This window comes from Sphingopyxis sp. L1A2A (assembly GCF_005502465.1).
GTDB lineage: Bacteria > Pseudomonadota > Alphaproteobacteria > Sphingomonadales > Sphingomonadaceae > Sphingopyxis.
The window spans coordinates 1-55152 of sequence record NZ_SCOT01000008.1 but is presented as its reverse complement, the minus strand read 5'-3'; the positions used below and the strand labels follow the sequence as shown (position 1 = coordinate 55152).

Sequence of the window (55152 nt, the reverse complement as noted above, 5' to 3'; positions counted from 1 at the left end):
GCGAGTCATTTCGCGCCCGATGCGCTTGACGAGGCGCTTGCCATTTACCGGCGCCAGTTCAAACCATCGGCGCAACTTGCGGCGCCCTATGTGGCCGCGGCGTTCAACGCCTTTGCCGCCGATACGCGCGAGGAGGCCGAACTGCTCGCCTCGTCGCAGCAGCAGGCGTTCGTCGCGTTGCGCACCGGTAACCCGGGCAAAATGAAGCCGCCACTGGCAGGCTATAAGGACAGCCTGCCGCCGAACGCGCGCGCGATCCTCGACCATGTGCTGCAATGTTCGGCGGTGGGGACAGTCGATGATATTGCCGCTGGCTTGCGGGCATTTGTTGCCCGGACGCGCGTTGACGAGGTGATCATCGCGTCGTCGATGTACGATCATGACGCACGCAAGCACTCGCTGGCGCTGACGATGGAAGCGGCGCGGTCGATTTGAGTAGTTCGTCATTGCGAGCGAAGCGAAGCAATCCAGAGCGGCTTGTCACACTCTGGATTGCTTCGCTTTGCTCGCAATGACGAGATGTCATATGGGTCGGAACGTCAGGCTCGCGAGCCGCCAAGCCAGTTCCTTGCCGAGCAGATCTTCGGCGGTTGGGACGACGCTCGGCGATGCACAATCGACTTCGGCGGCAATATAGCGGCCCGTCTCGCGCAACCGGACTTCGACGTCGCCGAAATGCGCTTTGAGCGCCGTGGTCAATAGTTCGGCGTCTTCGGACATCGCGTCGGTATCAAGCGCGCGCGGGGTGCCGTCGAGTAGCTCGGCGACGGCTTTTTCCAACGCGCCGATCGCATCCTTGATGATCGACAGCGAAATGAACAGCGCCGCGGCAGCATCGGCCCACCACCAGCCGAGGCCGATGCCGATGATTCCGGCGATGCCGGCAAGCCCCGTCTGCCAGTCGGCCTTTTGCATCAGCGCGTCGGTATGCAGCACCTTGTCGCGGATGCGGGTCGCGATTGGGTGCTTCAGATGACCGAGGATCATCGGCGGCACCACCGAATAGGCGAGCGCGGCGATCATCAGCCAACCGAGCCAGACCGTGTGGCCGAACAGCGTAATGCCGCCGACGGTCGGATGCTCCTGCCGCACCAGCGTCGTGACGCTTTCATAAGCGAGGAAGCCGCCGACCGAGAGCAACGCCGTGGCGGCAACCAGAAAGGCAAGGCTGTTGGCGCGGCGATAGCCGAAAGGGAAGCGCGGATCGGAATGCTTGCGTTCCCAATGGGTGGACAGCAGGAAAACGACCGCGGGGATCAGGCTGAGCAGATCCTCGATCACTGCGGCCTTCATCGCCTGACTGCTGCCCATGACGAGCCCCATGACGATCACGACGCTCGTCATCCAGCCGAGCGTCCACCATTCGAGCCGCTCGCCGTGCCGCACGTCGGCGGCGATCGCTGAAGGAATGCCGCCGTGCAGGCTCATTTCGTCATCTCGGCGATCGCGCGGTCGGTTGCGAGGATGAGCGCGTTCTCACCGTTGCGCCGGGCGATGCGGAGAACGGGCTGCGTGGCATCATGGGGTTCGCGGCGCCCAACAGGTTTGGATAGCGCGACCTCGGCCTGCCATGGCGATGTCTTGGCGAAATGACCGACGACCGCATCGACCTTGCCTTCCTCCAGCCAGTGCAGGGCATGTTCGCCGTGTCCGGACGTGCGGGTCAGCCGCGCGTCGTGACGCTTTGCATAGCTGCCGAGCACCGCGAGCGCCGGTGCGGCGTCGGGAGTCGTGGGCAGGACCACGATCCGCATTTCGCCGGTCCGCGTCATCCGCTCGCTGGTCCCCGACGCATCGCGCGGCAAAGCACTGCAGCCGGTGAGGGCGGGGAGGGCAATAAGAAGAGGCCAAAGCTGGGGTTTCATCCACCGCGAACGCAAGCGCCTTTGCTTGGTTGCACGGTGTGCGCCTGTGTTGACGCGCCTTGCGCTGCGGCAGTATAGGGTCGGTCCGACCAAGGGCGGCCCGCGCAAGGGTCGCCTTTTTACTTTTTCCTGAAAGGTGCCTGCCATGTCGATCACGCCGCTGATGCCCGTTTACCCCCGGTGCGGTGTGCGTCCGGTGCGCGGCGAGGGCGCCTATCTGATCGGCGAGCGCGGCGAGCGTTATCTGGACTTCGCGAGCGGCATCGCCGTCAACTTGCTGGGCCATGGTCATCCGCATCTGACCAAGGCGATTCAGGAGCAGGCCGCGACGCTGATGCATGTGTCGAACCTGTATGGCAGCCCGCAGGGTGAGGCTTATGCGGCGCGGCTGGTCGACAACACGTTTGCCGACACGGTGTTCCTGACCAACTCGGGCGCCGAAGCCGTCGAATGTGCGATCAAGACCGCGCGCGCCTATCATTCGAGCGCGGGCAATCCCGAAAAGCATAATCTGATCACCTTCAACAATGCGTTTCACGGCCGCACGTTGGGGACGATTTCGGCGACCAATCAGGAAAAGCTGCGCAAGGGTTTCGATCCGCTGCTTCCCGGTTTCACCTATGCGCCGTTCGACGATCTGAACGCCGCGCTCGACCTGGTCGACGACAATACGGCGGGTTTCCTGATCGAACCGATTCAGGGCGAGGGCGGCATCCGCCCCGCGTCGCAGCCGTTCCTGCAGGGACTGCGCGACATCTGTAACGACCGCGACCTGATGCTGGTGTTCGACGAAGTCCAGTGCGGCGTCGCGCGCACCGGTTCGCTCTATGCCTATCAGGAATTCGGCGTCACCCCCGACATCATGGCGAGCGCCAAGGGTATCGGCGGCGGCTTTCCGATGGGTGCGTGCCTTGCGACCGAAAAAGCCGCGCGCGGGATGGTCATCGGCACCCATGGCTCGACCTATGGCGGCAACCCGCTGGCCTGCGCCGCCGGGCAGGCGGTCCTCGATGTCGTGCTGGAGGAAGGCTTTCTCGATCAGGTCAAGGCGACCGGCGAACGGCTGCGCGGCGCGCTCGAACAGCTGATCCCGAACCATGACCATCTGTTTGAAAGCGTACGCGGCATGGGGTTGATGCTCGGGCTCAAGCTCAAGTCGGACAGCCGCGCCTTTGTCGCACATCTGCGCGATAATCACGGGCTGCTGACCGTCGCGGCGGGCGAAAATGTCGTGCGCGTGCTGCCGCCGCTCAACATCGAACAGAGCCATATCGACGAATTCGTCGAGAAATTGTCAGCGGGCGCGGCGAGCTACACGCCGCCGGAATCCTGATGATTCCGTTCGCGGCGAACGGAGGGGCCTGATGCCGAATTTCCTGAATCTGTCCGACGCGGGCGGCGATGCCGTCGCGGCGATGATCGCCGACGCGATCGACCGCAAGGCGGCGCGCACCGGCTGGCCGAAGGCGAAACGCGACGCCGACGCGCCGCTCGCCGATCATGTGCTGGCAATGGTGTTCGAAAAGAATTCGACGCGGACGCGCGCGTCGTTCGACATCGCGATCCGCCAGCTGGGCGGGGTGCCGATGATCCTCGACGCGGGGACAACCCAGCTTGGCCGCGGCGAGACGATCGCCGACACGGCGCGGGTGCTGTCGCGCTATGCCGACGCGATCATGATCCGCACCGACGATCATGCCAAGATCGAGGAGCTCGCCGCATATGCGAGCGTCCCGGTGATCAACGGCCTGACCGACCTGTCGCATCCCTGCCAGATCGTCGCCGACCTGCTGACGATCGTCGAACAGGGCAAGGCGCTGCCGGGGCTGGAGCTCGCCTGGCTCGGCGACGGCAACAATGTGCTGTCGTCGCTGATCGAGGCGGCGGGGCTGTTCGGTTTCAACGTCCGTGCGGGTTGCCCGCAGGGTTATGAACCCGACGCGTCGTTCGTCGAGGCGGCGCGCGCCAAGGGTGTTCGCATCGACGTCGTGGCCGACGCGCGCTCAGCGGTTGCCGACGCCGATCTGGTCGTCACCGACACCTGGGTGTCGATGGGGCAGGATCATGCCCATAACAAGGTCGCGGCGATGGCGCCGTTCCAGGTCGACGAGCGGTTGATGGCGGGCGCCAAGGGCGACGCGATCTTCCTGCATTGCCTGCCCGCGCATCGCGGCGACGAGGTTGTCGATGCGGTGATCGACGGGCCGCAGTCGCGGGTGTGGGACGAGGCCGAGAACCGCGTCCACGCGCAGAAATCGATCCTGCTCTGGGCGCTGGGCAAGCTGTGAGTTCGGAATTGTGAGCGACGAAATTATCGAAACCTGGTTCGACCAGCCTCTGGTCTTCACGATCGCCGCGCGTCATGTGCGCGGACGGTTTGTGCGGCTGGGCCCCGTGCTCAATACGATCATGGCGGCGCACAGCTACCCGCCGGTGGCCGAGAAACTGCTCGCCGAAGCACTGGTGCTGACCGTACTGCTCGGCTCGACACTGAAGGCCGATGGCGGGCAGATGACGTTGCAGGCGCAGACCGGCGGTGGCCCCGTCGAATTGCTGGTGTGCGATTACCGCGGCGGCGAGCTGCGCGGTTATTTGAAATTCGATGCCGAACGGCTCGCCGCGGTCGGTCCCGACCCGACGCTGTTCGCGCTGTTCGGCGAGGGTTTTCTGGCGATCACTTTCGACCAGACGGCGACGGCGGAGCGTTATCAGGGCATCGTCCCGCTCGAAGGCGCGTCGATCGGCGAGGCGGCCGAACATTATTTCGAGCAGTCCGAACAGATTTCGAGCCTGATCCGCCTGGCCGCGCGGCACGATGCCGAGGCGGGGTGCGTCGCTGGCGGCTTGCTGCTCCAGCATCTGCCCGAGGGCGAGGTCGGCCGCGACCGGCTGCACGTCCGCCACGACAATCCCGAATGGGACCATGCGCGGACGATTGCCGCGACGTTGAAGCCCGAGGAACTGACCGACCCCGCTCATTCGCTGGAAACGCTGGCGTGGCGGCTGTTTCATGAGGATGAGGTGCGGGTCGAGCCGGGTGTCGCAGTGTCGCGTGGTTGCCGTTGCAGCACCGATTATTTCGCTGGCGTGCTCGCGCAGTTTCCGGAAACCGAGCGGGTGGATATGGCCGACGAAAGCGGACAGATCGTCGTCGATTGCGCCTTCTGCTCGCGCATTTTTCCGATCCCGCTGGGTGAGATTTCTGTGCCAGATTGACGACGAAACGGTCTAGTCCAGCGCCAAGCGGTTGAAATGCCCGTGCGCGATTGTTATCTCTATCGAAACGGGGTCGCATTCCCGCCCGCATTCGGGCGTCCGATGGATAGGTGATAATGGCGATCTTTTTTCCCATTTTACGATGCACTCTTGCCGCGTCCGCTGTGGCGGGCGCTACGGCGGTGCCAGCGCAGGCGCCGTCGCTGGCGATGCTCGACCGGCTGGAAAAGGGCAGCTGGCAGCTGCGCGAACGCGGCAGCGACGCGGTGTTGCAAACCGTTTGCGTCGGCGATGCGCGCCGGATGATCCAGATCCAGCATCCGCGGGCAAATTGCTCGCGTTATATTATCGAAGACACGCCGAATTCGGTCACGGTGCATTACACCTGCCCTGGCGCCGGCCACGGCCGCACCAGCATCCGCAGCGAAACGAACCGGCTGGTCCAGATCGACACCCAGGGCATTGCCGACGGCAAACCCTTTTCGCAGGCGATCGAAGCGCGCCGCGCGGGGCCGTGCTGAAAGACTTTGCGGCGCTAAGCGGTTGTTAACCATCCTGCGTTAATCGGGAGGGGTGGCACACCGATGTGTGTCCTTCTCCCTAACGGCTTACATGCCGCACTGGGCCGTGTGACCAACGTCGCGCGGCCCATTTCTTTTGGTGCGCCGCAGCAGGCGGCCCCTTGCGCCGCTATCAGAGCGGGCGTATCGGGCGCCGATGCACGATGTTGCCGGAAAAACCCTGATCGTCCTGTTGTCGGGCGGGCTCGATTCGATGGTGTGCGCGGGGCTCGCGCGCGAGGCCGGGGCGCGCATCGTCGCGCTGACGATCGATTATAACCAGCGCCACCGCGTCGAACTCGAATCGGCGGCGCGGATTGCAGCCTATGTCGGCGCGGCCGAACATATCGTCCTGCCGCTCGACCTGCGCCGGTTCGGCGGTTCGGCGCTGACCGCCGATATCGACGTGCCGAAGGACGGAGTCGGCAGCGATGTGCCGGTTACTTACGTGCCGGCACGCAACCTGATCTTCCTGTCGCTGACGCTGGGACTGGCCGAAGCGCGGCGGGCGCAGGACATCGTCATCGGGGTCAATGCGCTCGATTATTCGGGCTATCCCGATTGTCGGCCCGATTTCATCGCCGGATTCGAAAATCTGGCGCGGCTCGCGACCCGCGACGGCGACCAAGGCGTCGATTTCCACATCCACGCTCCGCTTCAGCACATGACCAAGGCCGACATTGCGGCGGAAGCGGCGCGGCTGGGGATGGACGCGGGGATGAGCTGGTCGTGTTATGACCCGACGCCTGCGGGGCTGCATTGCGGATATTGCGATAGCTGCCGCTTGCGGAGCAAAGGGTTTGCCGACGCGGGGCTGACCGACCCGACGCGCTATGCCGCAGGCGCCTGACCGGTGACATACGCGGTCAAAGAGATTTTCCTGACCCTGCAAGGCGAAGGCGCGCAGGCGGGGCGCCGGGCGGTGTTCTGCCGCTTTGCCGGTTGCAACTTATGGACGGGGCGCGAGCAGGATCGCGCCAAAGCGATCTGCAAATTCTGCGATACCGATTTTGTCGGCACCGACGGGACGCTGGGCGGCAAATACGCGGGCGCCGCGGCACTCGCGGCGGTGATCGCCGAAAGCTGGGGGCAGGGCGACGACGATCGTTATGTCGTGCTGACCGGCGGCGAACCGATGTTGCAGGTCGATGCGGCGCTGATCGATGCGCTCCACGCGCAGGGCTTTACGATCGCGATCGAGACCAACGGGACGTTGGCGGTGCCGCGCAGCATCGATTGGATTTGCGTCAGCCCCAAGGCGGGCAGCAATCTGGTCCAGATGAGCGGCGACGAACTGAAACTGGTGTGGCCGCAGCCGGGCAGCGACGTCGCGCGGCTCGCGGCGCTCGACTTTACCCATCGGCTGGTTCAGCCGCTCGACGATCCGAACGCCACCGCGAATGTCCAGCACTGCATCGATCTGGTGATGGCCGACCCGCGCTGGCGGCTGTCGCTGCAAACCCACAAAAGCCTGGGGCTGCGCTGATCGCCTTCGCTAGTCGCCCTTTTTGGCGGGGGCGTCGGTGGTGATCGCCTTTTTCAGGGCGGGGACGGGGACGGCGTCGGGATTTTCTTCCGCTTCGGCGTCGGTGGTTTCTTCGTCCGGACTGTCGGCGTCCGACTTTGCCGTCGCTTTCCTGGTGCCGTCGTCGGGAACGCTGTTGTCGACCGCGGTGCCATCGACGACGGCATCATCGAGGATGATCATCGAATCGCTGACCGATCCCGGCTGCACCTCGACCGCGTCGAGTTTGGTGGTCGATTTGCCCGCGGGGTCGCCGCTGCCGCAGGCGGCGAGGGCAAGGAGCAGAAGCGAAGCGGAAATATTGCGGATCATGCGCCGTTCCTAATCGCTCGGCCTCAGCTTGTCGAGAAAGGCGGGCAGGGCGCGGGCGAGCGCGGCATCGACGTCGGCGAAGGACGCCGATTTGCCGAGCGCGGCGAGGCTGGTGACCGGAAATTCGGCGATGCCGCAGGGAACGATGCCGCCGAAATGCGCCAGATCGGGCGCGACGTTGAGCGAAAATCCGTGCAGCGTCACCCAGCGCTTCACCCGCACCCCGATCGCGCCGATCTTTGCCTCGCGGCCGTTCTGGTCGTCGGTCCAGATGCCGATGCGACCCTCGGCACGCCGCGCCTCGACCCCCAGCAGCGCCAGCGCATCGATCACCCAGCCTTCGAGCGCCGACACATAGGCGCGTACATCGCGGCCGCGCTGCGACAGGTCCAGCTGGACATAGCCGACCCGCTGGCCGGGGCCATGATAGGTATAACGTCCGCCGCGGCCCGCATCATAAACGGGGAAGCGCGGATCGAGCAGTTCGGCGGGATCGGCGCTGGTTCCGGCGGTGTAGAGCGGCGGATGTTCGAGCAGCCAGATCCGTTCGTCGCCGCTGCCGGTGTGGATCGCGGCTGCCCGCGCGTCCATGTCGGCAAGCGCCGCGGCATAGTCGGTCAGGCCGGTGGACAGGATCCATTGGGGGGGCGGCAGGCTGCGCATCGCGCCGGCTTCCTGCCTTGCCGGCGCGCCGCGCGCAAGGGGCGGCGAATGGTGCCGCGGCGACGGGGCTGGACATCGGGCGCGAAGATCGTCACTTTCCCCCCAATCGGGGCACAAAAAATGACGGGGTATCAATGGTAAAATTCGACATGGGCGCGGCATGGGACGACACGATGGTCCTGTTGCGTTCGCATCTGCCCCTGACCGGCACGATCGCCGCGGTGTTTCTGTTCCTGCCCAATCTGGCGATGAGCTGGTTCGGCCCGGCGCCGATCGAGCCTGCGGCGGGGGCGTCGATGGAACAGATCATGGCGGCGTTCCAGCAAATGGGACGCGAAATGTTGCCCTATCAACTGTTGATCGGGGTGATTGCCGCGGTGGGCGGCGTCGGTATCCTGCGGCTCTGGCTGTCGCGGACCGGCACAAGTGTCGGCGACGCGCTGATTTTTGCGCTGAAAATGGTGCCGACGATGATCGCGGTGCAGCTGTTGCTGATCGTCATGCTCGGCGCGGCCGTGCTGCTGTTGCTGTTGCCGGGCATCGGCCTTGGCGGCGTCGGCGGCGGGTTGCTGCTGGTTGTGGGGCTGGTCCTGTTTGTTGGTTTGGCGGCCTATTTCTGGGGTCGTTTTGCGGTCATATCGCCGATCATCGCCGACCAGACGGTCTATAATCCGCTTTCGGCCGTACAGGGCAGCCTGGCGGTGACCAAGGGCAATGGCTGGCGCATTTTCCTGTTCATGTTCCTAGTCATCATCGTTTTCGTGATCACCGCGCTGATCATCGGCGGCGTGATCGGTATCGTTGCCGGAAGCGGCGAGGGGGCTGGCAAGATGGTCGTCGGGCTGGTCGAGGCGATCGTCGGTACAATCGGTTCGCTGGTGTCGCTGGCGATCACCGGTGCCACCTATCGCCAGTTGTCGATGGCGGGAGCGCAGGAGACATTTCGATAAGAGGGGTCGTTTGAGCGGAAATCACTGGTTTCGATAGGGGGAGAAACGAAAATGAATCGGTTCAGTATCGGTCAGGCCTGGTCCAGTGCGACCAGTTTTTTCAGTGGCCACGCCGCCAATCATGCGATCGCGCTGATCGCGGTTGGCATCATAATTCCGCTTGCGCTGCAGTGGGTCATCGTGGGCAATCCGATGGCCAACGCGCTCAACCCGGCGATGATGGCGGATCCGTCGATGATGGCCGGCATGGGCATGGGCATCCTTGTCGTGTCGCTGTTGTCCTATGTCCTGCAGTTCGGCAGCTATTTCACCTCGTGGCGGCTCGGCGTCGGGGCGAACGCCGACGATCTGGCGGGCGGTTTGCGCTTTGGCATGATCGCGGCGCTGGTGCTGGTCGGGCTGTTGATCGGAACGCTGATCGTTGCGGGCCTGCTCGCTTATGCGATCTCGCCATGGGTGGCGTTGCCGTTCATCCTGTTGCTGATGCTGTGCTTCGTCATCATGTATCCGGCGCTATTCGGCTTTTTGGCCATCCTGTTCCTGCTGCTGGCGGTGTTCGGCTCGTTCGCGCTCAGTTCGATGGCGCCGATGTTCGGCGGCGGCGGTGCGAGTGGCGGCCTTGGCATCCTGATCATGGTGCTGGTCGCCGTGCTGCTGCTGTGGCTGGCGGCGCGGCTGTGCTGCACCGCGCCGTCGATGGCGGACCGCGAGGAGTATCTGCCGTTCGAGGCGATGAAGCGCAGCTGGGCGATGACGTCCGAAGGCCAATGGCGGATCGCCGGCTATTTCCTGCTGATCGGCGCTGTGATCCTGGTGATCGCCATCATTCTGGGGCTGATCGTCGGTTCGGCGTTTCAGTCGCTGGTGATGGGCGGCGGGGTTCCGGGCTTTGGCACGGTGATCCTGATGACCATTCTGATCAGCATCCCGATGGCCTATTTCACCGTCGCCATTCCCGCGGGCATCTATCGCGCGCTGGGGCAGGACGATGTGAGCCAGGTCTTCACCTGAGGCGTTGATTGGCGAGGAGACGAAAGGGCGCGCCGGTAACGGGGCGCCCTTTTGCATTTCAGCTCCATTTGGCGAGCGGCGGCAGGCTCATCAGGATCGCGTCGATGTTGCCGCCGGTCTTGAGCCCGAACAACGTGCCGCGGTCATAGACCAGGTTGAATTCGGCATAACGGCCGCGCCAGATCAGCTGTTCCTCGCGGTCGGCGTCGCTGAAGCTCTGGTTCATCCGGCGCCGGACGATTTGCGGAAAGACGTCGAGGAACGCCTCACCGACCGCCCGGGTCAGCTGGAAATTGCGGTCATATTCGGCATCGTCGCCGCATTCGAGGTGATCGTAAAAGATGCCGCCGACGCCGCGGTGGACGCCGCGGTGCGGGATGTAGAAATAATCTTCGGCCCATTTGGCGTAGCGTTCATAGACGTCGGGACCGAAAGGCGCGCAGGCGGCGCGCAGCCGCGCGTGGAAGGCGTCGGTGTCTTGCCTGTAGGGAATCGGGGGGTTAAGGTCGGCGCCGCCGCCGAACCAGCGCTTGGTCGTGACCAGGAAGCGCGTGTTCATATGCACTGCGGGGACATGTGGGTTCGCCATATGCGCCACCAGGCTGATCCCGGTCGCGAAAAAGCTGGGATCCTCGCCGGCGCCGTGGATCGATGCGGCGAAATCGGGGGCGAACTGGCCGCCGACGGTCGACACATTCACGCCGACCTTCTCGAACACTTTGCCCGTCATCACCCCGCGCACGCCGCCGCCGCCGTCACCCGGCGCCAGCCCGTCGGCCTCGCGGTCCCATGGCGTATAGGCAAAGCGCGCGTCACTGCCCGCCTCCGCCTCGATCGCTTCAAATTCGGCGCATATCCGGTCGCGCAGCGATTCGAACCAGCTGCGCGCCGTCTGTTGTTGCGGATCGAGCGAGATCATGCCGGAAAGCCTTTCGTTTGCCTGAGCGCTTCGGCGAGCGCGATGCCAGCCGCGACCGCGACATTCAAGGAGCGAAAACCCGCCTGCATCGGAATCGCGACCCGCGCGGCCACCGCGTCATGGACATATTGCGGCACGCCCGAGGATTCGGCGCCGAGCAGCAGCACGTCATCGGGCATGAAGGCGAAGTCGGGCAGGGGCGTCGCCCCCGCAGTGGTGAGCAGCACCAACCGTCGTCCGGCCCCGGCGCTCCAGTCGCAAAAGCCGTTCCAGTCGGCGTGACGGCGGACATTGGCGCGCACCGCATAGTCCATTCCGGCGCGTTTCAACGCGCCGTCGGAGAAGGGAAAACCGCATGGCTCGATAATATGCGCGGGCACGCCAAAACAGGCGGCGGTACGCAAGGTCGTGCCGACATTGCCGGCGATATCCGGCTGAAACAGGGCGATTTCCATCGCCTTGCCATAGCGGCGCACGCTTGTGGAATCGAGGGGCTTCGCGGCCATACGATGGTGCGGCGCAAGAAGCGGAAATTGCCTGTTGGCAAGCCCCGGATGTGCGGCTATCAGGCCCGCAATTCCCGGAGGGGCCGCCGGGGCGCGTCCTTTCGTGCGCGCGCTGCAGGGCGGCCCGACTTTCCGAGAACTTTGTCAGTTCACCCATGCAAGGGCAGTCGAATGGCCAGTGAATCCGAACTCAATGCAGGCATCGAAGATGGCGTGCGACGCCGCGACTTCATCAATATTGCGGCAGTGAGTTTCGCCGGGGTTGGCGCGGTGGCAGTGGTGCTGCCGCTGGTCAATCAGATGAACCCGTCGGCCGACGTCCTCGCGCTGTCGACGACCGAAATCGACATTTCGGCGATCCAGCCCGGTCAGGCGATCAAGACCAGCTGGCGCAAGCAGCCGGTGTTCGTGCGCAACCTGGTGGCAAAGGAAATCGCCGAGGCGAAGGCCGTGCCGCTCAGCGATCTCCGTGATCCGCAGACGATCGACGAGCGCACCAAGCCGGGCAAGGAAAACTGGCTGATCACTTTGGGCGTGTGCACCCACCTTGGCTGCGTGCCGCTCGGCGCTGCGGAAGGTGAGAACAAGGGCGATTTCGGCGGTTATTTCTGCCCGTGCCATGGTTCGCATTACGACACCGCGGCGCGCATCCGCAAAGGTCCGGCGCCGACCAACCTGGTCGTGCCGCCGTATGAATTCAACAGCGACACCGTCGTGACGATCGGCTGAGGAGCGAGATAAGATGAGCTTTCCCTGGGCCAAACCCTATGAGCCGACGCATCCGCTGATGAAGTGGATGGACGAGAAGCTGCCGATCCCGCGCCTGGTGTATAACGCCACCGGCCCCGGTTATCCCGTCCCGCGCAACCTCAACTATTTCTGGAACTTCGGCGTCCTTGCCGGTGCCGCGCTGATGATGCAGATCATCACCGGGATCGTGCTGGCGATGCATTATTCCGCCAACGTCGGGGTCGCGTTCAATTCGGTCGAGCATATCATGCGCGACGTGAACGCCGGCTGGTTCATTCGCTACGCGCATATGAACGGCGCGAGCATGTTCTTCATCGTCGTCTATCTGCACATTTTCCGCGGTCTTTATTACGGGTCGTACAAGGCGCCGCGCGAAATGGTGTGGCTGCTTGGCGTCGTGATCTTCCTGCTGATGATGGCGACCGCGTTCATGGGATATGTGCTGCCGTGGGGCCAGATGAGCTTTTGGGGCGCGCAGGTGATCACCGGCTTCTTCTCGGCGATCCCGCTAGTCGGCGAGCCGGTTCGGCAGTGGCTGCTTGGCGGCTTTGTCCCCGACAATGCGACGCTCAACCGCTTCTTCTCGCTGCACTATCTGCTGCCGTTCGTGATTTTGGGTGTGATCATCCTGCACATCTGGGCGCTGCACATCCCTGGGTCGAACAACCCGACGGGCATCGAGGTGAAGGACGAGCAGGACACCGTCCCGTTCCACCCTTACTACACCGCGAAGGACGGCTTCGGACTCGGCGTCTTCCTGCTGATCTTCGTCGCGCTGACCTTCTTCAGCCCGAACATGCTGGGCCACGCCGATAACTATATCCCGGCGAACTCGCTGTCGACGCCGGCGCATATCGTTCCCGAATGGTATTTCCTGCCCTTCTACGCGATTTTGAAGGCCTTCACCTTCAACTTCCTGTGGATCGACGCGAAGCTGTGGGGCGTCATCGCGATGTTCGCATCGATCGCGCTGCTGTTCTTCCTGCCCTGGCTCGACAGTTCGCCGGTGAAGTCGTCGACCTATCGCCCGCTGTATCGCTGGTTCTTCTGGGTGCTCGTCGCCGACGTGCTGCTCCTCGGTTGGTGCGGCATGCAGCCCGCCGAACAGCCGTGGGTGATCCTCAGCCAGCTCGGCGCGATCTATTATTTCGCCCACTTCCTGGTCATTCTGCCCATCGTCTCGCGGATCGAACGTCCGCTGCCGATGCCGAATTCGATCACCGAAGCGGTTCTTGCCAAACATGCCCCCGACGCCGCGTCGGGTCCGGCAGCGGCCTGAGCGCCAGACTTTAACAGGAGCTGATACAGCCATGGTTCGCCCGCTCGGATTTCTCGTCGGCCTCGGTTTCATTACCGCGCTGGTGCTCGCGATCTTTACGACGCCGCTCAGCAATGAGCCGAATGTCGCTTATTCCTTCGTCAAGCACCCGCGCCATCTGAAGCTGGCGAGCGACGGCCTGGTTCCGCATTGGGACAAGGCCCAATTGCAGCGCGGGATGCAGGTGTACAAAGAGGTCTGCTCGGCCTGCCACAGCCTGAACCTGGTCGCGTTCCGCAACATCCAGGATCTGGGCTATACCGAAGGCCAGGTGAAAACCTTTGCCAAGGGTTTCCAGGTTCCTTCGATCAACCCCGATACGGGCGAAGTTGCGACGCGCGATGGCCTGTCGTCGGATCACTTCCCGGCGCCCTATGCCAATGACGTGGCGGCGCGCGCGGCGAACAACAATGCGATCCCGCCCGACCTGTCGTTGATCACCAAGGCGCGCGAAGGCGGCAAGGACTATGTCTATTCGCTGCTGACCGGTTATCAGAACCCGCCGGCAAATCTGCCCGCCGAACTGAAGCTCGGCACCGGGCTGCACTATAACCCCTATTTCCCGAACCTGAATCTGGCGATGGCGAAGCCGCTGGCGGACAATCAGGTGACCTATGCCGACGGCACCAAAGCAAGCGTCGATCAGATGGCCAAGGACGTGACCGCGTTCCTCGTCTGGACCGCCGAGCCGAAGCTGGTGACGCGGGTGCAGGTTGGCTGGGCCGTGTTCTTCTTCCTGCTGATCTTCACCGTGCTCGCCTATCTGTCGTACCGCAACATCTGGGCCGACAAGAAACATTGAGCGATTGGGGCAGGGCGATTGTGACCGCATGATCGCCCTCCCACCGCAGCCCGACCTCGACCTGGCGTCACTGGTCCGCACCATCCCCGACTTTCCCAAGCCGGGCATCCAGTTTCGCGACATCACGACGCTGATCGGCGACGCCGCCGGTTTTGCCGAAAGCGTGCGCCGGCTGAGTGCGCTCGCCGCAGTCCATCGCCCCGACTTCATCGTCGCGGTGGAGGCGCGCGGTTTCCTGTTCGGCGCGGCGATGGCGACCGCGATGGGGCTTGGTTTGGTGCCCGTTCGCAAGGCGGGCAAGCTGCCCGGGGTCACCATCGGGGTCGATTATGAACTCGAATATGGCGTCGACCGGCTTGAGCTGCACGAAGGTGCGGTGCTGCCCGGACACCGCGTCATCCTGGTCGACGACCTGCTCGCGACCGGCGGGACGATCCTCGCTACGGCGGATTTGATGCGAAGCGTCGGGGCGGAGGTCGCGGCGGCGCTGTTCGTTATCGACCTGCCTGATCTGGGCGGCTCACAACGGCTGGTGGCGGCGGGGTTGCAGTGTGAGACGTTGATCGCCTTTGACGGCGACTAGCGCGGTCAGGCCGCCATATCGGCCATCGCGGCATCGGCGTCGACGCAGAACAGCGCCCGCGCCTTGCCGCCCGCCTTCGCGCGATACAGCGCGGCGTCGGCACAGGCGAGCAGCCGCTCCAGCTCGATGCCCAGCTTCGGCGCCGTCGCAATGCCGACGCTGACCGAGATCGACATCGAGACATCGTCGACGACATAGGGCTTGCTGATTTCACGAATGATCCGGCGCGCGAGCAGTTCGGCCTCGCTTTCGTCCTGCACCCCGACTTGCAAGACGACAAATTCATCGCCGCCAAGCCGCGAGACGACATCGTCGCTCCGCACCATGCCCTCCAACCGCCGCGCGACCTGTTCGAGCAACGCATCGCCGGCGGGGTGGCCGTAGCAGTCATTGATCGCCTTGAATCCATCGAGATCGAGGAAATGCAGCGCGACCTGATTCTTGGTCCGCACCGCGGTCGCGGCGTGGGTCTGGAAAAGCTCGCGCAGCAGCAGCCGGTTAGACAATCCGGTCAGCGCGTCGGTCCGGGCGAGCTTGGTCATGTCGTGCCGCGCCGTATGATGTTCGACCGCCGATCGGTAGAGATAGGCGACCGTCTGCAGACTCAGCGCGGTGATCATCGCGACGATCAGGGCTTCGATCAGAAACAATTCGGCGTGGAGCGGTGTCGGGTGAACCTCCCGCGCATGCAGCGCCAGCGCGCCGATCGTCGGCAGCGTCGCGAGAAGCAGGCTGGTCACGCAGATGTGCGGACGGACCGACGTTCGCGACACAATGCCGGCGCCAAAGCTGAACACCAGGCTGACAGTGATCAGATGCAGCAGCGGATAATGGGCGGATATCGCGACGATGTTGAGCAGCGCGAGCAGGATCGCCGAGACATAGTTCCCGATCGCATAGCGGCGCTCCCAGCGTTTTAGCGCCTCGAAATCGGTTATCGGACCCGAACGGCCATAAGCGCGCAGCGTGGCAAGGCGCAAAATGGTGGTGAGGGCGCCGAGCGCCGCGAGCAACAGCAGAAAGCGGCTATCGAGTTCGCGACCCACCAGCACGCAGATGCCCACAAACACGATGCCGAGGCCGAATATCGGCAGCCACATGCTGAACAGCATATCGACGAAATCGCGATATACGGGCAATGGAAGAGCCGCTGGGCTTGGAAAAATTCGCAAGCGTGACCGAGGCTCGACCGGGGTGGGGGAATCCGATCGTCTCATAGGGCGACTGTGCGCCAACAACGTTAACGTCCGGTAACAGAAGGTTATGGCGCAGCGTGCGCGCAGGGCGCTCTGCCGCAGCAAAGAAAAACCCGCGCCGAAGCGCGGGCTATCCTGGTCGCGTCAGCCGGGTTGGCGTCAGAACGGCACCCAATTCTGCTTCTTGCGGAACTTCATATAGCCGACGTTGGCGCCCAGCCGCGCGCCGACGCCGACGCGGATCGGGATCAGCACCACGTCGCCGCGGCGCAGGTAGCTCGCGTTGAAGCCGCCCAGCAGATAGGCGGCGCCTTCGCCCGCCGGATAGCGTTTGTAGAGATCCTCGCTGTCGAACAGATTATAGACGAGGACAAAGGTGTTGCCCGCGTTGGCGCCCGCGTCGAACCCGATCGACGGCCCCGTCCAGTAAGCGGGCAATTCGCCCTCGATCTTGTGGTGCAGCGTCCCCGATCCATAGCGCACGCCCAGCACCAGCGCGCCCCCGGCTTCGCGGCCGACGATATAGGCATTGGGTTCGCCCTGCTTTTTGAGGATGTCTTCGATCAGTCCGGCGAGCCCTTGCGCGCCTTTGCCGAACACCCCTTCGGCAGCGCCGATCAGGTCATCCTGTTTGTAGGTTGCGGTATCTTCGGTGATGACCGTCGTCGTTGTCATGTCACTGGCGGGCGCGGTGCCATCGACGGGCGCCTCGCTTGTCTGCTGATCGCCCGTCGCCAGGTCGCTGTCATAGTTGATGACTTCGTCGGTCGAATCGCTCGACACCGGCGGGGGTGGGGCGGGATTGTCGAGGTCCGCGTCGATCGACGTATTCGGATCGATTTCCCGCATCTGCGCCGCCGCCGGTAGGGAAGACAGCGCGAGGCCAATCGAGGCCGCAGCGGCCAAGGCAAGGCTGGTGAACGATTTTTGCATGAAGCACCCCCAAAATTCCACCGGCACCCGGGTGCCGAAACCAATGTTAATCATGACTCGGTTTCGCCCGCGGGCAATGAACCGGCGATGACCCGAGTCGATTTTGCGCCAGTCCGAATCGATTGTACGATCAAATGCGCCACAACAGCGAAATTTGGGGCAATCTTTGGCGTTGCGGGGCGGGGAGTGCATGGCTATAGCGACCCGCCTAGGCCAACTGTCGTTAGCGCGGCAGACCATGCGGAGACGTGGGTGAGTGGCTGAAACCAACGGTTTGCTAAACCGTCGTGCTGTGAATGCGGCACCGAGGGTTCGAATCCCTCCGTCTCCGCCACCTATTCCTTCCTTGTCGATCCAGCCCTTCGGGGAAGGCGCGCGCGCTGGCCGGATGCGCCTGCCAAGGCGGGGCAATATGGCACCGACATGTCGCAATAATTATTGTAATTGCGAATCGTTCTCGATAATGCCGCGGCATCATTCCTTTTCAGAACCCCCCAATGCACGCACCCACTCCCCCGCGTCCGGCGATCAAGAAGAGCCGGAGAGCCTTTTGGCTGAAACAGCTGCACATGTGGCACTGGATGAGTTCGGCTGTCTGCCTGATCGGGCTGTTGCTGTTTGCGATCACCGGCTTCACGCTCAACCATGCCGCCGACATTGAAGGGGCGCCGGTCGTCACCGAAAAATCGGCCGAGTTACCGCCGGCGTTGCTCGCCCGGCTGGCCGCCGCCGTCCCCGCCGACGCCAAGGCGCCGCTGCCGGGGCCGGTCGCCGACTGGGTCGAGCAGAATTTCCCGGTCAAGGCGTCGAATGAGGCCGAATGGTCGGCGGGCGAGGTCTATCTGCCCGCGCCGCGTCCCGGCGGCGATGCCTGGGTCGTGATCGACCTGACGACGGGGGCAGTGGCCAGCGAGGTCACCAGTCGCGGCTGGATTTCCTACCTCAACGATCTTCACAAAGGCCGCAATTCGGGCAGTGAGTGGAGCCTGTTCATCGACATTTTTTCCTTTGCCTGTCTGGTCTTTGCGATCACCGGGCTGTTCCTCCTCCAGCTTCATTCGGCGAAGCGCAAAAGCACCTGGCCGCTCGTCGGGCTGGGGCTGGCGATCCCCGCCGCGATCGCCGTCATCTTCATTCATTAGGGAGTTCCGTGATGCAGCTTTCCACTCGCGTGCTTGTCCTCGGCTCGACCGTCGGCCTCGGCGCCGCCTTTGCCGCGCCTGCGCTGGCCGCCGACCCCGGCACGATGGACGTGACGATCAACATCCCGCGGCTGAAAGTCGCCGAATATCACAAGCCCTATGTCGCGATCTGGGTCGAAAAGGCGGGCGCGAAGGCCAAGACGGTCGCGGTCTGGTACGACCATGACATGAAAGCGAACGAGGGCACCAAATGGCTCCGCGATGTGCGCCAATGGTGGCGGGTGTCGGGGCGGTCGCTGACTTTCCCCGCCAACGGCATCACCGGCGCCACCCGCGCGCCGGGGGCGCACAAGGTCGCGTTTTCGCGCGCGCAGCTCGGCGCGGCGGCGCCGGGGCAATATGTGCTGGTGGTCGAAGCGGCGCGCGAGGTCGGCGGCCGCGAGTTGCTGCGCATTCCGTTCAGCTGGCCGGCCAAGGCCGGGGCGGGCGGACGCGCCGCGGGCAAGACCGAACTGGGGGCCGTTTCGGTTTCCTTCCGCTAAACACGAGAGGGCAGAATGATGAACAAGCGGTTTTGGGGTTTTGCGGCGGGCGCCGCGCTGACGGCTCTGATGGCGGCTCCCGCCAGCGCCCATCGCCAGTGGATGATGCCGTCGTCGACGGTGGTGTCGGGCGACGATGTGTGGGTGACGGTCGATGCTGCGGTGTCGAACGACCTGTTCTATTTCGAGCATCAGCCGCTGCGGCTCGACGCAATGAAGGCATGGGCGCCCGACGGCACCGAAGCGGCGATCGAGAACAAGTCGACGGGGCGTTATCGCAGCACCTTTGACGTCCATTTGACGCAGAAGGGGACGTGGCGGATCGCGTCGGTCGCCGACATGCTGATGGGCAGCTATGATCTGAACGGCAAAACCGAGCGCCTGCCGCGCGGGACGACCGCAGCCAACCTCGCCGAACGCGTGCCCGCGGGCGCCACCAATGTGAAAACCGCCGAGGCAAACAACCGCAACGAGATTTTCGTGACGGTCGGTGAGCCGACAACGACGCTTTTCAAACCGACCGGCAAGGGGATCGAGCTGGTGCCGGTGACCCATCCGAACGACTTGATTGCCGGTGAAGCGGCGACCTTTCAATTCCTGTTCGACGGCAAGCCGACGGCTGGCTTGCCGGTCACGGTGATCCACGGCGGCATCCGCTATCGCGACCAGCTTGGCCAGATGGATCTGACCACCGGTGCCGACGGCAAGGTCGAAGTGACCTGGGCCGAACCCGGCATGTACTGGCTGAACGTCACGACCCCGCAGGTCGAGAGCGAGGAAGGCGAGGGCGCACCGCCGCCGCTGGCGCGCCGCGCCAGCTATGTCACCACGCTCGAGGTGCTGGCGCCCTGAGCGATCGCATCCTGATCCCCCGGGCGCTGACACCCGCGGCCTTTGCCGCGCGCGACCCGGGGGCGGCGATCACGAGCGTCAGCGGCGAAACGATGGGGACGACGTGGTCGCTACAGGCGGTCGCGGCGCCGCCATCGGTCGTCGCGGGGGTGCAGGCGGCGCTCGACCGCGTCGTTGCACAGATGAGCCAGTGGGACGCCGCGTCCGACCTGTCGCGGTTCAACCGCACCGCGCCCGACGTGTGGTGCGATCTGCCCGCCGAATTTGCCCATGTCGTCGATGCCGCGCTGGCGATAGGGCGCGCGAGCGACGGGGCGTTCGACCCGTGCCTGGGCGTGCTGACCGAGCAATGGGGCTTTGGCGCCAACGGCCCGGTCGATCGCGTGCCAGATGCCGCCGATAACGGCAAACGCCGGATCGATTTCGACCCCAATGCCCGCCGCATCCGGCGTAGCGAAAGCGCGATGCTCGATCTGTCGGGGATTGCCAAGGGCTATGGCGTTGATCTCACCGCCGAATGGCTTCTGGCGCAGGGCGTGCGCCATTTCCTGCTCGACGTCGGCGGCGAGCTGCGCGGCGAGGGGATCCGGCCCGACGGCCAGCCGTGGTGGATCGATGTCGAAATGCCGCCCGCCTCGTCGGTGGCGCCGTACCGGATTGCGCTGCACGATCTGTCGGCGGCGACGTCAGGCAATTATCGCCGTGGTTTCACTGCCAATGGCCGTCACTACTCGCACAGTTTCGACCCGCGCACCGGGCGGCCGATCGTCAATATGGTGTCGTCGGTGACGGTATTGCACCGCAGCTGCATGATGGCCGACGGCTGGGCGACGGCGCTGACCGTGCTTGGCCCCGCAGCGGCAATCGCGCTGGCCGATGCGCAGCAGCTCGCCGCCTGCGTGATTGCGGGTGATCGCGAATATATCTCGCGCGGCTGGCGCGCGATGCTGAGCTAGCTGTCGGCCCAGCGGCGCAGCAGATTGTGATAGACCCCGGTCAGGCGCACCACCGTGGCGTCGCCCTGACCCAGCGCCATGGCGGCGCCCTGTACCCCCAGGTCTAGGTCGAAGAGCAGATTGCGCTGGCCCTGGTCGCGTACCATCGACTGGATCCAGAAAAAGCTCGCGACGCGCGTCCCTGCGGTCACCGGTTCGACGCGGTGCACGGTCGTTGCGGGATAGAGCACCATATGCCCCGCGGGCAATTTGATCCCTGGCGCTTCGGAAAAGCCCTCGACGACCAACCCGCCGCCCTCATAGCTATCGGGATCAGCAAGGAAGAGCGTCGCTGACAGATCGCTGCGCATCCGGAACTCGGTGCCGCGGCGCATGCGGATGGCATTGTCGATATGATCGCCGAAATTTTCGCCGCCGCCATAGCGGTTGAAATAGGGCGGATAGATTTTGAGCGGCAGCGCCGCGGCGATAAACAAGGGGCTGCGGCCCAGCGCGTCGAGCACAAGGCGGCCCGCTTCGCTCGCGGCTTCGCCGAACTCAGGCAGCTGTTGGTTGCGTTTCGCGAGCGCCGCCTGCGGTCCCGATGTTTCGTTGCCGTCGATCCAGTCGGCGGCGTCTAGGATGGCGCGCAGCGTTGCAACGCCGTCGGCGCCCAGCACATCGGGAATGATCCGGATCATTGGCTGCTTCTAAGCTGAAAAGGGCGGGAACGACAATCGCCGCGCCCGCCCGGTTCGATCAGAAGTTGTAAAAGAGGCTGAACACCGCCGATCGCGCATCGCCGGGGGTCGCCCAGCCCCCCGAGACGGCGCCGGTGGTCGCGTTCACATTGTTGCGGACGCCAGTGTAATAATCCTCGTTGGTCAGGTTGGTGACGTTGAGCTGCGCGACCAGGCCGTTCTTGAAATCATAGGACACAAAGGCGCGGTGGATCAGATAGTCGTCGACCATGAACTGGGTCCGCTGGAGCAGGTTGCGCTGGTTGGTCGCAAACTTGCCCTGATAGGTCAGGCCGTAACCCACCTGCAGCCCAAACGGGAAGGCATAGGTGGTGAACAGGCTGCCCGAATGCTTCGGCGTCTGGATCAGGCGGTCGCCTGCCTGCGGATCGACGATTGCGGCGCTGTTGCCGCAGCCAGTGGATGCGGGCGAGCGCAGGCAGAAGTCCGAAACGCTCTGGCGCACTTCGCTGTCGAGATAGGTGTAGTTGGCAAAGATCGCCCATTCGGGGGTCACATTGCCGGTCACGCCCAGCGCGACGCCATCGACGCGCGATTGACCGTCGAGCACTTGCAGCGAGTTGGGCAGCGAAGGGTCGTTCGACGGGGTGCGGAAATTGCTGCGTTCGTTACGGAACAGCGCCGCGGTGAGCAGCAGCTGCTTGTCCATCAACTCGGCCTTGGCGCCGATTTCATAGGTGCGCGCCTTTTCCGGCGCGACCGCGCAGGGATCGGCTGCGCCCGGCGTCGCGGGGGTGACGCCGCAGCCGAGGCGCACGGTTGCCGACGACGGCGTCTTGGCGTTGCCATAGGCGGCATAGAGGCTGACATTCTCGATCGGGTGGAACACTGCGCCGACGCGGTACGAGAACAGATTTTCGTCGCTGATCTGCGGCGCGCGCTGCGCCGCGGTCAGGTCGGTCGTCCCCGAGGGAACAAAGGTCAGCGGGATATTGCGGAATTCGGCGCGGTTGCTTTCGTACCGGACACCGGCGTTCAGTTCGAACATGCTGCCGAGTTCAAGCGTATCAAAAGCATAGATGGCGGCGTTGCGGCTATAGCCCTTTGACCGCGCGGTGACGGTGAAGTTGATCGGGCCGGTATAGACGGTGTTCGGGTTCGACAGGCTGATCGGCGGCAGCGGGGTCACCGCCGAGCCATTGGGGTTGCGCAGCAGCGACGCGGTGGTGATTTCATAATCCTCGCGCGAGAAGGAGGCGCCGACAACGAGGGTGTTGCGCGTGCCGCCCGTTTCACCGGTGACGATCGTCAGGTCGCTCTGGTTGTGGAGCAGGTCGTTGACCTGATCACGAACCAGTCCGCGCGGGCCGCTCTGATAATAGGTGCCCGGGACATTCTGGCCCGCCGGACAGGCAATGGCGACGGTCGAATTCGGTCCTGCGCCGATCGGCTGAAGACCGCTGGCCAGGCAGAAAACGCCCTGCGGCGCACTGGTTTGGCTGTACTGGCCGACGCGCTGCCAGCGGGTGAGGTTGCGGATCGAGACATTGTCGCTGAACGCATGGCGGAAGGTCGCGGTCAGGCGGTCGACCTTGGTTTGCTGCTTGTCGAGATTGACGATGCCGAAATAGTCGCTGTCGTCGACCCCGGCTAGCGGGCCGTCGTTGACGGTACTGAGATAATAGGGAACGCCATAGATCGGGGTGTTGTCATCGTCCTGATGAACATAGGCGAGGGTCAGGCTGGTGTCGCTGTCGACGCCGATGGTGATCGATGGCGCGACGCCCCAGCGCTTGAAGTTTTCGATGTCGCGGCCGGGGACGTCGTTTTCGTGATACATCGCGTTGAGGCGCACCGCGATCAGGTCGCTGACCCGCCAGTTGCTGTCGATCGAGCCGCGGTAATAATTATCGGTGCCGACCGCCGCCTGCACCGTCGTCGCGTTGCGGGCAAAGGGGATCTTGCTGACCAGGTTGATCGTGCCGCCGACGCTGCCCGATCCGTTGAACACCGAGTTGGCGCCGTTATAGACCTCGATCTGTTGCAGGTTGAACGGGTCGGTGCGGCTGTATTGGGCGGCGTCGCGGACGCCATCGACGGTCAGGTCGTTGTTGGCCGAATAGCCGCGCAGGTTGATCGAATCGCCATAGCCGCCGCCGCCTTCGCCGGCGCCAAAGGTGATGCCGGGGATCGTCGAGAGCGCATCGCGCAGGGTGAGCAGATTCTGCTGGCGCAGCTGTTCCTGCGACACGACCGTGACCGTCTGCGGCGTGTCAACGATCGGCGCGGTCGATTTGGGCGATTCCACCTCGGTCGCCAGTGTCCCCGAAACGACGATATCGCCGCGGCTACCGGGGGCATCCTGCGCCTCGGTTCCGGTCTCGGTAGCGAAGGCGGGCGCGCTGATCAGGCTGCCGACGCAGGAAAGGGCGAGGAACGAGGCGGATGTCGATGGCTTCACGGTAAACCCCTGGTTTGTGATTGGCTTGGGGCGCCCGCTATTGAGAGTCGATCGCAGTGTCAACGTATATTGCGAACTATTCGCATCTAAGTTGCATTTTGTCGCAGCGCTCGCGCGGCGCCCTCTGCCCGATACCGTTCAGCGTCGCGATTCCAGCCACCAGCTTTGCCGCCAGCCATAGGCGCTGGCCACCACATCGCCCGCGGCGTTGGTCGCGGGCTTGAAAAGAAAACGCTCCTCGATCAGGCGGCACGTCGCGTTGTCGAGCGCGGCATCGCCGCTTGAGCGCGTCACGCGGCACCCGGTAACACGGCCCGTCGGCTGGATCGTAAAGCGAACCTCGACCTCGCCGCCGACGCGCGCGCGGCGGGCGGCGGCGGGATAGTCGCGGTCGCGGATCGTGCCGCTCTGCCACACCGCTTTGCTGCCACCGCCGGTGCCGCTGCCCGAACCCCCCGCGCCGGTGCCGTCGCCGCGCCCGCCGGCGCCCGATCCGGTCCCGGGGCTGGGCGTGGCGCCCGCCGACGCGTCATTGCCCGCGCCGGGCTGTGGTGCGGCGGTAACCGGGGGCACGATCGGCGGCAGTTTGGCTTTGGGAGCGACAACGGGGGCGGCTTTGGCGTGCCGGTTCGCCGCCGAGGCCTTGCCGCTCGCCTTGTCGCTGGCGATCGTTTGCGGTTCGACCGGCTCTGGTGGCGGCGGTGCCGGGATGGCGAGCGCGGCGATCGCCTGGCTGGCCTTGCGGACGACGTCGAGGTCGAGACCGCTGGCCAGGCCAAAGCCGACCGCGACGACGGCAAACAGGGCACCGCCGCCCGACACGACCCGCTGCCGCCTGGAAATCTGCCCGGTATAGGCCATCGTCTGCCCCAACATGCGCGCCATCGCGCACCAATCGGGGTCGATTTACAGGAAATCGTCTAGCGTGGACATGAACCGGTCGAACTGGTCGTGATGCAACCAGTGGCCGGCATTTTCGAATTCGATCACCTTGGCGGTATTGAAATGCGCCAGGCGCCCGTCGCCTTCGGGGTTCGATGCCCAGCTGTTGGCGCCGTAGAGCAGCAGGGTGGGGCAGGTGATCGCCCCCCACAGCGCCGCAATATCGTCCTGCGGCATATCGAAGGCGGGCCAGACGTTGAGGTAATTGTCGAACTTCCAGCTCCAGCTGCCGTCTTCGTTGCGGCTGATGCCGTGGATGGTCAGGTGGCGTGCCTGTGCTTCGGTCAGATAGGCGTTCTCGCCCATCATCCGCGCCAGCGCATCGTCGAGGGTGGCATAGCGGCGCGGGGTACGCCCGGCGGCCTGACGCTTGTCGTCGATCCATTTGCGGAAGCGTTCGGCATAAGGTTTTTGGGCGCGTTCGGCGATGATCTTTGGCGACGGACCAAGCCCTTCGATCGCGACCAGCTTGCGGACATTTTCCGGATAAAGCCCGGTGTAGCGCAGCGCGATATTGCCCCCCATCGAATGGGCAACGATGCTGATCGGCCCCAGATCAAGCTGATGGATCAGCTGCGCCAGGTCATAGACAAAGCCGTCCATCGCGTAATTGCCGTCGGGCGACCAGGCACTGTCGCCGTGTCCGCGCAGGTCGGGGGCGATGATATGATAGCGATCGCGCAGCTTGTCGGCGACCCAGTCCCAGTTGCGGCAATGGTCGCGCCCGCCGTGGACGAGCAGCAGCGGCGGCGCACCGCGATTGCCCCAATCGACATAATGCAGCTTCAGCCGCTGCGAGATGAAAGCGTTCGAGGTGGGGCCGGCACTTGCCATCGGTTCGTCCTTGCTGTCTGTTCCAGTTTCAAAAGGCGACTGATCGCCATCCGTCAACCCCGCATTATGTACAATGGCGGTGGATGCGGGGGGCGCCGATAAGAGAAGCAAGGGAGAGAGGCACGATGACGACATTTCGCGATAATCTGCTCGCGGGCAAAACGGCGTTCGTCGCCGGCGGCACCAGCGGCATCAATCTGGGCATCGCCAAACGCTTTGCTGAGCTCGGCGCCAAGGTCGCGGTTGCGGGGCGTGACCCCGACAAGGCCGCGCGCGCTGCCGCCGACATCGGCGCCGGTGCGGTCGGGCTGTCGGCCGATGTGCGCGACTATGCCGCGATTCGCGGCGCGATGGAGGAGGTCGCCGATCAGCTCGGCCCGATGGACATCGTGATTTCAGGCGCCGCAGGCAATTTCCTCGCGCCAGCGCTCGGTATGTCGGCGAACGCCTTTCGCACCGTCGTCGACATCGACCTCAACGGCACCTTCAACGTGTTCCGCGGCTGTCATGACCTGCTCAATCGCCCCGGCGCATCGCTGATCGCGATCACTGCGGGGCAGGCGGTCAACGCCTCGGCGCTACAGGTCCATGCCTGCGCGGCAAAGGCGGGGATCAACCAGCTGATTCGTGTGCTGGCGCTCGAATGGGGGCCGGAGGTGCGGGTGAACGGGATTTCGCCGGGTCCGATCGCCGATACCGAAGGGATGAAGCGCCTCGCGCCCGATGCCGAGACGCGCCAGTCGCATTTCGACCGCATCGCGATGAAACGCTGGGGCAAGATCGAGGAGGTCGCCGAATCGGCGGTGTTCCTGTGCTCGCCCGCCGCGGGCTATATCACCGGCACGATCCTCGACTGCGACGGCGGCAGCCAGGTCGGCGACGCATCGCGCGGCGATCTGGCGCGCGGTATGGCGTAAGGGTCGGGCCAGCACCTTAGCTCTGAGCTTGTCGAAGGGCGCCTCGCCGGGAAGCGCCCTTCGACAAGCCCGGGGCTACGGTTTGCAATGCCGATTAGCCCCATAGCAAAAACGCCGCCAACCCGGCTGGGTGGCGGCGTTTTTAATGGTGGGCGTGGCAAGGATTGAACTTGCGACCCCTGCGATGTCAACACAGTGCTCTACCACTGAGCTACACGCCCATCCCTTGGGGTGACGGCCCCCTAATATCCCCGGCAACGCTTGGCAAGCCCTTCGCGCCCGATGATGTCGTTATTGTTGGCTCGACCGGTCGGCGCGGCCGAACAGATTATCGACTTCGCGCACCAGATCTTTCAGGTGGAACGGCTTCGACAGCAGTTTTGCCTGCGGCACATTTTCCTCGGCACGCAGCGACACGGCGGCAAAGCCGGTGATGAACATCACCTGCGTCTGCGGCGCGACCTTGGCGGTGTGCTGGGCGAGTTCGATGCCGTCCATTTCGGGCATGACGATGTCCGACAGCAGCAGGTCGAAAGTTCCCGAATCGATATAGGGGACCGCGGCGGTACCGCGATCGACCGCGGTGACGTGATAACCGGCGCTGGTCAGCGCCCGCGCGAGATATTCGCGCATCACATCATCATCCTCGGCCAGAAGAATACGAATCATGCTGAAATCTGTCCCCTGATCCCTCGATACGGCCGGTTCCGGTCGACGATGACCGCTCGCATCCTTAACGCCAAATCCGCCATAGCGTCAGAGATTTAACAAATTGACTTGGCAGTGCTGGATTCATCGCGCTTTTTTTGCCACCCATGATCCATGCGATCCCGCACCATCCCGCCCGCCGCCATCGCTGTCAACCGGCCCGCGGCGATCGGCCCAGTGGTCGTGTCGGTGCCGCATGCGGGAAGGCTCTATCCTCCAGAGATTTTGACGGCGGCCCGGGTTGGACAGGCCGATCTCGAACGACTCGAGGACAGCTGGTGCGATCTGATCGCCGCGGGAGCGGTCGGAGCGGGGGCCACCGTGGTGCATGGTCTGTGGGCGCGGGCCGTCGCCGATTGCAATCGCGGCGAGGGGCAGATGGCGCCGGGCGAGGTCGCGATGCCGCTGCGCGCGCAATTTTCGGTACCGGGGCGCAAGGAACGCGCCGGTCTGGGGGTGGTGCCGACGCGGCTGGCCGATTGCGGGCCGCTCTGGAAAAAGCCGATCGACCAGGCGGCGCTGCAATGGCGGCTCGACTCCTTTCACCGGCCCTATCATGCGGCGCTCGCTGATGCTTTGGCGGCGGCGCGCGACCGGTTCGGTTACGCGATCCTGCTCGATCTCCATTCGATGCCGACGATCCCGATCGGTCAGCCCGGCCATGGTGCGACCATCGTCGTCGGCGATCATTTCGGGGTGACGGCGGGTGGATGGCTGGTCGATCTGGTGCTGGCGGCGGCCGCAGGTCTGGACGAGCCGGTCTCGCGCAATCAACCCTATGCCGGCGGGCACATCATCCGCACGCACGGCAATCCGGGGCAGGCGGTTCATGCGGTGCAGATCGAGATCGATCGCCGCCTCTATCTGGGCGCCGACCGTGTGCCCGATCGTGCCAGAGTGGCATCGATGGCGCGCTGGCTCGCCGGTCTGGTCGGCGCCGCCGGGCAAGCGCGGCCGCTACCCGACGCCATGATTCAGGCCGCCGAATAAAAAACCACCCCGTACCGAAGTACGAGGTGGCCAGGGTCCAGGGAGGACGCGCCCGCGTCAAGAGGACGGGGCACTCACCGCGATGGAAAGGGGGAAAACCATGGCGGCGTAGAACGAATCTAGGATGTTGTGCGCCGACTTACAAGAAGCGACGGTACAGAATCTGCAATATGCAGGAAATTGGTCGGGGAGAGAGGATTCGAACCTCCGGCCCCTGCCTCCCGAAGACAGTGCTCTACCAGGCTGAGCTACTCCCCGACCGATCTGCGCGCCGACCGGGGTCGCCGCGAAGGCAGGGCGGTCCTCTAGACGCGCGTCTCGCGAACTTCAAGCGCCAATCGGCACATTCAACGGGATTGCCGCAGCTACAGCATTTCGGCCCTCCGAAAGCTGAAATGCCCGCTCGCCACAAAAATCAGATGATCGACCAGTTCGATACCCATGACGCGCAGGAAAAGTGCGGTTTCGCGGGTGGTGGCGATGTCGGCGTCGCTCGGCTGCGCGATACCCGACGGGTGGTTATGCGCCATCAGCACCGCAACGACGCCGTGATCGAGCAGCGCGCGCCAGCAGCGCGGGGGAATGATACAACGCCTGGCATCGTCGCCGCCCGCGCGTTCGAGGCGGACGAGCCGGTCGAAGGCGTCGAATCCGGCGAGCAGCAGGCTCTCGCGATCGGCTGCGAAATGGGGGCGGAGCAGGTGGTGGGCGATGTCATCTTCGGCGGCGTACGGCACAAAACCGTCCACGACCGGCGGATCGGGCATCTTGCCGACGGGTTGGAGCAAAGTCATGGCGGATGCCATGCGCGGCCAAGGCACGTTCGCCAATCACCGACTGCCCCGCTTTGGAGGCTTTCCTGCTGTTGCCTGTCCGGGGCGCCTGCTCCGCCCTTGTCGCCATCGCGCGCGCGGCCTAGCACGGAGCGACTGAAGCGGGAGCGAGTCTTGTCCGAATCCATCCATTATGAACTGCAATATCTTGACCTGATGCGCCGCATCTGGGTCGAGGGCGACGAGCGCATCGACCGCACCGGGGTCGGAACGCGGTCGCTGTTCGGCGAAACGATGCGATTCTCGCTGAAAGACGACGCGATTCCGCTGCTGACGACCAAGCGCGTCTATTGGAAGACCGCGCTGCGCGAGCTGCTGTGGTTCCTGACCGGAGATACCAATATCCGGTCGCTCGTGTCGCAGGGCGTGAAAATCTGGACCGACTGGCCGCTCGATAAATATCGCAAGGCGACGGGCGAGGCGATCACGGCCGAGGATTTCGAGGCGCGGATCATCGCCGATGACGCGTTCGCTGCCCAATGGGGCGGCCTTGGTCCGGTCTATGGCCATCAGTGGGTAAACTGGCCGCGCTATGAACCCGCGGGTGAGGGGCTGTTCCGCCGCGCCGAGCAAGGGCACAACCAGATTGCAGCGGTGATCGACGGGCTGCGGAGCAATCCCGGGTCGCGGCGGCATATATTCACCGGCTGGAACGTCGCCGATCTCGATCAGATGGCGCTGCCGCCGTGCCACATGACTTATCAGTTCCATGTCCGCAGTGACGGCGGACTGTCGTGCCTGCTGTTCCAGCGGTCGTGCGACCTCGGGCTCGGTTTTGCCTTCAACGTCTTTGAAGCCGCGCTGCTGACCCGCATGGTCGCCGACCAGTGCGGCCTCCACGCGCACGAACTGGTCTGGACGGGCGGTGACGTTCATCTCTACCTGAACCATGCCGACCTGGTTGAGCAGCAAATGGGGCGGATTCCGGACGGGGCGCCAAAGCTGCGGATTTTGCGGCGTCCGGACAGCATTTTCGGCTATCGGTTCGACGATTTCGCGGTCGAGGCCTACGCCCCGCAGGCGCATATTTCGGCACCGGTCGCGGTCTGATCGCTAGCGTTGCATTCGTATGGCGACCGAAATAATATGTCGCCACGCTGAAATATAACTAGGCGCCGATTCGCGCCGCAATGGGAAGACGATATGCCCGAAACGGATCGACGCCCGGCGAGCAATCTGCCGCCGCTGTCGCTTCATATTCCTGAGCCGCGCTATCGCCCGGGCGACACGCCCGACTTTGGCGATATCGTTGTTCCTGGGGTTGACGCGACGCCGCGACCATCGGAAGCGACCAAGCCCGATGCGATGCGCGACCTGTGCTACGGCCTGGTCCGCGTGCTCGATTTCGACGGGCAGGCAAAGGGCCAGTGGGATCCGAAGCTCAGCCCCGAACGACTCCGCACGATGCTCCGCTACATGATGCTCGTCCGCGCCTTCGACGACCGCATGTTCCGCGCCCAACGCCAGGGCAAAACCAGCTTTTACATGAAATGTACCGGCGAGGAGGCGACGTCGGTTGCCTCGACGATGGCGCTGGACCGCGGCGACATGTGTTTTCCCAGCTATCGCCAACAGGGCATATTGATTGCGCGCGATTATCCGCTGATCCAGATGATGAACCAGATTTATTCAAATCGCGGCGATCATCTGATGGGGCGTCAGCTGCCGATCATGTATTCTGCGCCCGAACATGGCTTCTTCAGCGTCTCGGGCAACCTTGCCACCCAATATCCGCAGGCGGTGGGCTGGGCGATGGCCTCGGCGTCAAAGGGCGACAGCCGTATCGCGACCGTATGGTGCGGCGAAGGCTCGTCAGCGGAGGGCGACTTCCACTCGGCGCTGACCTTTGCGACCGTCTATAACGCGCCGGTGATCTTCAACGTCGTCAACAACCAGTGGGCGATTTCCAGCTTTTCTGGCTTCGCCGGCGGCGAACGCACAACCTTTGCCGCGCGCGCCGTGGGCTATGGCATCGCCGGGCTGCGTATCGACGGCAATGACCCTCTCGCGGTCTATGCCGCGACGCAGTGGGCGGCGGACCGCGCGCGGACCAACAATGGCCCGACGCTGATCGAGCATTTCACCTATCGCAGCGAAGGGCACAGCACGTCGGACGACCCGACCGCGTATCGCCCCGCCGAAGAGCCCACGATCTGGCCGTTCGGCGACCCGATCGCGCGGCTGCGCCAGCATCTCGAAACGCTCGGCGAATGGGACGGCGAACGCCACGAAACGCAGCGGGCCGAACTAGACGGCCTGGTAAAAACGACCCAGAAGCAATCGGAAAAGCTAGGTATTTTAGGTCACGGAATGCATCAGCCGTTCGAAACGATGTTCGACGATGTGTTCGAAGAGCTGCCTTGGCATCTGAAGGAGCAATGCGTGCAGATGCTCGCCGAACAGGAAGCGAAGTTCGGCCCCGGCTGGAAGCCCGAATAATGGCTGACGAGACCAAAACCATGAACATGATCGAAGCGATCAATAGCGCAATGGACGTTATGCTCGAACGCGACAGCAATGTCGTGGTGATGGGCGAAGACGTGGGCTTTTTCGGCGGCGTGTTTCGTGCCACCGCTGGTCTGCAGAAAAAGCACGGCAAAACACGGGTGTTCGACACCCCGATCAACGAATGCGGGATCATCGGCGTTGCGGTCGGCATGGGCGCTTATGGTCTGCGCCCGGTCCCCGAAATCCAGTTCGCCGATTATATCTATCCGGGGCTCGACCAGTTGGTCAGCGAGGCGGCGCGGCTGCGCTATCGTTCGGCGGCCGATTTCATCTGCCCGATGACGGTGCGGACACCGTTTGGCGGCGGTATTTTCGGCGGCCAGACGCACAGCCAGTCGCCCGAAAGCATCATGACGCATATCTGCGGGGTGAAAACGGTGATCCCGTCGAACCCCTATGATGCCAAGGGGCTATTGATCGCGGCGATCGAGGATAATGATCCGGTGGTCTTCCTGGAACCCAAGCGCATCTATAACGGTCCGTTCAGCGGCTACTACGACCGCCCGGTCGAGCCCTGGTCGAAACATGCCGCGAGCGCGGTGCCCGAAGGCCATTACCGCATCGAGCTCGGCAAGGCGGCGACGGTGCGCGAAGGTGAGGCGCTCACCATCCTCGTCTATGGCACGATGGTCCATGTCACCAAGACGATCGTCGAGGAAATGGGGATCGATGCCGAAATCATCGACCTGCGCACCTTGTTGCCGCTCGATATCGACGCGATCGAGACGTCGGTAAAAAAAACCGGGCGCTGTCTGGTGATCCACGAGGCGACGCGCACGTCAGGTTTTGGCGCCGAACTGGCCGCGCTGGTGCAGGAACGCTGCTTTTACCACCTCGAAGCCCCGGTCGAGCGCGTCACCGGCTTCGACACCCCCTATCCGCACAGCCTGGAATGGGCCTATTTCCCCGGCCCGGTGCGCATCGCGACCGCGCTGACCAAGATTTTGAAGGACTGACGCAAATGGCCCGCTATTCATTCCGTTTGCCCGACATCGGCGAAGGCATTGCCGAGGCCGAAATCATCGCCTGGCACGTCAAGATCGGCGAGCGCGTCGAGGAAGACGCGCAGCTTGCCGACATGATGACCGACAAGGCGACGGTCGAGATGGAATCGCCGGTATCGGGGATTGTCGTCGAACTGGCGGGCGAAGTCGGCGATCTGATCGCGATCGGGTCGACGCTGGCGGTGATCGAAACCGATGCGGACGGCGATGTCGATGCGCCGCCGGTCGATACGGCCGTCGAGCAGCAGATAGAAGCGGAAACGCCGGGTGCGGAACCGGTATCCGAGCCGAAGGTGACAGAGTTAACATCGAGCGGCGTGGAACCGAAAACGGCAGCAAAGCCGAGCGAAATGCCGTCCGCACCGGCGGCACCCGCCGTCGGTGCTGTGCATGATGCCAAGATACTGGCATCTCCCGCCGTCCGCGCCCGTGCCAGGGATCTGGGTGTCGATCTGGGCCAGGTGCATAGCGACGGCGATCGCATCCGCCACGCCGATCTCGACGCTTTCCTGCGCTACAGCGGCGGGCAGGGCTATAACAGCCCCGGCGCCAGCCGCGCGCGCGCCGACGAGCCGATCAAGGTGATCGGCATGCGCCGCAAGATCGCGGAGAATATGGCGGCGTCGAAACGGGCGATCCCGCATTTCACCTATGTCGAGGAAATGGACGTCACCGCGCTGGAGGACATGCGCGCCGATTTGAACGCCAATCGCGGCCAGCGGCCGAAGTTGACGATGTTACCTTTCCTGATCGTCGCGATTTGCCGGACGATTCCCCAGTTTCCGATGATCAACGCCCGCTACGACGACGAAGCGGGCGTGGTGACGCGTTACGGCGCGGTGCATCTGGGAATGGCGACGCAGACCGATGCCGGGCTGATGGTGCCGGTGATCCGCGACGCGCAGGACAAGAATGTCTGGCAATTGGCGAGCGAAATCGGGCGTTTGGCCGAGGCCGCGCGAACCGGCAAGGCAAAGGTCGACGAACTGTCGGGCTCGACGCTGACGATCACCTCGCTCGGCCCGCTCGGCGGCATCGCGACGACCCCGGTAATCAACCGGCCCGAAGTTGCGATCATCGGCCCGAACAAGATTGTCGAGCGCCCGGTGTTCGACGGCGATGATATTCGCCGCGCCAAGCTGATGAACCTGTCGATCAGCTGCGACCACCGGGTGGTCGATGGCTGGGATGCGGCGAGCTACGTCCAGGCGCTCAAGAAGCTGGTTGAAACCCCGGTTTTGCTGTTCGCGGACTGACAAGCCTACCCAACAACCGTTCGTGTCGAGCGTAGTCGAGACACGCCGAGGTCGTGCATGCCTTTACGTGTCTCGACTACGCTCGACACGAACGGAATAGTGGGTGAGCTTAAAGCCCCAACCCGGCAAAGCTCGTCTGGTCGAACTTCAGCTTAAAGGTCACATAAGCTCCCGACCGCGAATAGCGCGCATCTTCGAAATCGCGGTCGTGAAACCCGGCGAAATTATAACCGAAGGTGATGTTGGCATTCTTCATCGGCGCCAGCGTCACCGTCGGCCCGCCCGCCCAGCTGACGGTATCGGCATCGGTGCCGACGCGCACCGTGCCCGACGCGCCGACATCGACATGCTCGCCCAGGTTGAAGCGGAAATCGGCGCCGATCAGGTTGGACCACCCTTTGACGTCGTCGTCGGCAAACTTGTCGAAATTGTAGCGGGTGCCCCAGAAAAAGCCGAATTCGCCGCGTTCGTACCACATGCGGCCCGCGTCACGGCGGTTTTCGCGATCACCGAGGGGGGTCCAGTTGACCGACAGGCTGTTGAGCAGGCGGCGGCTGGTCGCGTCGCCGTCGATCGTCAGCGCGCCGCCGCCGATCGGGCCGGGCTGGCCGGCGACGGCATCGCGGACCTTGTCCGACCGGAACTCGCTCTTGTTAAGCCACGAAACGCTGGAGTCGGCGGGGCGGTGCGCCCAGCTCATCTCGAAGTTGATGACCTCGGTCGTCGGCGTGATGCCGTTGCCGCTGGCCTTCGCATAAGTGAACAGAGCGCCAAGCGCGCGGCCTTCGCCGAGCTGGCGGAGGCCGCCGAGCGTCAGCCCGTAACGATTGGCGATTTCGCCATCACGATATTCGGCGCGGCCCGTCAGCGTCCAGCGATCGGCGCGATAGGTCGCACCCGTGCTGATCGCGAGGAAATCCTCGGTTAAAGTGCCATTGTCGCCCAAGAAACCGCCCGAGGCGACCGGCTGGTTAACATTGATAACATCGTCCGCGCGGATGCCGCCGAGGGTGCGATTGCCGTCGACCGACACATCGACCGACCAGCGCTCGCCCAGTTTCAGCGATTGTGACAGGCCATAGGCGGCAAAGCTGCGCGGGCCATATTCGCCGATTTCCTGCTGGTTAGCGGTGGCGAGCAGGCGCCCGCCCGACCAGGGGGTCATGTCGAAGCCCACCCGCGCAGTGCGTGCTTTGATTGTATCGCCGTCGGCAATTTCATAGCTGCCGACCAGATTGACGTCGCGATTGATCGCAAAGCGCGCGCCGACACGGTGGCGGGTCGGGAAATCGATGCTGGCATCCTTGCCGCCCAGCGCAAGTTCGGTCTGCGCGTCGAGTTCGAGGCGTTTTTCGAACAGGCGCTGGGTTGCGCCGAACTGGACGATGTTCGACCGGTTGCGCGTGCCGTCCGAGAGCCGGTCGTCGGCGTGGGTCAGCCCGGCCCGCGCGACGGTGGTGCCATTGTCATATTCGGCAAGAGCCCGCGCGGCGCGGCGGCGCGCGCCGACGTTGAGATAGTCTTCCTGCCACGCGCTGCCGGTCAGCGACAGGGTACGGGTCGCGCGCAGCCGGGCGTCAAAACCGAACTTGCGTGTACCATCCTCGCCGCGGTTGAGCTGCCCGGCGCCGAAACCGCTCTCGCGTTCGCGGACATAGGTGAGGAAATCGGCGTTGCTGCTGTGATGTTCGGCCTCGATCAGCCACGCCTTGGCGGTGCCCGATGCGGCGGCGGGGTTGCCGTTGACCGCCTTGGCATCGCTTACCGCCAGCTCGGCGCGGACTTCGGTGTCGATATTGGGGCGATAACGCCCATCGACCCCGCCCAGGTTGGTCTTGGCGTTGCCGTCCTCATCGTGGATGAAGGTCGCGCCGACGCGCAATTTCTCGTCATTCGACTGATAGCTGACGCGGCCACCGGCGTTGAGCACGCGCTGACCGATGCCGTCGATCTCATATTCGGCGACGATGAACTGCGGATCGAGGTCCGACGAGCGGCTGAGCACCGGGCTGCGGAAGCGGACGGTGCCCGACAGATAGTCGATGTCGTAGTCGACATGGCGCGTCATGCTGACACTGTTAACTATGCGCTCGCTGTGCAGGCGATCGCGCGTTTCGATGACGATGCGTTCGCTGTTCGGTAGAATGTCGCGCGCGCCGAGCTGGTACGGACCGGTGAGGCCGTTGCCCTGGAGCTCGTCACGGCGGAAGCGATAAGGGGTGTCGGCGACGAACGCGGTGGCGGCGAAATTGCGGCCGCGATACTCGGCTTTTCCGCCGTTGAGCGCGCGTTGATAGCGGGCAAGCTGCGGTTCCGAAATCCCCGTCTCGATATCGCCGAACATCGCATAGAATTGCGGGCGTTCGAGGCGCAGATAGAGTTTGCGCACCGACGCCGCATCGTAGCGCGTCTCGTTGCGATCGGCGTAGATGGTGTAATAGGCGCGCGGATCGATCACGCCGCCAAAGCGCGCGTCATCCTTGTCCTTGTCGCTGTCGTAGGCCAACGTCATCAGCCATTTTCCGCGCACCCGGCCCTTGGCATAGAGCGCCAGCCGTGCATCGGCATTGAGATCGTCGAGCGTCTCGGCTGCGGGTTCCATCCGGTCGTCGAGCGTGTTGTAGCCGAGCGTCCCGGCGGCAAAGCCGACGACGGTCCACGGCCGATCGCCAGGATCGAGCCAGGTTTCGATCGTCTGCTTGCGGGTCACCTTGTCGTCGCGGAAGGTGAAATCCATCGCCAGCGTGCCCGATGCGGTGGTCGGTTCGAGTTCGATATAGGCAATGCCGTCGTCGCCATCGATTTTCCATAGCGGCTGGGCGCGTTCGAGCCCGGCGAGCTGGCGTGCCTGCTGGGCATCGGCTTCGACGGCGGGATAATAGGGGGCAGGAACGCTGAAATCGCCGGTCAGCCCCGAACGGATCGGTTTGCCATCGCGATCGGTCAGGCGCACCGCGATCACCGGGCGGGTGACGCCGTCGGCGACCAATACCGACCGTTCGCGGACCAGCGCGGCGCGCATCGGCGTGATCGAATAGTGAACATGGCGTTCCAGCGTCTCAATGACAACGCCGTTAACATCCTTCACCTCAGCGATCAGGCGGTTTTCGCCTTCGCGGATTTCGAGGCCGCGCCACAGGCTGACCGCGACGCTGCCGTCGGCAGACTTGCTGCTCCCTTCAAAGGTCAGCGGGTCGGCCGCTTTGCCGTTGACGTGCAGCGTCACTGTCTGGCCGGGCGCGTGCTTGATCGCGGCCCGGATCGCTTTTGAGCGCGGGTTGTGGTCGGTGGCGGGGAACAGCCAGTCGATGCCCGGAGCCTGTCCGGCCAGCCAGTCGCGACCGGCCCCTGCGGCTTCGGGGTCGCTGAGGACCGTTGGCGCCGCAATTAGCGCAGTTTTGGGCGCTGCGCGCGGTGCGCTGGCGATTGCACGGAAATCGGCGCGTTTCAGCGCGCCGCCGCGGCCTTCGACAAAGCGCGAGATCGCGCTGCCGGCGCTCTGCGTCGAACGGGCGCAGTCGATCGCTTCGCGGTCGAGCGGCAGCGTCGACGGATCGATCTGGACGATATGCAGGCCGGGGCGCACGCCTTCAAAATGATAGCGGCCGTCCTCGTCGGTGACGGTGTAGCTGCCGTCTTGCAGCATGACGCGGACACCGGCGATGCCGTCGGCCTTGCGCGGATCAACCGTGCAGCCGCCGTCGGTGATACGGCCGATGATCGTCATCCGGTCGCCCAACTGATCGCGTTTGATCGAAATCGTCGCCTCGGCGATGTTGCTCGCCGAGCCGCGATTGTCGACGGCAGAGGCGCGGTTGAGTGCGTTGCCCGGCTGCGCCGACACGATGACTTCGGCCAGATAGGTAAGCAGCGCCGTGCGCGATGCGGCGATGCTCGGCACCACCACGCTAAATTCGCGGCCGTTGGCGGCGACATTGGCGATCACGCGCACCCCGTCGATCCGCACCGTATCGGCGCGCAGGCGCATGCCCACGGGCAGGACGTCGCTGACAGTCACCGCGCCGGTGTTACGGCGCGCATCGCGGTTGGCGACCTCAATCCGGTACTGGATCACGTCACCCGGCACCGCGACCCGCGTCGAGGTCGTCTTGCGTAGGATCAGCGACAGGCCGGGCTGATCGACCGGAATATCGACGCGCACCGGCGCCGGACTGTTCAGCACGAAGGGATTGCCATAGCTGGCGGCGCTGATTTCAAACGGCAGACCATCATCGGGGCGGCGGAAACCGGCCAGATCGGCGGGGTTCGATGCCGACGGCGCGGTGAACGGCGCGGGAGGCTGGACGATCAGGCGATAGGTTCCCGGCGCGACGAACGGGAAGCGATAGTCGCCCGGCGGAAAATTATACGTCGTCCCGCCCGAATCGGTGACGCTCTGCCCCGTGATGACGCTGGACGGGTAGGCCGAGACGCCGTCGTCGCCAAACACCTGCGCGGGCTGGCCGGTGGCGGTGTCGACAATGGTGACGCGGCTGCCGGGAACGGGAGCGCCATCGCCGCTGTCGAACACGATGCCGAAGGGATCGACGAGGAAATTGATCGTGGCGAGGGCGACCAGGCTGGCGTTCGCCTGATCGGTGACGCGCAGCGACAGCGCGGCGCCGGGATTGACCGACAAACGGCAATCGCCCTGCGCGACCGCCGGTGGAACCCCGATCGTGTTGATAAAGCCGACAAATTCACCGCTGTTGTTGGCGGTTTCGGTCAGGGTGATCTGCTCGCGGTCGCCATTTTCGAGTTCGAGGACCACCGCGAGGGTGTCGCGCCGCTGCGGATCGACATTGGCCGATGCGAGCGTGACCCCAACGACGAGCACTTCGCCGGCGCGGAAATTGTCGGTGCTTTGGAGCGACGCAGGGGCGGTCGAAATGCCCTCATAGACGCCGCTGAGCGGGATTGTGCTGCTGGTGCTGCCTGCACTGGCGCTGCTCGCGCTGCTGCTGCTGGCGCTGCTGAAGCTGCTGGCGATCGGGCCGCTGCCCCGGCTGCACTGGGTCGGCGCCAGCGGGGCCGATTTATTGCCGCCGCCATTGGTCAGTCGGTACGTGGTAATCGTCGGTCGTTCGGGCGGGCGCGGCGCCACGGTGACGTCGACGCGGTTCGACAGCGCCCGACCGGGCTGCCCGTCATGCGTCCACTGCGCCGAAGCCGTGTTCGTAATCACCTGAGCGTGCGCCGGGGATGCCGCAGGCGGCAACGCTGCCGCGACGAGGGCGGTCACAAGGCCGAAATATTTGGTTCCGAGCGCCATAATAGCCCCGAACGGAGCAGCGGGAGGCGGTTTTGGGCCACACCCGCTGCTCCATCGGTATCCCGATCAGTTGACCGTCGCGCGGAAGACGAGCGTGCGCGTGGCGCCCGCCGCGATCGTGGCGATGGTCCCCGACACGTTCGGTGCGGCATAGCTGCCACCCGCCGCGCCATCGGCGTTGCAGGTTACCCCGGTCACCGTGCCGTTCAGCAGGATCGTGCCGGCATTGAACGTCAACTCGCCCGGAACCGGATCGTTGATCACCACCGACGTTGCATCGGCGCTGCCGCTATTGGCGACCGAGATGCAATATTCGACCACCGCACCCGGGATCAGCTTCGGATTCGTCGTATTGTTGAACGGATCCGAGATGACGCGGCTGGTCTTGGAGACCGCCAGCGTCGCCGTCTGCACGGTATAGTCGTCGTTGTCGCTGTGCGACGCATCGCGCGCCGCATCGCCGGTGACACCCGCGATATCGGCAAAGACAGTGTCCTTGCCCGCCGTGTTTGCACCCGTGGTTTCGGTGATCGCCGCACCCTGGCTGGCTGCTGTGCCGCCTTCGCGCGCGGTGGCACGCAACGTGACACCGGCGACCGCGTTGTTGGCGAGCCCGGTCGGGATATCGGCGACGACAAACAGCCGGATCGCGGTATCGACGACAAGTTCGTCGACAAAACCGGTGAGTAGGGTGTCACCCGCATCCCAGCTGCCGACCGTACCGGTCACCGTATTATCGCGGTAAATCCGCACGTTGGTGGCATCGAAGGTGTCGGTCCCGCCGTGCGAAGCGGTGCCGCCGGCGATCTGCGACGCGACCAGCGCGAAGTCGAGCACTTCGTTCGAGCTGTTGGTCAGCTGGAACGTCGTGACGGCGTTCGCCTGGCCCGGCACGACATTGGTCGTCACATTGCCGACTTCTTCGACGAGCAGGTTGATCTTGCGGTCGACGGTGAAATTGTTCGACGCCGACTGCTGTCCCTGTGCAACGCCACCGACCTGATAGTCGACGGTGGCGGTATTCGTGATCGTGGTACCCGCGGTCGTTCCGGCAGCAAGTGCCGGCGTGGCGGCGAGACTTGTGATCGCCGCCAGACCGATGATGCCCACGGTGTTCAGCTTGCTGGTCATAGCTGAGCTCCTTGGCTTTGGTCGATTGCCGTTTCCCCACCGCTGGCAATCATTAAGCGGCTGTATTTATTATGTTATTTTACTACTCCTCGAAACATCAGCTTGCCGCTGCCGCCGACCGGGATCGGCTTTTGAAAGGCCCAGCGGATGTGGGTCACATCGTCCGGCTGCGCCGCGCGGCGGGTGCCGTCGTTCAGCGCTACCGTCAGTTGATCCAATTGCCCCCAGCCGCGGCCGCCATCGATCGAGACGAGCGGCCTTGTGTCGCCGGCATCGGCAAAGCGCACCGCCGCGGGCAGGGGGTTGGTGATGACGAACTTGTCGGCGGGCTGCGCCCCGGCGTTGCGATAATTGAGCACGAAGACGAGCCGGTCGCCGGGAACGACGACCTTGGGTTCTTCGAGCAATATCCGCTGCTTGCCCTGAGCGTCGGTGGTCACGCGCTCGACGAACACGTCATTGGCGAGCGCGACCTGGTTGGCGGCGAGCGCCTGACCCGGCGACAGCGCCGCGAGAAACAGGAAAAGGACGGTGCGCATGGGCATCTCCATCAATCGATCGTGGTTCGGAAGGTGACGGTGCGGGTCTGGCCGCCGGCAACCGTGCCGAGCGCGACGTTGATCCGCGTGCCGTTGTAATCGCCCGCGTCGGCATCGACCGCGTCGGACTGCGCGACGCCGCCCAGCGTGATCGAACCCGTGACATAGCTGGTGTCCGCCGGGATATTATCGGTGATCGCGAGACCGCTGACCGAGCCGCTGCCGGCGACGGTGGCAACGATCGTGTAAGTGATCGTCGCGCCCGGAATGGGATCGGCGGTGCCGAGTGGATTGGTCACCACCGCCGATTTAACGAGGGTGACGGTGGCCGCCGAGACGATGAACGCACCGGCGTCGGCGCCATCGGCACCGGTCGAGCCGACGACGGCATCGCCGCCGCCTTCGCCCTGGCCGGCAAAGCTGGTTCCCGGCGCGCCGGTGCCGGTTACTGCGGCCGCGACGAGGCTGACGATGCCGCGATTGCCATCGACGACGCCGCCCGGCGTCGTCGCGACGACAAACACGGTGACGCTTTCGTCGGGATCGAGCTGCGGATCGTTGGCGCCCGGGGTATAGAGCGTGTCGGTGCCGGGGTCGAACACGCCGTCGCCATTGTCGATATAGATTTGGGTGACGACGGGGTCATAATTGTCGCCGCCCGCGTTGGCGATCGTGCTCAGCACGAAATTTTCGACGCCATTGCCGGTGTTGGTCACCGAAAAGGTCAGCACCTGTCCGGTCGCGCCCGGCGTGGTCGGCACATCGGCGGGATTGCTCGAATCGACGGTGACATCGAGCAGTTCGTCGACGAGCAGATCAACCCGGTTCGAATTGATCGTGGTCGAGCCGCCGCCGGTATCAAAAGTGGCGCTTGCGGTGTTGCTGATGGTCGTCCCGGCCCGCGTCAGCGGCGGGGTGGCGACCTGCGCCTGAACCTGCGTCGGCAGCGTGAACGCCGCCAGCAGGGCGAGAAGTGAACAAGAGGGTAGAAGCTGATGCTTCGCGCCCCCCACAGGCGCTTTCATCATCACTTTGACTCCGAACAGGTTGGTCCTTGGAGCCCTCAATCGATGAAAAAGGGTAATTTCTGGTTAAAAAGCAGTACGAAAGAGCGGTTTTGACCCAGACGGGGACAGAACAGGCCCACGGTTCGCCGCAAACGGGGCGACTGGCGCAAGATGCAAAGCCCGCGTAAGACGAGGGGGTTAACGTGAGGAGAGATGGGGTGGCGGACGATCGGGGGAGCAGAGACGCACGCCCGCGTTCCAATCCGCTGCATCAGATCGAGATCGACGATTTTCGCCGCGATCGGCTGCTCGCGGCGCTGACATTGATCTTTGGCGCCAGCTTTTGCCTGGGGTTGCCCTTTGCTTTGCAGGCGGGTGCCGAATTCTTTCTGCCGCTGACCGCCGCGATCGTGATTGCGATCGCGCTGGTGCCACTGCTCGAATGGCTGGAGCGGCGCGGCGTGCCGTCGGGGCTGGCATCGTTTCTGGCGCTGACGATGTTCGTGATGCTGATCAACGCCGCGCTGGCGATCATCGTCGTGCCGGCGACCGACTGGTTCGCGCGGCTTCCCGATTCGATTCCGCGGATCCAGAGCAATCTGGCGCCGCTGATCGATTTTTACTCGACGCTGCAAGCCTTTGTCGACCGGACGCTGATGTCGGTCGCCAGTGGCAGCGAGGCGACGGCGCAGGCGGTGGCGGCGACCGCGCCGACGTCGGTCGTCGATTATTTCATCACCTCGGCGCCGGCCGCTGCGATCCAGCTGTTCTTTGCGGTGCTGGTCATCTTTTTCTTCCTCGCCGGCTGGACGCGCCTGCGCAAAGGCACGATCCGGCGCCGCGGCAGCTTTGACGGGGCGATGCAGACGGCGCGGGTGATCCAGAATGTCGTCGATGCGACCGCCGACTATCTGGCGACGATCACGATGATCAACGCGATCCTGGGGCTGACCGTCAGCCTGCTCCTGTGGGCGCTGGGGATGCCGTCACCCTTCATGTGGGGCGGGATCGTCAGCATCTGCAATTTCGTGCCCTATCTGGGGCCGATCGTCGCCGCGGCGTTGCTGGGGCTGGGTGGGTTGATGACCTTTGACGCGGTCGGGCTCGCGCTGTTGCCCGCGGTGATCTTTATCGGCGTCCATCTGGTCGAGGCGAATCTGATCACCCCGCTGGTGCTCGGCAAGCGGCTGACGATCAATCCGCTGCTCATATTGGTCTCGCTGAGCTTCTGGGGATGGATATGGGGAACGCCGGGGGCGTTGCTGGCGGTGCCGTTGCTGCTGATCCTGCAGACGGTGCTGGCATCGACCGGAACCCCCGATCTGGCCGGTTTCCTGTTCGAGCATGGTACGCTCACTACCACCGACGAGGTACGCGACCGATTAAATCGCACCCACGAAGAAAGCGACGGTTGACAGGCCGAAGCGCGCCGCATATTGGCGCTGCTCCCAAGCACACGCGGGTGTAGCTCAGTTGGTTAGAGTGCCGGCCTGTCACGCCGGAGGTCGCGGGTTCGAGCCCCGTCACTCGCGCCATTCCTTCCATTTTCGGACGGAATGGCCACCGCAGCTTGGGATTATCCAATATCGGAAATTGGGGACTTGGCGCCGCTCGTTAGCGGCGCCAAGTCCCCAATTCCATCCAGCGCAACAGCGGCTTCAGCGGCAGGATCCACACGATCCCCGCGATCAGGTAAAACACCGCCTGCACCAGCACCGGCCACGCGCCGACCCACGGCGACAGGCTGACGATGATCGCGGTCCAGCCGGCGATGAGCAGCAGGATCAGCAACATGCCCGCCGGCTTGCGCCAGCTCGGCTGGGGATTGCCCTGGGCAGGGTCTTGGCGGTCTGCGCTCACAAACGATCTCCACACAGAATGAATTCTTGTTCGGTCAGGATGGCGTCGAGCGCCATGTCGGTCGATTCGCGCGGGGTGGCGTCGATTTCCTGCACCGACCAGCCGACCCCGATCCGCAGGACCGTGGGATGGGCGGCGAAATAACGGTCATAATGGCCGCCGCCCTGGCCGATCCGGCCGCCTTGGCGGTCGAATCCGACGAGCGGGCAAAAGATGAGGTTGGGGCTCGCTATCGGTGCATCATCCGCGGGCTGCTGCGTGCTCCATGGTCCCCTTGCCAGCGGCTCGCCGGTACGCCAGCCCCGAAAGCCCATCGTGTCGATGCGCGCGGTGTGGTGGGGCAGAGCGAGCGCACCTGCGGCAGCGACGTCGGCGAACATGGGCAATATGTCGGGTTCGTCGCCCCACGCGGCATAAGCGCCGATAACGGCATGCTCGGCCAAAAGCTCGGTGAGCGGCGCGGGCAGCGCGCGAAACGCCGCCAGCTGCGCCATCGGGTCGAGATTGGCGGCGAAATGCTTGCGACGAAAGCGCAGCTTCTCGCGCAAATGCTGCTTTTGCTGGACCAGATCGGCGGACAAGGGAGTCATCGCCTCCTGTGAGGGTTTAGACCCGGGCGCTGGGGTCGGTTGGCGGGACCGCCGAGGTCGTTTGCTGGAAAGTCCTCTGACGCCAGTAACGTCAGGTGGGAACCATGTACGTCGGACCAGGGTCCGGGCAGGGACAGCTCCCTAGGATGATGTATCGCCTCAGGGATTTTCGCAAAAGCTCGTGCCGGGCAGTACCCGCCGCCTCTTATGTAGGGGCGCGGGGGCGCGCGCTCAAGGGATTTGCTCGACTTTCGTCGCCAGCGCCTCGATCCGGTCGGCGATCTGGAGCAGTGCGCGGTCATTGGCCGGCGTCGCGGGCGACGGTGCGGTGGGGGCCAATCGCGCCGCCTCAAGCTCCTTCAGCGCCGCCTGTTCGCGCGCCACCGCGGCGCGCAGTTCGTCGCGCGTCGCGGCCTCGCGGCTTTCGGCGAGCGCCACGGCGGCGCGCAGCGAATCGGACTGCGGTTCTGCCTTGTCGACCTTGCCCCTGGCTTCCTGGACATCGTCGGCGAGCATCAATGCCGCGAACAGCAGCTGGCGAACCTCGGTCCCCCCATTGATTTCGCGCGCTTTTTCATCGACGACGGCGGCGAGCTGGAGCAGCTGCGCCTCTTCGCCGTCGGCGCAGTGGACGTCATAGGGCCGTCCGGCGATCATCAGTTTCACATCAGCCACGATCCGCCTCCGCAATCAGTCGGTCGAGTTCGCCGATCACCGCCGCGACCTCGGCCTTCAGCGCCGATTGGTCGGCTGCGGGGGCGGCAATCGCGGATGGAGGCCGATTTGGCTGGGCGGCCAGCGCCTTTTCGATGCGGCTGAGCGCGCGTTCGATACGGCCGATGGCCAGGCTGGATTCGTCGAGGTCGAGTTCCATGCGCGATGGTTAGCAGTGCGGGAGAGGGGGTGCAATTGCCCTGTCGGTCCAAAATGCGCCGATTTTCCCTTCGCAGCGGTTGACTCCTGACCCCGCCGCCGCAAAGGGCTGTGCGCATCCAGTCGGGACGTAGCGTCCGGCGCCTGCCCAGCCATTTCCGGGGGACCAATGACACTGCCCGAACGTCAGCTCGCCAATGCTATCCGCGCGCTTGCGATGGATGCCGTCCAGGCCGCAAACAGCGGCCATCCGGGGATGCCGATGGGCATGGCCGACGTCGCGACGGTGCTCTATTCGGATTATCTGAAGTTCGATCCGACCGACCCGAAATGGGCCGATCGTGACCGATTCGTGCTGTCGGCGGGGCATGGTTCGATGCTTGCCTATGCGACGCTCCACCTTGCGGGCTATGCGCGGCCGACGCTCGACGACATCCGCAATTTCCGCCAGCTGCACAGCCCGTGCGCGGGCCATCCCGAGAATTTCGAGCTGGAAGGCGTCGAAACGACGACCGGGCCGCTGGGGCAGGGGCTGGCGACCGCGGTCGGCATGGCGATTGCCGAGCGGCATCTGAACGCGCTCTATGGCGACGATCTGGTCGATCACCGTACCTGGGTGATCGCGGGCGACGGCTGCCTGATGGAAGGCATCAACCACGAAGCCATTGGTCTGGCGGGGCATTTGCAGCTCGGCCGCATGACCGTGCTGTGGGACGATAACAAGATCACCATCGACGGGTCGACCGACCTGTCGACGAGCGAGGACATTGCGGCGCGCTATGCGGCGACCGGCTGGCATGTCGAAAGCTGCGACGGGCATGATCCCGCCGACATTCGCCGCGCGCTCGACGCCGCGCTCGCCGATCCGCGCCCGTCGCTGATCGCGTGCCGGACCATCATCGGGTTCGGGGCACCGAACAAGCAGGGGACGTCGGCGACGCATGGCGCCCCGCTCGGTGCCGACGAGATCGCGGCGGCGCGCACGGAGCTTGGCTGGACGGCTGAGCCGTTCGTCATTCCGGCCGATGTGGCCGATGCATGGGCCGGTTTCGGCGCCCGCGGCGCCGCGCTTCATGCCGAATGGAATGATCGGCTTGCAAACAACGGCAAGAAAAAGGAATTTTCGGATCGCTTAAGCGGTAAGGTCGTTCCAGGCAATGCGTTCAAGGCCTATCTCGACGGCCTCGTCGCCGAGCCGCCAAAGGTCGCGACGCGCAAGGCGTCGGAAAACACGCTCGGCGCGCTGACCGCTGATATTGCGGCGCTCGTTGGTGGCAGCGCCGATCTGACCGGTTCAAACAACACCAAAACATCATCGACCAAGCCACTGACCAAAGACGATTATTCTGGTCGCTATATCTATTATGGCATCCGCGAATTCGGCATGGCGGCGGCGATGAACGGCATGGCGTTGCACGGCGGCGTTGTCCCCTATGGCGGCACCTTTCTGGTGTTCGCCGATTATTGCCGCGCCGCGATCCGTCTGTCAGCGTTGCAGCAGCAACGCGTCGTCTATGTGATGACCCACGACAGCATCGGGCTAGGCGAGGATGGTCCGACGCACCAGCCGATCGAGCATCTGCAATCGCTGCGCGCGATGCCGAACCTGCTCGTTCTTCGCCCCGCCGATGCGGTCGAAACCGCTGAATGCTGGGCGCTGGCGCTGGCGCAGGAAAGCCGGCCGTCGCTGCTCGCGCTGACTCGCCAGAACCTCCCGCCGCTGCGTCATGACGTCACGGAAAATCTCTGTCTGAAAGGCGGTTATCGCCTTCGCGCTGCCTCGGCGGCACGCAAGGTGGTGTTGGTCGCCACCGGGTCCGAAGTGTCTTTGGCGATCGACATCGCGGACAAGCTGGAGGCCGCGGGCCACGGTGCCGACGTCGTGTCGATGGTGTCGACCGAGCTGTTCGATGAACAGAGCGCAGCCTATCAGGCCGATATCCTGCCGGGCGATGTCCTGACGGTATCGATCGAGGCCGGCACGACCTTTGGCTGGGAACGCTATACCGGCCGCGACGGTCTGCGCTTCGGCATCGACAGCTTTGGCGCCTCCGCGCCGATCGAAGACCTATTCAAGCATTTCGGCCTGACGGTCGATGCTATCACCCCCCAGATCCTGGCACGGCTCGGCGCATAAGGACCGACGGCCTCTACGCAGAAAGGTTATTTCGACATGGCAGTGAAAGTCGCAATCAACGGTTTTGGACGCATTGGCCGCAATGTGGCGCGCGCCATATTGGAGCGGACCGACCACGACCTCGAGCTGGTGTCGATCAACGACCTGGGCGATGCCAAGGCGAATGCGCGTCTTTTCCGCAATGACTCGGTTCACGGCGCCTTCAACGGCAGCGTCGAGGTCGATGGCAATGACCTGATCGTTAACGACAAGCGCATTCAGGTGACCGCCGAACGTGACCCCGCCGCGTTGCCGCATGCCGCCAACGGCATCGATATCGTGATGGAATGCACCGGCTTTTTCACCAACAAGGCCGGCGGCCAGAAGCATCTTGATGCCGGCGCCAAGCGCGTGCTGATCTCGGCCCCGGCCAAGGAAGTCGACCTGACTGTCGTGTTCGGCGTCAACGACGACAAGATTACTGCCGATCACCTGATCATCTCGAACGCATCGTGCACCACCAACTGCCTCGCGCCTTTCGCCAAGGTGCTGCATGAAGCGATCGGTATCGAGCGCGGCCTGATGACCACAATCCACGCTTACACCAACGACCAGAAGATCCTCGACCAGATCCACGACGATCCGCGGCGCGCGCGCGCCGCTGCGATGTCGATGATCCCGACCTCGACCGGTGCGGCGGTTGCCGTCGGCCTGGTTCTGCCCGAACTCAAGGGCAAGCTCGACGGGTCGTCCATCCGCGTTCCGACCCCCAATGTGTCGGTCGTCGATCTGACCTTCACGCCGCTGCGCGAAACCACTAGGGAAGAAGTCAACGCGGTCCTGAAGGCGGCGGCCGAAGGTCCGCTGAAGGGTGTCCTTGCCTATACCGACGAGCCGCTGGTCTCGATCGACTTCAATCACGATGCCGCCAGCTCGACCATCGACAGCCTGGAAACCGCGGTGATCGACGGCAAGCTGGTGCGCGTGCTCAGCTGGTACGACAATGAATGGGGCTTTTCGAACCGCATGATCGACACCGCGGGCGTGATTGCCAAATTCCTCTGAACCCAAGGAAACCGCCGATGACCGCGTTCAAGACCCTCGACGACATTGGTGACGTCACTGGCAAGCGCGTGCTCGTGCGCGTCGATCTGAACGTCCCGATGAACGATGGCGCGGTCGGCGACCGGACGCGGATCGAGGCGGCGATGCCGACGATCCGCGAGCTGGCAGACAAAGGTGCGATCGTCCTGCTGCTGGCGCATTTCGGGCGCCCCAAGGGCGCGAAGAACCCGACCCAATCGCTCAGCCTGGTGATGGGCGGGGTCGAGGATGTGCTTGGCCATTCGGTGATGTTCATCCCTGAATGTATCGGTGAAGGCGCGAAAGCGGGCATCGCGGTGCTTGCCGCGGGCGATGTTGCGGTGTTGGAAAACACGCGCTTCTATCCGGGCGAGGAAACCAACGATCCGGCCTTTGCCGACGCGCTCGCTGAAATCGGTGACCTTTACGTCAACGACGCCTTTTCGGCGGCGCACCGCGCGCATGGTTCGACCGAGGGTATCGCGCGGCGGCTGCCTGCCTATGCTGGACGCGCGATGGAGGCCGAACTCAAGGCGCTCGACGCGGCGCTCGGTAATCCGGCGCATCCGGTGGCCGCGGTCGTCGGCGGCGCCAAGGTGTCGAGCAAGATCGACGTGCTGCGCCATCTGGTGAGCAAGGTCGATCATCTGATCATCGGCGGCGGCATGGCGAACACCTTCCTCGCGGCACGCGGCGTCGATGTCGGCAAGTCGCTGTGCGAGCATGAGCTGGTCGACACCGCCAACGCGATCTTTGATGCCACCGACGCCGCGGGCTGCACGATCCACCTGCCCTATGACGTCGTGGTGGCAAAGCAGTTCGCGCCCAATCCGCCGACGCGCACCGTCAATGTCCACGAGGTCGCCGCCGACGAGATGATCCTCGATGTCGGCCCGGCGGCGACCGAAGCCTTGGCAGATGTGCTCAAGAATTGCCGCACTTTGGTGTGGAACGGCCCGCTCGGCGCGTTCGAGACGCCGCCGTTCGATACCGCGACCGTCGCCTTGGCCAAAACCGCCGCGGCGCTGACCCGCGAAGGATCGCTGATCTCGGTCGCCGGGGGCGGCGATACCGTCGCCGCGCTCAATCACGCCGGGGTGGCCAAGGACTTCACCTTCGTTTCGACCGCCGGCGGTGCCTTCCTCGAATGGATGGAAGGCAAGCCGCTGCCCGGGGTGGACGCGCTTAAAGCCTGAGTTTTTCCAGCGCATTTGCATCCCGCCCGCGGGGTCGCTATGCGCGCCGCCACATACGTATGCAAACCATCGGAGATCCTATGACGACCGCCAACGCCGCCATGCTGGAGCAGATCAAATCGGGGCAGGGCTTTATCGCCGCGCTCGACCAGAGCGGCGGTTCGACGCCCAAGGCGCTCAAGGGCTATGGCATCGAAGCCGATGCCTTTTCCAATGACGAAGAGATGTTCGGCCTGATCCACGCGATGCGCAGCCGCATCGTCACCGCGCCGTGTTTCAACGGCGAGAAGGTGATCGGCGCGATCCTGTTCGAGCGGACGATGGACGGTGACGCGGATGGCAAGCCGGTCCCGGCGCTGCTCTGGGAACGCGGCGTGGTGCCGTTCCTGAAGGTCGACAAGGGGCTTGAGGACGAAGTTGACGGTGTTCAGTTGATGAAGCCGAACCCCGACCTCGATGCCCTGTGCCAGCGCGCGGTCGCCAAGGGCGTGTTCGGCACCAAGATGCGCAGCGTCGTCAACCTCGCTAACCCGGCGGGGGTCAAGGCGATCGTCGAACAGCAGTTCGCCGAAGCCAAGCGCATCGCGGCGCATGGGCTGGTGCCGATCATCGAACCCGAAGTGAACATCAAGAGCGCCGAGCGCGACGCCGCCGACCGCTTGCTGCTGAACGAAACGCTGGCGGCGCTGAACGCATGGGACGGCGCGCCGGTGATGTTGAAGCTGTCGCTGCCGACCGAGGCGGGGCTGTTCCAGCCGCTGGTCGATCACCCGAAAGTGCTGCGCGTCGTCGCGCTGTCGGGCGGCTTTGCGCGGCCCGAGGCGTGCGCCGAGCTGGCGAAGAACCCGGGCATCATCGCGAGCTTCAGCCGCGCGTTGCTTGAAGACCTCCGCCACCAGATGAGCGACGACGAGTTCGACAAATCGCTCGGGGGCGCGATTCACGAGATTCACGCGGCCTCAGTAGCCTGATGTGATGGGAGAGCGGTGGCAAGCCGTCGACAATTATATCGCCGCCAAACTGCTTGGCGACGATGACGCGCTTGCCGCCACCCTCGCGAACAATGCCGACCAAGGCCTGCCGCCGATCGACGTGTCGGCGGCGCAGGGCAAGATGCTGTTCCTGCTGGCGCAGATCGCGGGGGCGAAACGCATCCTCGAGATCGGAACGCTCGGGGGCTATTCGACGATCTGGCTGGCGCGTGCGTTGCCTGATGATGGCGAAATGGTGACGATGGAGCTCGAAGCGCATCACGCCGACGTTGCGCGGGCGAACCTAGAGCGCGCCGGGGTGGCCGGGCAGGTCGATATTCGCATTGGACTGGCGACCGACAGCCTTGCCGCGATGACCGACGAACCGCCGTTCGACTTCGTTTTCATCGACGCCGATAAACAGAATAACGCGCACTATGTGCACGAGGCGATCCGGCTCGGGCGCCCCGGGACGACGATCGTGGTCGACAATGTCGTCCGCGAAGGCGGGGTGCTGGAGATCGCCAGCGACGATGAGAAGATCATCGGCACCCGCGCGCTGTTCGACATGCTCGCGGCCGAACCGCGGCTCGACGCGACCGCGGTGCAAACGGTCGGCGCGAAGAAATGGGACGGATTTGTGCTGGCGCGGGTCAAATGATGACCGTAGCCCAGAGCCTGTCGAAGGGCGCTTTTCAGTGAGGCGCCCTTCGACAGGCTCAGGGCTACAGTATTTGAATCAGATGCCGCCGTCGAAGCGGAAGCTGAACCGGTAATCTTCCGGCTTCAACACAACATTGGTCATCTTGTCCGGCCGCACCGATTCCAGCGTGATGCTGCCATCGGCGAGCGGGGTCGATTCGCCCAATGTCACCTCGAACGGCTGCTTGTCGCCGTTGCCGCGAATCCATAGCATCTGCACGCGCACCCGGCCCGCCCACACGCAGCGGGCGTTCATGGGGCAGCGGCTGTCCTCCAGCACCGCGACCGGCTGGATGATCGGCCCATCGGCATAGGCCCGTTGGCCAAGCGTGACATTGCTGGCGTCGGGCAGCGGCGTCTGGCCGCGCGTTGTGGTACACGCCGACAAAGCGAGGGCGGCGAACAGGATGGGGGCGGCGAGGCGAGGGCTGTTCTGCATTTGCGGGTTGATGAAGGCGTCGCTATGAACCCGCCATGACCCGCACCCCCTGCCAGCTTTACCTGATCTCGCCGCTCGACGTTGACGGCGATTTTCCCGACCGATTGACCGCGGCGCTCGACGCCGGCCCGGTCGCGGCGTTCCAGTTTCGCGTCAAGGGGGTGGAGCAGCATGAGGCGGTCCGGCTTGCCGAACCCTTGCAGGCGATCTGCGCCGCGCGCGATGTGGCGTTCATCGTCAACGACGATGTCGCGCTGGCGAAGCGGCTGGACGCCGACGGCGTGCATCTCGGGCAGGGCGATGGCGATCCGCGCGAAGCCCGCCGCGAGCTTGGCGCCAATGCCCAGATCGGCGTCACCTGTCACGCCAGCCGTCATATGGCGATGGAAGCGGGCGAGGCGGGGGCCGACTATGTGGCGTTCGGCGCTTTTTATCCCACGACGACCAAGATGGTCGAACATCAGGCCGAACCCGAAATTCTGGAATGGTGGCAGGGCATGTTCGAACTGCCCTGCGTCGCGATTGGCGGGATCACGACCGACAATGCGCGCGTCTTGGTTGACGCGGGGGCCGATTTTCTGGCGGTTTCGGGCGCGGTGTGGGCGCATGCGGACGGCCCGGCAGCGGCCGTCCAGGCATTCAGCGCGCTGTTGAAAGATCAGCCGGCGGGATAGTCACGCCCTGGCGTTTTCGGCGACTCACCCGCCACGCCGGGCCGGGCGTCATCCCGGCGCCACCCGAACAAGCCGGCGCACGGGGCAGCGCGCGGTACGGGGCGCTCGCTGCCCCGGCGAGGCCGAGGTGTCGGTTTGGAAAGATCCACCTGCATCATGCCGCCGATATGGCAGCGGCGGCGGCGCGCATATTGGATCGATGCGTCAAATCGGCCTCGGTTCGTCGTGTTTTGCCTGGCCCAAATTTTGACTTGCCACGGCGGCGGTGTGTCGCAACACAGCGGACGGGGAGAAGTTTATGACCGAAATCACCACCGCGGCCGCGCGCGGCCGCGAACTGACGCTTCGCGCGATCCTGCTCGGCGGCATCCTGACGCTGATGTTCACCGCCGCGAACGTCTATCTGGGGCTGAAGGTCGGGCTGACCTTTGCCACCTCGATCCCCGCCGCAGTGATTTCGATGGCGCTGCTGCGCTATATGGCCGGGTCGACGATCCTCGAGAATAACATCGTCCAGACCATCGCGAGCGCCGCGGGCACATTGGCGGCGATCATCTTCGTGCTGCCGGGGCTGGTGATGGTCGGGTACTGGCAGGGCTTCCCGATGCTGGAGACCACCGCGATCACCATGCTCGGCGGGATATTGGGCGTGCTCTTTTCGGTGCCGCTGCGCCGCGCGCTTGTTGTCGATTCGGACCTGCCTTATCCCGAAGGCCGCGCCGCCGCCGAAGTGTTGCAGGTCGGCGCGGCGAGCGCCGAGGGCGCCGAGGAAAACAAGGCGGGCTTGTCGGCGCTGCTGTGGAATTCGATCATTGCAGCGGCCTTTACGCTGCTGACCCAGATGAAGCTGGTGGGCGCCGAAGTTGCGCGCTGGTTCAGCGTCGGCACCGGCGCGACCGGCATTGCGGGCGGCCTGGGTTTTGCCCTGTTCGGGGTCGGCCATCTGGTCGGCCTGTCGGTCGGCATGGCGCAGCTTGTCGGCCTGATCACCGGCTGGTGGGTGTTGCTGCCGATCCTGACGCAAGGTGGTGTCGGCGATGCCGAGACGCTGGCCAACACCGTGTTCCGCGCCGATGTGCGCTTTTTTGGCGCCGGGGTGATCGCGGTCGCGGCAATCTGGACCCTGGTCAAGATTGCAGGACCCGTCCTTGGCGGCATCCGTTCGGCGATGGCGGCCAGCCGCGCACGGCAAGGCGGCGCCACGATGGCGGTCGAAGAACAGGATATGTCGATCAACTGGGTGTTCGGCGGCTCGCTGGCGCTGATGGCACCGATCGGCTGGCTGCTCTGGTCAGTGCTCGCGGGCGGACCGCTCGCGGGATCGTCGATGATCCTTGTCGCGGGCGCGATCCTGTTCATCATCGTCGTCGGGCTGATGATCGCGTCGGTGACCGGCTATATGGCCGGCCTGATCGGCGCGTCGAACTCGCCGGTGTCTGGGATCGGCATCCTCGCGATCATCGCCTCGTCGCTTTTGCTGCTCGGCCTGCTCGGCCGCGGCGGGGGTGAGGCCGAAATCGACGCGATGGTCGCCTATGCGCTGATCGTCACCGGGCTGGTGTTCGGTATCGCGACAATTTCCAACGACAATTTGCAGGATTTGAAGACCGGCCAGCTGGTTGGCGCGACACCGTGGAAACAGCAGGTTGCGCTGATCATCGGGGTCATCTTCGGTTCGCTGATCGTGCCGCCGGTGCTCAACGTGCTGAACGAAACGGTCGGATTTGTCGGCGTCCCGGGCGCGGGCCCCGAAGCACTCGCGGCGCCGCAGGCGGGGCTGATCTCGTCGCTGGCGCAGGGTGTCCTCGGCGGCGACCTCAACTGGACAATGCTCGGCTATGGTGCGCTGGCCGGGGTCGGTTTCATCATCGTCGATGCGCTGCTCGGGCGCGCGGGCAAGCTGCGCTTGCCGCCGCTGGCGATTGGCATCGGTATCTACCTGCCGATGGCGGTGATCCTGCCGGTGGTGATCGGCGCCGTCGGCGGCTGGTTTTACGACCGCTGGGCGGCGAAACGCCCGAACGCCGGTTTTGCCCACCGCATGGGCGTGCTGACGGCAACCGGGATGATCGTCGGCGAAAGCCTGTTCGGGGTGCTGTACGCCGGGATTGTCGCGGGCAGCGGCAGCGATGCGCCGCTGGCGGTGGTGGGTGAGGGCTATGCGCCGTTTGCGCCGTGGGTCGGGCTTGTCCTGTTCGTTGGGCTCGTCTGGCTCAGCTATCGGCGGACGCGGCAGATGGTCGTCGCAACACCCTGACTTGCCCTTGGCCGCGTCTAAGGCTAAGGGCGCGCACCTGATACCGATGCCCTGCGGGGCGCCGGTTTGCTCTTTCCATCCTTGAACTGTGAGTGTGCGCGATGAAAATCACCGGCGTTGAAATCCGTCCCGGCAATATTATCGAATTTGAAAAGGGGATCTGGAAGGTCACCAAGATTCAGCACACTCAGCCGGGCAAGGGCGGCGCCTATATGCAGGTCGAAGCCAAGAATCTGATCGACGGCCGCAAGCTGAACAACCGGTTCCGCAGTGCCGACACGGTCGAGAAAATCCGCCTCGACACCAAGGATTTTCAGTTCCTTTATGCCGAGGGCGATGACCTGGTGTTCATGGACAAGGATAGTTTCGAGCAGATCAATATCTCGAAAGAGGTCGTCGGCGACGCGCATGAGTTCCTGCAGGACGGCATGGATGTCGTGCTCGAGCTTTGGGAAGAGCGCCCGATCTCGGTCGAACTGCCCGAAACGATCGAAGCGATGATCGTCGAGGCCGACGCGGTGGTGAAGGGCCAGACGGCGTCATCGTCGTACAAGCCCGCGATCCTCGACAATGGCGTGCGCGTGATGGTGCCGCCGCACATCACCAGCGGCACCAAGATCGTCGTCCATGTGTACGACCGCGAATATGTCCGCCGCGCCGACTGAGTAATTCCCCTTCCGCTTGCGGGAGGGGTTAGGGGAGTCTTTT

General features: G+C 64.4%; 55 protein-coding genes and 4 tRNA genes (1 of these 59 only partly in view). 34 read left to right on the top strand and 25 right to left on the bottom strand.

The window, feature by feature from the left end; all coding sequences use genetic code 11:
• A protein-coding gene (locus tag FFS68_RS07355) for an LLM class flavin-dependent oxidoreductase (protein WP_137752532.1) crosses the window boundary here: on the top strand, nt 1-435 show its 3' portion. Its footprint begins 552 nt before the window's first position; 435 of the gene's 987 nt are visible here — the last part of the coding sequence; its start codon lies beyond the left edge, outside the window; its stop codon occupies nt 433-435.
• 87 nt (nt 436-522) lie between these two features.
• Here the strand turns inward: FFS68_RS07355 and FFS68_RS07350 are convergent, their stop codons facing one another.
• Together FFS68_RS07350 and FFS68_RS07345 are read right to left on the bottom strand one after the other, a co-directional pair.
• A complete protein-coding gene (locus FFS68_RS07350; RefSeq protein WP_137752531.1) occupies nt 523-1428 on the bottom strand; it encodes a cation diffusion facilitator family transporter in 906 nt (301 codons plus the stop codon).
• Complete coding sequence (locus FFS68_RS07345; protein ID WP_137752530.1) at nt 1425-1772, bottom strand: amino acid ABC transporter substrate-binding protein; 348 nt, start codon at nt 1770-1772, stop codon at nt 1425-1427. Before FFS68_RS07345 ends, FFS68_RS07350 begins: the two co-directional genes overlap by 4 nt.
• Before the next feature lie 238 nt (nt 1773-2010).
• Here FFS68_RS07345 and FFS68_RS07340 point away from each other — a divergent pair, with 238 nt between their 5' ends.
• The 6 genes from FFS68_RS07340 (at nt 2011) to queE (ending at nt 7127) form a co-directional block, all read left to right on the top strand.
• Nucleotides 2011-3198, top strand: coding sequence for an aspartate aminotransferase family protein (locus FFS68_RS07340; protein ID WP_137752529.1), 1188 nt, complete (start codon nt 2011-2013; stop codon nt 3196-3198).
• A 28-nt stretch (nt 3199-3226) separates the two neighbouring features.
• The gene (gene argF, locus FFS68_RS07335) at nt 3227-4153 is read left to right on the top strand and encodes an ornithine carbamoyltransferase (RefSeq protein WP_137752613.1); all 927 of its coding nucleotides are present in this window, start codon (nt 3227-3229) and stop codon (nt 4151-4153) included.
• A gap of 10 nt (nt 4154-4163) precedes the next feature.
• Nucleotides 4164-5081, top strand: coding sequence for an Hsp33 family molecular chaperone HslO (locus FFS68_RS07330; RefSeq protein WP_249340061.1), 918 nt, complete (start codon nt 4164-4166; stop codon nt 5079-5081).
• Nucleotides 5082-5197: 116 nt separating this feature from the next.
• Entirely contained in the window at nt 5198-5602 is a 405-nt protein-coding gene (locus FFS68_RS07325) for a hypothetical protein (RefSeq protein WP_137752528.1), read from the top strand.
• A gap of 196 nt (nt 5603-5798) precedes the next feature.
• The gene (queC, locus tag FFS68_RS07320) at nt 5799-6491 is read left to right on the top strand and encodes a 7-cyano-7-deazaguanine synthase QueC (protein ID WP_137752527.1); all 693 of its coding nucleotides are present in this window, start codon (nt 5799-5801) and stop codon (nt 6489-6491) included.
• A 3-nt stretch (nt 6492-6494) separates the two neighbouring features.
• Entirely contained in the window at nt 6495-7127 is a 633-nt protein-coding gene (queE, locus tag FFS68_RS07315) for a 7-carboxy-7-deazaguanine synthase (protein WP_137752526.1), read from the top strand.
• Between the two features lie 9 nt (nt 7128-7136).
• Here the strand turns inward: queE and FFS68_RS07310 are convergent, their stop codons facing one another.
• Entirely contained in the window at nt 7137-7478 is a 342-nt protein-coding gene (locus FFS68_RS07310) for a hypothetical protein (protein ID WP_137752525.1), read from the bottom strand.
• A 9-nt stretch (nt 7479-7487) separates the two neighbouring features.
• Nucleotides 7488-8141, bottom strand: a complete 654-nt coding sequence (lipB, locus tag FFS68_RS07305) for a lipoyl(octanoyl) transferase LipB (protein WP_137752524.1) — start codon at nt 8139-8141, stop codon at nt 7488-7490.
• Between the two features lie 134 nt (nt 8142-8275).
• Here lipB and FFS68_RS07300 point away from each other — a divergent pair, with 134 nt between their 5' ends.
• Both FFS68_RS07300 and FFS68_RS07295 read left to right on the top strand, forming a co-directional pair.
• Nucleotides 8276-9091, top strand: a complete 816-nt coding sequence (locus tag FFS68_RS07300; protein ID WP_137752523.1) for a hypothetical protein — start codon at nt 8276-8278, stop codon at nt 9089-9091.
• 51 nt (nt 9092-9142) lie between these two features.
• The gene (locus tag FFS68_RS07295) at nt 9143-10102 is read left to right on the top strand and encodes a glycerophosphoryl diester phosphodiesterase membrane domain-containing protein (RefSeq protein ID WP_137752522.1); all 960 of its coding nucleotides are present in this window, start codon (nt 9143-9145) and stop codon (nt 10100-10102) included.
• 58 nt (nt 10103-10160) lie between these two features.
• Here the strand turns inward: FFS68_RS07295 and hemF are convergent, their stop codons facing one another.
• Together hemF and FFS68_RS07285 are read right to left on the bottom strand one after the other, a co-directional pair.
• Nucleotides 10161-11021: an oxygen-dependent coproporphyrinogen oxidase gene (hemF, locus tag FFS68_RS07290; RefSeq protein WP_137752521.1), complete on the bottom strand. Its 861-nt coding sequence runs from the start codon at nt 11019-11021 to the stop codon at nt 10161-10163.
• Entirely contained in the window at nt 11018-11476 is a 459-nt protein-coding gene (locus FFS68_RS07285) for a tRNA (cytidine(34)-2'-O)-methyltransferase (protein ID WP_137752611.1), read from the bottom strand. Before FFS68_RS07285 ends, hemF begins: the two co-directional genes overlap by 4 nt.
• A gap of 222 nt (nt 11477-11698) precedes the next feature.
• On the opposite strand from FFS68_RS07285, the gene petA reads away from it, so the two are divergent.
• Genes petA through FFS68_RS07265 form a run of 4 tightly spaced genes read left to right on the top strand, consistent with a single transcriptional unit; the run spans nt 11699 to nt 14980 of the window.
• The gene (gene petA / locus FFS68_RS07280; RefSeq protein WP_137752520.1) at nt 11699-12256 is read left to right on the top strand and encodes a ubiquinol-cytochrome c reductase iron-sulfur subunit; all 558 of its coding nucleotides are present in this window, start codon (nt 11699-11701) and stop codon (nt 12254-12256) included.
• 13 nt (nt 12257-12269) lie between these two features.
• Complete coding sequence (locus tag FFS68_RS07275; RefSeq protein WP_137752519.1) at nt 12270-13556, top strand: cytochrome b/b6; 1287 nt, start codon at nt 12270-12272, stop codon at nt 13554-13556.
• 31 nt (nt 13557-13587) lie between these two features.
• Nucleotides 13588-14397, top strand: coding sequence for a cytochrome c1 (locus FFS68_RS07270; RefSeq protein WP_137752518.1), 810 nt, complete (start codon nt 13588-13590; stop codon nt 14395-14397).
• Nucleotides 14398-14425: 28 nt separating this feature from the next.
• Entirely contained in the window at nt 14426-14980 is a 555-nt protein-coding gene (locus tag FFS68_RS07265; protein ID WP_137752517.1) for an adenine phosphoribosyltransferase, read from the top strand.
• Between the two features lie 5 nt (nt 14981-14985).
• Here the strand turns inward: FFS68_RS07265 and FFS68_RS18190 are convergent, their stop codons facing one another.
• Complete coding sequence (locus FFS68_RS18190; RefSeq protein ID WP_283214595.1) at nt 14986-16119, bottom strand: GGDEF domain-containing protein; 1134 nt, start codon at nt 16117-16119, stop codon at nt 14986-14988.
• Between the two features lie 216 nt (nt 16120-16335).
• A complete protein-coding gene (locus FFS68_RS07255; protein WP_137752516.1) occupies nt 16336-17109 on the bottom strand; it encodes a DUF1134 domain-containing protein in 774 nt (257 codons plus the stop codon).
• A 242-nt stretch (nt 17110-17351) separates the two neighbouring features.
• On the opposite strand from FFS68_RS07255, the gene FFS68_RS07250 reads away from it, so the two are divergent.
• From FFS68_RS07250 to FFS68_RS07230, 5 genes are all read left to right on the top strand, one after another.
• A tRNA-Ser gene (locus FFS68_RS07250) sits at nt 17352-17443 on the top strand.
• Nucleotides 17444-17606: 163 nt separating this feature from the next.
• A complete protein-coding gene (locus FFS68_RS07245; RefSeq protein ID WP_137752515.1) occupies nt 17607-18251 on the top strand; it encodes a PepSY-associated TM helix domain-containing protein in 645 nt (214 codons plus the stop codon).
• 11 nt (nt 18252-18262) lie between these two features.
• Nucleotides 18263-18793: a DUF2271 domain-containing protein gene (locus FFS68_RS07240; RefSeq protein WP_137752514.1), complete on the top strand. Its 531-nt coding sequence runs from the start codon at nt 18263-18265 to the stop codon at nt 18791-18793.
• Between the two features lie 18 nt (nt 18794-18811).
• Nucleotides 18812-19645, top strand: a complete 834-nt coding sequence (locus FFS68_RS07235) for a DUF4198 domain-containing protein (protein WP_137752513.1) — start codon at nt 18812-18814, stop codon at nt 19643-19645.
• Nucleotides 19646-19737: 92 nt separating this feature from the next.
• Nucleotides 19738-20601 carry an FAD:protein FMN transferase gene (locus FFS68_RS07230; RefSeq protein WP_249340060.1) on the top strand — a complete coding sequence of 288 codons (864 nt, stop codon included), beginning with the start codon at nt 19738-19740 and terminating at the stop codon, nt 20599-20601.
• Here the strand turns inward: FFS68_RS07230 and FFS68_RS07225 are convergent.
• From FFS68_RS07225 to FFS68_RS07210, 4 genes are all read right to left on the bottom strand, one after another.
• Nucleotides 20598-21281 carry a Fe2+-dependent dioxygenase gene (locus tag FFS68_RS07225; protein ID WP_137752511.1) on the bottom strand — a complete coding sequence of 228 codons (684 nt, stop codon included), beginning with the start codon at nt 21279-21281 and terminating at the stop codon, nt 20598-20600. The two genes, FFS68_RS07230 and FFS68_RS07225, sit on opposite strands and share 4 nt — an antisense overlap.
• A 58-nt stretch (nt 21282-21339) precedes the next feature.
• Entirely contained in the window at nt 21340-23742 is a 2403-nt protein-coding gene (locus FFS68_RS07220; protein ID WP_137752510.1) for a TonB-dependent receptor, read from the bottom strand.
• Between the two features lie 138 nt (nt 23743-23880).
• Complete coding sequence (locus tag FFS68_RS07215; protein WP_249340059.1) at nt 23881-24627, bottom strand: energy transducer TonB; 747 nt, start codon at nt 24625-24627, stop codon at nt 23881-23883.
• A gap of 21 nt (nt 24628-24648) precedes the next feature.
• Complete coding sequence (locus FFS68_RS07210) at nt 24649-25518, bottom strand: alpha/beta hydrolase (RefSeq protein ID WP_137752509.1); 870 nt, start codon at nt 25516-25518, stop codon at nt 24649-24651.
• A gap of 125 nt (nt 25519-25643) precedes the next feature.
• Between FFS68_RS07210 and FFS68_RS07205 the strand changes: the two genes are divergently transcribed.
• Nucleotides 25644-26435: an SDR family oxidoreductase gene (locus FFS68_RS07205; RefSeq protein ID WP_137752508.1), complete on the top strand. Its 792-nt coding sequence runs from the start codon at nt 25644-25646 to the stop codon at nt 26433-26435.
• Nucleotides 26436-26581: 146 nt separating this feature from the next.
• On the opposite strand, the gene FFS68_RS07200 is transcribed toward FFS68_RS07205, so the two are convergent.
• Both FFS68_RS07200 and FFS68_RS07195 read right to left on the bottom strand, forming a co-directional pair.
• Nucleotides 26582-26656: transfer RNA gene (locus FFS68_RS07200), tRNA-Val, on the bottom strand.
• 70 nt (nt 26657-26726) lie between these two features.
• Nucleotides 26727-27104, bottom strand: a complete 378-nt coding sequence (locus tag FFS68_RS07195; protein WP_088442230.1) for a cell cycle two-component system response regulator CpdR — start codon at nt 27102-27104, stop codon at nt 26727-26729.
• Between the two features lie 153 nt (nt 27105-27257).
• Here FFS68_RS07195 and FFS68_RS07190 point away from each other — a divergent pair, with 153 nt between their 5' ends.
• The gene (locus FFS68_RS07190; protein WP_137752507.1) at nt 27258-28133 is read left to right on the top strand and encodes an N-formylglutamate amidohydrolase; all 876 of its coding nucleotides are present in this window, start codon (nt 27258-27260) and stop codon (nt 28131-28133) included.
• Nucleotides 28134-28314: 181 nt separating this feature from the next.
• Here the strand turns inward: FFS68_RS07190 and FFS68_RS07185 are convergent.
• A tRNA-Pro gene (locus tag FFS68_RS07185) sits at nt 28315-28391 on the bottom strand.
• A gap of 107 nt (nt 28392-28498) precedes the next feature.
• On the bottom strand, nt 28499-28927 hold the full coding sequence (locus tag FFS68_RS07180; RefSeq protein WP_212742324.1) for a JAB domain-containing protein: 429 nt from the start codon (nt 28925-28927) through the stop codon (nt 28499-28501).
• A gap of 153 nt (nt 28928-29080) precedes the next feature.
• Here FFS68_RS07180 and thyA point away from each other — a divergent pair, with 153 nt between their 5' ends.
• From thyA to FFS68_RS07160, 4 genes are all read left to right on the top strand, one after another.
• Nucleotides 29081-30016 carry a thymidylate synthase gene (gene thyA / locus FFS68_RS07175; RefSeq protein WP_283214594.1) on the top strand — a complete coding sequence of 312 codons (936 nt, stop codon included), beginning with the start codon at nt 29081-29083 and terminating at the stop codon, nt 30014-30016.
• A 93-nt stretch (nt 30017-30109) separates the two neighbouring features.
• Complete coding sequence (locus tag FFS68_RS07170; RefSeq protein ID WP_137752505.1) at nt 30110-31405, top strand: thiamine pyrophosphate-dependent enzyme; 1296 nt, start codon at nt 30110-30112, stop codon at nt 31403-31405.
• The gene (locus FFS68_RS07165; protein ID WP_212742323.1) at nt 31405-32430 is read left to right on the top strand and encodes an alpha-ketoacid dehydrogenase subunit beta; all 1026 of its coding nucleotides are present in this window, start codon (nt 31405-31407) and stop codon (nt 32428-32430) included. Before FFS68_RS07170 ends, FFS68_RS07165 begins: the two co-directional genes overlap by 1 nt.
• Before the next feature lie 5 nt (nt 32431-32435).
• Nucleotides 32436-33734 carry a dihydrolipoamide acetyltransferase family protein gene (locus FFS68_RS07160; RefSeq protein ID WP_137752504.1) on the top strand — a complete coding sequence of 433 codons (1299 nt, stop codon included), beginning with the start codon at nt 32436-32438 and terminating at the stop codon, nt 33732-33734.
• Between the two features lie 109 nt (nt 33735-33843).
• On the opposite strand, the gene FFS68_RS07155 is transcribed toward FFS68_RS07160, so the two are convergent.
• From FFS68_RS07155 to FFS68_RS07140, 4 genes are all read right to left on the bottom strand, one after another.
• On the bottom strand, nt 33844-39006 hold the full coding sequence (locus tag FFS68_RS07155; protein ID WP_137752503.1) for a DUF11 domain-containing protein: 5163 nt from the start codon (nt 39004-39006) through the stop codon (nt 33844-33846).
• 66 nt (nt 39007-39072) lie between these two features.
• A complete protein-coding gene (locus tag FFS68_RS07150; RefSeq protein WP_137752502.1) occupies nt 39073-40137 on the bottom strand; it encodes a DUF11 domain-containing protein in 1065 nt (354 codons plus the stop codon).
• A 74-nt stretch (nt 40138-40211) separates the two neighbouring features.
• Nucleotides 40212-40676 (bottom strand): DUF11 domain-containing protein, encoded by a 465-nt coding sequence (locus FFS68_RS07145; RefSeq protein ID WP_137752501.1) that lies wholly within the window; start codon nt 40674-40676, stop codon nt 40212-40214.
• 11 nt (nt 40677-40687) lie between these two features.
• A complete protein-coding gene (locus FFS68_RS07140) occupies nt 40688-41704 on the bottom strand; it encodes a DUF11 domain-containing protein (protein ID WP_137752500.1) in 1017 nt (338 codons plus the stop codon).
• 197 nt (nt 41705-41901) lie between these two features.
• Here FFS68_RS07140 and FFS68_RS07135 point away from each other — a divergent pair, with 197 nt between their 5' ends.
• Entirely contained in the window at nt 41902-43098 is a 1197-nt protein-coding gene (locus FFS68_RS07135; protein WP_171003774.1) for an AI-2E family transporter, read from the top strand.
• A 43-nt stretch (nt 43099-43141) separates the two neighbouring features.
• Nucleotides 43142-43218: transfer RNA gene (locus FFS68_RS07130), tRNA-Asp, on the top strand.
• Between the two features lie 79 nt (nt 43219-43297).
• Here the strand turns inward: FFS68_RS07130 and FFS68_RS07125 are convergent.
• The 4 genes from FFS68_RS07125 to FFS68_RS07110 all read right to left on the bottom strand — a co-directional run bounded on the left by FFS68_RS07125 (nt 43298) and on the right by FFS68_RS07110 (nt 45007).
• The gene (locus FFS68_RS07125) at nt 43298-43543 is read right to left on the bottom strand and encodes a DUF2842 domain-containing protein (protein ID WP_283214593.1); all 246 of its coding nucleotides are present in this window, start codon (nt 43541-43543) and stop codon (nt 43298-43300) included.
• Nucleotides 43540-44133: a 5-formyltetrahydrofolate cyclo-ligase gene (locus tag FFS68_RS07120; protein ID WP_137752499.1), complete on the bottom strand. Its 594-nt coding sequence runs from the start codon at nt 44131-44133 to the stop codon at nt 43540-43542. The genes FFS68_RS07125 and FFS68_RS07120 overlap by 4 nt, the downstream gene beginning before the upstream one ends.
• A gap of 231 nt (nt 44134-44364) precedes the next feature.
• A complete protein-coding gene (locus FFS68_RS07115; protein WP_137752498.1) occupies nt 44365-44808 on the bottom strand; it encodes a cell division protein ZapA in 444 nt (147 codons plus the stop codon).
• Entirely contained in the window at nt 44801-45007 is a 207-nt protein-coding gene (locus tag FFS68_RS07110) for a hypothetical protein (protein ID WP_137752497.1), read from the bottom strand. Before FFS68_RS07110 ends, FFS68_RS07115 begins: the two co-directional genes overlap by 8 nt.
• A gap of 168 nt (nt 45008-45175) precedes the next feature.
• On the opposite strand from FFS68_RS07110, the gene tkt reads away from it, so the two are divergent.
• The 5 genes from tkt (at nt 45176) to FFS68_RS07085 (ending at nt 51033) form a co-directional block, all read left to right on the top strand.
• Complete coding sequence (tkt, locus tag FFS68_RS07105; RefSeq protein WP_137752496.1) at nt 45176-47143, top strand: transketolase; 1968 nt, start codon at nt 45176-45178, stop codon at nt 47141-47143.
• A gap of 36 nt (nt 47144-47179) precedes the next feature.
• Nucleotides 47180-48187: a type I glyceraldehyde-3-phosphate dehydrogenase gene (gap, locus tag FFS68_RS07100; protein WP_137752495.1), complete on the top strand. Its 1008-nt coding sequence runs from the start codon at nt 47180-47182 to the stop codon at nt 48185-48187.
• Nucleotides 48188-48204: 17 nt separating this feature from the next.
• Nucleotides 48205-49401, top strand: coding sequence for a phosphoglycerate kinase (locus tag FFS68_RS07095; RefSeq protein WP_137752494.1), 1197 nt, complete (start codon nt 48205-48207; stop codon nt 49399-49401).
• Nucleotides 49402-49502: 101 nt separating this feature from the next.
• Nucleotides 49503-50372 carry a fructose bisphosphate aldolase gene (locus tag FFS68_RS07090; protein ID WP_171003778.1) on the top strand — a complete coding sequence of 290 codons (870 nt, stop codon included), beginning with the start codon at nt 49503-49505 and terminating at the stop codon, nt 50370-50372.
• A 4-nt stretch (nt 50373-50376) separates the two neighbouring features.
• The gene (locus FFS68_RS07085) at nt 50377-51033 is read left to right on the top strand and encodes an O-methyltransferase (RefSeq protein WP_137752604.1); all 657 of its coding nucleotides are present in this window, start codon (nt 50377-50379) and stop codon (nt 51031-51033) included.
• Between the two features lie 78 nt (nt 51034-51111).
• On the opposite strand, the gene FFS68_RS07080 is transcribed toward FFS68_RS07085, so the two are convergent.
• Complete coding sequence (locus FFS68_RS07080; RefSeq protein WP_249340058.1) at nt 51112-51513, bottom strand: hypothetical protein; 402 nt, start codon at nt 51511-51513, stop codon at nt 51112-51114.
• 35 nt (nt 51514-51548) lie between these two features.
• Between FFS68_RS07080 and thiE the strand changes: the two genes are divergently transcribed.
• From thiE to efp, 3 genes are all read left to right on the top strand, one after another.
• Entirely contained in the window at nt 51549-52187 is a 639-nt protein-coding gene (thiE, locus tag FFS68_RS07075) for a thiamine phosphate synthase (protein WP_137752492.1), read from the top strand.
• A gap of 298 nt (nt 52188-52485) precedes the next feature.
• On the top strand, nt 52486-54444 hold the full coding sequence (locus FFS68_RS07070) for an oligopeptide transporter, OPT family (protein WP_137752491.1): 1959 nt from the start codon (nt 52486-52488) through the stop codon (nt 54442-54444).
• A gap of 101 nt (nt 54445-54545) precedes the next feature.
• Nucleotides 54546-55109 (top strand): elongation factor P, encoded by a 564-nt coding sequence (gene efp, locus FFS68_RS07065; RefSeq protein WP_137752490.1) that lies wholly within the window; start codon nt 54546-54548, stop codon nt 55107-55109.
• Nucleotides 55110-55152: the final 43 nt, after the last annotated feature.

What these genes read in the sequence shown, in the direction of transcription:
- FFS68_RS07120 (WP_137752499.1), bottom strand. Translation starts at nt 44,133, where the DNA reads ATGACTCCCTTGTCCGCCGATCTGGTCCAGCAAAAGCAGCATTTGCGC.
- FFS68_RS07235 (WP_137752513.1), top strand. Translation starts at nt 18,812, where the DNA reads ATGAACAAGCGGTTTTGGGGTTTTGCGGCGGGCGCCGCGCTGACGGCT.
- FFS68_RS07225 (WP_137752511.1), bottom strand. Translation starts at nt 21,281, where the DNA reads ATGATCCGGATCATTCCCGATGTGCTGGGCGCCGACGGCGTTGCAACG.
- FFS68_RS07195 (WP_088442230.1), bottom strand. Translation starts at nt 27,104, where the DNA reads ATGATTCGTATTCTTCTGGCCGAGGATGATGATGTGATGCGCGAATAT.
- gap (WP_137752495.1), top strand. Translation starts at nt 47,180, where the DNA reads ATGGCAGTGAAAGTCGCAATCAACGGTTTTGGACGCATTGGCCGCAAT.
- FFS68_RS07255 (WP_137752516.1), bottom strand. Translation starts at nt 17,109, where the DNA reads ATGCAAAAATCGTTCACCAGCCTTGCCTTGGCCGCTGCGGCCTCGATT.
- FFS68_RS07160 (WP_137752504.1), top strand. Translation starts at nt 32,436, where the DNA reads ATGGCCCGCTATTCATTCCGTTTGCCCGACATCGGCGAAGGCATTGCC.
- petA (WP_137752520.1), top strand. Translation starts at nt 11,699, where the DNA reads ATGGCCAGTGAATCCGAACTCAATGCAGGCATCGAAGATGGCGTGCGA.
- tkt (WP_137752496.1), top strand. Translation starts at nt 45,176, where the DNA reads ATGACACTGCCCGAACGTCAGCTCGCCAATGCTATCCGCGCGCTTGCG.
- FFS68_RS07150 (WP_137752502.1), bottom strand. Translation starts at nt 40,137, where the DNA reads ATGACCAGCAAGCTGAACACCGTGGGCATCATCGGTCTGGCGGCGATC.
- FFS68_RS07240 (WP_137752514.1), top strand. Translation starts at nt 18,263, where the DNA reads ATGCAGCTTTCCACTCGCGTGCTTGTCCTCGGCTCGACCGTCGGCCTC.
- FFS68_RS07095 (WP_137752494.1), top strand. Translation starts at nt 48,205, where the DNA reads ATGACCGCGTTCAAGACCCTCGACGACATTGGTGACGTCACTGGCAAG.
- FFS68_RS07215 (WP_249340059.1), bottom strand. Translation starts at nt 24,627, where the DNA reads ATGGCGCGCATGTTGGGGCAGACGATGGCCTATACCGGGCAGATTTCC.
- FFS68_RS07230 (WP_249340060.1), top strand. Translation starts at nt 19,738, where the DNA reads ATGGGGACGACGTGGTCGCTACAGGCGGTCGCGGCGCCGCCATCGGTC.
- queC (WP_137752527.1), top strand. Translation starts at nt 5,799, where the DNA reads ATGCACGATGTTGCCGGAAAAACCCTGATCGTCCTGTTGTCGGGCGGG.
- hemF (WP_137752521.1), bottom strand. Translation starts at nt 11,021, where the DNA reads ATGATCTCGCTCGATCCGCAACAACAGACGGCGCGCAGCTGGTTCGAA.
- FFS68_RS07145 (WP_137752501.1), bottom strand. Translation starts at nt 40,676, where the DNA reads ATGCGCACCGTCCTTTTCCTGTTTCTCGCGGCGCTGTCGCCGGGTCAG.
- FFS68_RS07110 (WP_137752497.1), bottom strand. Translation starts at nt 45,007, where the DNA reads ATGGAACTCGACCTCGACGAATCCAGCCTGGCCATCGGCCGTATCGAA.
- FFS68_RS07300 (WP_137752523.1), top strand. Translation starts at nt 8,276, where the DNA reads ATGGTAAAATTCGACATGGGCGCGGCATGGGACGACACGATGGTCCTG.
- lipB (WP_137752524.1), bottom strand. Translation starts at nt 8,141, where the DNA reads ATGCGCAGCCTGCCGCCCCCCCAATGGATCCTGTCCACCGGCCTGACC.
- FFS68_RS07170 (WP_137752505.1), top strand. Translation starts at nt 30,110, where the DNA reads ATGCCCGAAACGGATCGACGCCCGGCGAGCAATCTGCCGCCGCTGTCG.
- FFS68_RS07325 (WP_137752528.1), top strand. Translation starts at nt 5,198, where the DNA reads ATGGCGATCTTTTTTCCCATTTTACGATGCACTCTTGCCGCGTCCGCT.
- FFS68_RS07080 (WP_249340058.1), bottom strand. Translation starts at nt 51,513, where the DNA reads ATGCAGAACAGCCCTCGCCTCGCCGCCCCCATCCTGTTCGCCGCCCTC.
- FFS68_RS07245 (WP_137752515.1), top strand. Translation starts at nt 17,607, where the DNA reads ATGCACGCACCCACTCCCCCGCGTCCGGCGATCAAGAAGAGCCGGAGA.
- FFS68_RS07205 (WP_137752508.1), top strand. Translation starts at nt 25,644, where the DNA reads ATGACGACATTTCGCGATAATCTGCTCGCGGGCAAAACGGCGTTCGTC.
- FFS68_RS07350 (WP_137752531.1), bottom strand. Translation starts at nt 1,428, where the DNA reads ATGAGCCTGCACGGCGGCATTCCTTCAGCGATCGCCGCCGACGTGCGG.
- FFS68_RS07190 (WP_137752507.1), top strand. Translation starts at nt 27,258, where the DNA reads ATGCGATCCCGCACCATCCCGCCCGCCGCCATCGCTGTCAACCGGCCC.
- FFS68_RS07270 (WP_137752518.1), top strand. Translation starts at nt 13,588, where the DNA reads ATGGTTCGCCCGCTCGGATTTCTCGTCGGCCTCGGTTTCATTACCGCG.
- FFS68_RS07265 (WP_137752517.1), top strand. Translation starts at nt 14,426, where the DNA reads ATGATCGCCCTCCCACCGCAGCCCGACCTCGACCTGGCGTCACTGGTC.
- FFS68_RS07210 (WP_137752509.1), bottom strand. Translation starts at nt 25,518, where the DNA reads ATGGCAAGTGCCGGCCCCACCTCGAACGCTTTCATCTCGCAGCGGCTG.
- thiE (WP_137752492.1), top strand. Translation starts at nt 51,549, where the DNA reads ATGACCCGCACCCCCTGCCAGCTTTACCTGATCTCGCCGCTCGACGTT.
- FFS68_RS07085 (WP_137752604.1), top strand. Translation starts at nt 50,377, where the DNA reads ATGGGAGAGCGGTGGCAAGCCGTCGACAATTATATCGCCGCCAAACTG.
- FFS68_RS07310 (WP_137752525.1), bottom strand. Translation starts at nt 7,478, where the DNA reads ATGATCCGCAATATTTCCGCTTCGCTTCTGCTCCTTGCCCTCGCCGCC.
- FFS68_RS07340 (WP_137752529.1), top strand. Translation starts at nt 2,011, where the DNA reads ATGTCGATCACGCCGCTGATGCCCGTTTACCCCCGGTGCGGTGTGCGT.
- FFS68_RS07070 (WP_137752491.1), top strand. Translation starts at nt 52,486, where the DNA reads ATGACCGAAATCACCACCGCGGCCGCGCGCGGCCGCGAACTGACGCTT.
- FFS68_RS07285 (WP_137752611.1), bottom strand. Translation starts at nt 11,476, where the DNA reads ATGGAAATCGCCCTGTTTCAGCCGGATATCGCCGGCAATGTCGGCACG.
- FFS68_RS07165 (WP_212742323.1), top strand. Translation starts at nt 31,405, where the DNA reads ATGGCTGACGAGACCAAAACCATGAACATGATCGAAGCGATCAATAGC.
- efp (WP_137752490.1), top strand. Translation starts at nt 54,546, where the DNA reads ATGAAAATCACCGGCGTTGAAATCCGTCCCGGCAATATTATCGAATTT.
- FFS68_RS07345 (WP_137752530.1), bottom strand. Translation starts at nt 1,772, where the DNA reads ATGACGCGGACCGGCGAAATGCGGATCGTGGTCCTGCCCACGACTCCC.
- FFS68_RS07155 (WP_137752503.1), bottom strand. Translation starts at nt 39,006, where the DNA reads ATGGCGCTCGGAACCAAATATTTCGGCCTTGTGACCGCCCTCGTCGCG.
- FFS68_RS07275 (WP_137752519.1), top strand. Translation starts at nt 12,270, where the DNA reads ATGAGCTTTCCCTGGGCCAAACCCTATGAGCCGACGCATCCGCTGATG.
- FFS68_RS07090 (WP_171003778.1), top strand. Translation starts at nt 49,503, where the DNA reads ATGCTGGAGCAGATCAAATCGGGGCAGGGCTTTATCGCCGCGCTCGAC.
- FFS68_RS07295 (WP_137752522.1), top strand. Translation starts at nt 9,143, where the DNA reads ATGAATCGGTTCAGTATCGGTCAGGCCTGGTCCAGTGCGACCAGTTTT.
- FFS68_RS07180 (WP_212742324.1), bottom strand. Translation starts at nt 28,927, where the DNA reads ATGACTTTGCTCCAACCCGTCGGCAAGATGCCCGATCCGCCGGTCGTG.
- FFS68_RS07140 (WP_137752500.1), bottom strand. Translation starts at nt 41,704, where the DNA reads ATGATGAAAGCGCCTGTGGGGGGCGCGAAGCATCAGCTTCTACCCTCT.